The organism is Streptomyces sp. NPDC060366 (assembly GCF_042725135.1).
GTDB lineage: Bacteria > Actinomycetota > Actinomycetes > Streptomycetales > Streptomycetaceae > Streptomyces.
In genome coordinates this window covers 344,687-386,551 of record NZ_JBHXDC010000005.1, presented here as the reverse complement: position 1 = coordinate 386,551, position 41,865 = coordinate 344,687, and the positions used below count along the sequence as shown (strand labels likewise).

Here is a 41,865-nt window from a genome sequence, read left to right as displayed (position 1 = left end):
ACACCTGTCCCCCGGCCCCCCGCCTGCCCTTCCCTACATCCCCCACCCCCCCATCGCCCCCGTGGGGGGGGGGGGGGGTCAATTCCCCGCCCCCCCCCGCCCCCGCCCGCGGTGCCGGGGACGCACCTCATTGCGGCGACGGAGCAAGCGCATGACACTTGAGGAGCGGGGGACACGCTCAGTGAGGGAGTGTCGTATGCCCCAGAGCGACAACGGTCAGGACGAATACGACCAGGAAGAATTCGACGGGGAAGAGGCGGAAAACGCGGAGGACACCGAGGACGCTGAAGTCGTCGCCGCGGAAGAGGAACCGGACGACTACGCCGAGGGCGAGGTGGTCGACCAGGGACCGCCGGATGTGTATCTCGATGTCCCGGTGCTCAATATCGAAGAGATTCAGCTCAATGTGCAGGATCTGCGGGCCCATGTGTCTCTGCAGGCCGAAGTCCTCGATCTGCTCAAGCTGAATGTCGGCGCTGACGTCACGCTGGGTTCGGTGGACCTCGACATCAAGGGTGTCGAGGCGCAGGCGCAACTGAAGGTCCGCCTTCACAATGTCGCGACCATCGTCAACCGTGTATTGACGACGATCGACCGGAACCCAGAGATCCTGGAGCAGTTGAGCAGGGGGCTGGGGGAGGCGGTCGAGGAAGTCGGTTCGGGCGCCGGGGGAGCCGTCAAGGAGATCGGCAAGGGCACCGGGGACGCGGCGGAGAGTGTGGGCCGGGGCGCCGGAGCCGCTGTTGAGGACGTCGGTGAGGGCGCCGGTGAAGCCGTGGAGGATGTCGGCGAGGGGGCCGGCGAGACCGTGAAGGGCGTCGGCGAGAGCGCCGGGGACAGCATCGAGGCCGTGGCGAAGAGTACCGGCGAAGCGGTGACCTCGGAGGATCCGGCAGGGAAGTCCCACACGGCGCACAAGCACCCCCGGAGGCACGAGAAGGACAGCGCCCCACGCCGACGCGGCGGTACGGCGGCGAAGAGCGGGCGGAAGCCGGGCGGACGCGCCGAGGAGCGCGGCGACGGGGCCGGCGAACAGCGCGATGCGCGGAACGCCAGGACGGCCCGCCGCCGCGACGCGTACAAACGCTGATTTCCCACGGGTATCCGCCGGCGGAATTCCTCACCCGAATGGCGTTGTCCGAATGTGCGGAGCACAGTGGGAAGGGGGACAGCCGCCCGGGAAAAATCTCTCCCGACTGTGACAACTCAGGAAGACGGGTCGGTCATGACAGTGAGCGAAGCCACATCGAAAGCAATGTCCAACGGCCATCACCACCGCCACGAAGTCAGAGGGAAGACGACGATCGCGGACTCGGTAGTGGCCTCCATAGCCGGTATCGCCACCCGGGAGACGTCGGGCGTGTACGCGATGGGCGGCGGCATTTCCCGGACTCTGGGAGCCGCCAGGGACAAGATGTCCCTCTCCGACGACGTCACACGCGGTGTACGGGTGGAAGTCGGTGAGAAGCAGGCCGCCGTCGACGTGAATGTGGTCGTGGAGTACGGCTATCCGATTCCCCGGACCACCGACGACATCCGGTCGGGCGTCTCCGACGCCGTCGAGAGCATGACCGGGCTCGAAGTCGTCGAGGTCAACATCGATGTCCTCGACGTGCACGTACCGGGGTCGGACGACGACAGCGGCGGTGCGTCCCGCACGCAGTAACGGTCCGCTTCACCGCGACGACACAACGGAGACGACCGACCGGCGGCCCCCGGCGGGCCGACCGTCAGAACCGGCCGCCCGTCATGCGGGTCAGAGGCCCTACGTGCGGCTTTGCCGTCTGGCGGCCCAGGGCGAACGCCCCGCCCGCCAGGCCGACGACTCCCGCCGCCGCGCCGGCGGCTATGGCCTTGCGGTGCTTGACGACGGTCCATGCGGTGGAGGCTGTGGCAGCCGCCTTCCCCGCCGTGGACAGGAGAGCCTGCTGTCCGCTCTCCCAGCCGCTGACTGCCGCCTGGCCGGCGCGCTTCGTGGCGTCGCCCGCCGAACGGACACCGCTCTCGACCGACTTCTCGGCGGCTCGCCCCGATTCCTTGGCCTTCGAGGCGGCGACAGCCGAGTCGGTCTTCGCGCGGCTCCCGGCGGCCTTGGCCGTCTTACGGGCGGGGGCGCTGGTGCGCTTCGCCGTCTGCCGCCCCTTGCCGGCGGCGGCCTTGGCGGTCGCGTTCGCCTTTCCCGCCGTGCCGTTCGCGTCCTTGTTTGCTTCGCTCTCTGAAGTCATGACGTTCGTGTTGCCGCTCGATGCGGCCTAAAACGCCGACACTCGGCTCAGCCGGAATCGCGGGGGAGCAGGGAACCGAGCGGACCGAGGTCGAGATTGAGGTCTTCCATGGTCAGGTCGTAGCGCTCACAGAGTTCGGTCATCCGGTCCTGGAGAATCATCAGCGTCATACCGATGCGCTCCTCCTGGTCCTCCCGGAGATCGCCCTGGTCGACCCGGTGCAGCGCGGTGCGCTCCATGAGCTGGCGCAGCAGTTCGACGATGGTGAGGACCAGCTTGATCAGGTCCCGTTCCACGGTGTCGGGGTCGGTCTCGAGGCGCTGGGCGATGCCGTCGCGCGGTGTGGGCTCGTCCGGCCCCGTCGGTACGAGATCGAACGCGCGTGCCGCCGCCTGTGCGACCTCCTGCAGGTCGTCGCCGCGCGTGGTGTCAGCCATCGTGAGTCTCCTTGTGCGCCCGCGGCGCCGGGCCCGCGTGGTTCACCACGGGGCCGGTCCGTCGGGTGTGATCGAGCGGATGACCGCCCGCAGGTTGATGTGCACGAGGTCCACGTCGGCGACGGAGAGTACGAGATCTCCGGTCAGGACCGCCCCGCCGGTCAGCAGCCGGTCGAGCAGGTCGATGAGCGCGACCTGCCGTCCGCCGAGGGACTCGATGGAGTCGTCGGAGCTGTCCGAGCCGTTCGAGCCGTTCGAGCCGGCCGGCGGCCTTCGGCCCCGTGTCTCGGCGAATCCGACCGTCGGCAGGGCCTCGTTCAGTTCGCCGTTCACCGTCGCCCGCCGTCCCCGCCGCTGCCGCCGCTGCCCTCGGCCGGCGGTGTCGCGAAGGAGTACGGCGCCCACGGACCGGTGATCTCGACACGTACGCCGGGAACGTCGTCGGCGAGCCCCGCCAGCGCCGCGTGGAACTCGGCCACACGGGTCGCCTCCACCAGATAGGCGTCGTTGGCGATGTTCTCGCCCGCTCCCGGAGCGAGGTCCCCCTGCTGGGGCCGGTGGGCCAGCCGGGCCCGGACCATCGCACCCACCCGGGCGGGCACCTCGGCCGCGACCGCCCCGGCCGCCTGATAGGCATCCCGGTGGTTACGGCGCTGGGCGCTGCGCTGTCGCAGGTACGCGCGCCCGGGGCTGGTCACCGCGGGTTCGCCCGCCGCCGTGGCCGCCGTCGCCGCCGTGCTTGCCTTGGCGGCCTCTCGCGGGTCGGCGTAGACCTTGACGCCCAGTTCGACATGGCCTTCGAGCCGGGAGAGCAAGTCACCGAATTCCACGGCCCGTTCGACCAGCATCTCGGTCACGCGCGCGTCGTCCAGATACACCGTGGCCAGCCTCATGGGCAGCACGGTCGCGCTCTCGTAGGCGGCCTCGACCACACAATGGTGCGCGCGGGCCAGCACTTCGAGCTGCTTGATGTCCTCCATCTGCGCCCGGAGACCGTCCGTACCGAAGGCGTCATGAGGCACCGACGACACCAGGGCCACGAGGTCCCCGGCGCGCACGGTCCGCAACGAGCCGCCGTGCGCCCCGGTGCGGCCGGACAGGGCGGAGTCCAGTGCGTCCCCGGCGCCGCCGACCGCGTAGACGTAACTCATCGGCGGGGCCACGGGGCGCGCCTCGGTGCTGTTCACCGCTTCCCCCTGTCTTCCACAGCGGCCCGCAACTCGGCGAGCTCGGCGCGTAGTTGGGCGTTCTCCAGTGCCAGAGGACCGGCCTCGCCGTCATCGGAGGACGAGCCGTGCACGCTGTGGGAGCCGTGGGATCCGTTCACCGACGGCGCGGGCCGGGCCCGGGAGGAGAGCGAGGGATCGTGCTCCCACCAGTCGATGCCCATCTCCTTGGCCTTGTCCACGGACGCGACCAGCAGCCTCAGCTTGATGGTGAGCAGTTCGATGTCGAGCAGATTGATCTGGATGTCGCCGGCGATGACGATGCCCTTGTCCAGCACGCGCTCAAGGATGTCGGCGAGATTTGCGGATGACCCTTGCTGGCCGTATGGGGACACCCCGGAGGAGGTCCCCATACGGCCGGCCAGTGAATCGGACACTGGAATCAGCCCTGTCTGTGCTGTCGGCGGAGTATGTCAGCGACTCGCCGAGGCGGTACGGCGCCGGGAACGCGGGGCCGGCTCTTCCTCTTCCTCGTCGTCGACGACTTCGTCCTCGTCCACGTCTTCGTACTCGTCGTCGGCGGGAGCTTCCTCGTCGGCGCGAGCTTCCTCGGCGGGAGCGTCCTCGTCGTCGGCGACCTCTTCCTCGTCGTCGTACTCGGCACGCTCCTCCTGGTCCTCCTCGGGGAGCTCCTCCTCGTCCGTGTACTCCTCGTCGGCCTCGGCCTCCGGAGCGTCCTCGCTCTCCTCCTGCTCACCGGCCTCTTCCTCGGCGGCGGCGTCGTCGTGCTCCAGCACGACCTCCCCGTCGCGGATCTCACCGCGCCAGCCGTCGGTGGCCTCGCCGCGCATCATGATGAACTTGCGGTAGAGCTTGAGGTCGAGACGGGCCCTGCGGCCCTGGGCGCGCCAGATGTTGCCGGTCTTCTCGAACAGCCCCTTGGGGAAGTATTCGAGAACCAGCAGCACCCGCGTCAGGTTGTCGGTGATGGCGTGGAAGGTCACCACACCCTTGACGGTCCCCTTGGCACCCTCGGTGGTCCAGGTGATGCGCTCGTCCGGTACCTGCTCGGTGACGCTCGCCTTCCAACTGCGGGTGGACTTGGCGACCTTCACCTTCCAGTTGCTGCTGGTGTCGTCGGCCTTCTCGACGCTCACGACACCCTTGGCGAAGGTGCTGAACTCCTGGAACTGCGTCCACTGGTCGTACGCCTCACGCACCGGCACACCGACGTCGATGTCCTCGGTGATGGTGACGCTCTTCGACTTGCCGCCGCCGCCCTTGCGTCCCTTGCCGAACAAACCCTTGACCTTGTCCTTGATGGTGTCCTTCAGATGGGAGGTACCGGCGGCCATGGCCGCCTGCGCGGGCGACTTGCCCTCGCCGAGCGCCTGGCCGCCCTTGGCCAGAGACTTCACCGCTCCGCCGGGACCGTTCTTGGGATCGGCCAGCTTCCCGACACCTTCGCCGAGCCGCTGCCCGAGGTTGGTGACGGCGTGCGTGGCGCGCGCCTTGAGGTAGTTCTGAAGCTCTTCCTTCAGACGGTCGGTGGCCGGATTCTTCGCCACGTCGTCCTTGAACTTGGTGAGGGTCGAGTCAGCCATTGTCGCCACCCCTCTCCTTGCGCCCGGCCGACGAAGCGGTCTTGCGCGCGGTGGACGTGGTCTTCTTGCGCGCCTCTCCGGTACGGCCCGAGGCGGTCCTACGGGGGCCGGACGCGGACTTGGCGGCGGTCTTGGCCGCCGGCTTGGCGGACCGCTTGGCGGCCGTCTTGCGGCGCGGCGCCGGCTTCTCGTCCGCCTCGTCCGACCGGTCGGCGTCGTCGCGGACGTCCTGGTCGTCCCGGTCGTCCTCGTCCAGGTCGTCGTCCTCGCGGTCCTCGGCACGTACGTCCTTGCCGTCGCCCTTGCCGTCGAGGCCCAGGGTCCGCTGGTGAAGGGAGTCGGCCAGACCGGAGGCCCGCTGCGTCAGGGCATTGGTGGCGGCGGACTTCGTGGCATCCACCAGTTCCTTGCGGACCTGGTCGTTGAGAGTGCCCAGAACGGGCGAGTTCGCCACCAGTTTGCCGAGCTGCTTCGGATCGAAGCTCAGTTTCTTGCCGGCCAGGAACATCCCGAAGCCGATGGCCATTTTCGCTTTCTTCGTGCGTCCCAGCAGGTATCCGCCCACCAGGGCGACACCTATCTTGACGTTGCCTGTCATCTCTCGTGCACCTCAATCTCCCCGTGTCAGGGATTGGCCCGCAGACGTCGCTGGTGTGCCTCGATCTCCTCGAGCCTGTCCAGCAGTTCGTCCTCGCGCCGGTCGAATTCCTCTTCGCTGATACCGCCGCTCAGCAGCTCCTTCTCCAGATCGGCCAATTCCTTGCGCACGGGATCGGGGTCGTAGTACTCGCGTTCAGCCGCGAGCACCACCTGATCGAGAACCCAGACGGAACCTCGCACGGGTGCGAGCGGCAGGGTGAGAATCTGCGAGATGAGGCCCATGGCGGATCCTCCGATCAGTGGGAGTCTGTCGAATGAGCGGAAGTCAGACGAAGCTGTAAGGGGGCAGCGGTCCGTTCAGGGTGAACTCGTAGTCGTCACCCCGGCGTTCCGCCTCTTCGTGAACAGCCTGTGAGAAGGCGGCCGCCTCGTCACGCTTCACCAGGAAGGACACATTCAGGAAATGCGCCTTGGTGGGATCGGCCCGGGATTCACGTTCCGCCGACGGAGTCAGTGCGCTCAGCAGTTCGCCCGCCAGCGCGTCATGTCGGACCTGGATCTCGCGGGAGACGAGTTCGCCCAGTGCCACCTTCTCGTCCTGCGCGGCGGGATTCTGGCGCGTGTACTCGCTCAGCCGGCGTACTTCGGCGGATTCGGCGAGAATTTCGCGCAGCAGGCTCTGTTCCTCCCGCGAGACCTTCAGGTTGTATTCCAGTCGCCCGTCGAGTTCGGTGAGGCGGGTGGTGTAGCTGTCCCGTTCCTCCTCCAGCGCCGTGCGCACCTGGTCGTCGTCGGGCCCGACGAGGCCGAACCGCATCGGCAGCGCGGCGCCGTCGGTCATCAGCCGTTCCAGCACGCTCTGGTGCGCGACGAGATCACGGCGCTTGGCACGCAAGTCCGGCGGCGTGTCACTGACGACGGCGCCGAGAGCCTTGGTCTTCACGGTCCGCAGGGCGGACGGCGGGTCGCCGACACCGTTGAGGCCGTCCAGCCGCAGCGGGTGGTCGGCCGCGGTGATGGCGTAGATGTACGTGGGCATCGCTCACTCCTCCCGGCGCTGGGTGGTGCGGCGGCTGCCGCTGGACGAAGCGGTCTTGCGCGCCGGCCGCTTCTCCTTCTCCTTGTCGTCGTCGGAGCTGGAGCTGGAGCGGGAGTCGGAGTCCGAGTCGGAACGGCCGCTCTGGAACGAGTCGGTGAAGGCTTCCACCGCGCCCGTCAGTGCTCCTTTCGACTTGCCCTTGGCCCCGCTCTCGACCGTGTCACCGACGATGTCGGTGAGCTGTGTCGGGGCCTTGCGGCCCGATTCGAGGTCAAGTCGGTTGCACGCCTCGGCGAATCGCAGATAGGTGTCGACACTGGCGACGACGACGCGAACATCGATCTTGAGGATCTCGATACCGACGATCGAGACACGAACGAAGGCATCGATGACGAGCCCCCTGTCGAGAATCAGCTCAAGAACGTCGTAGAGGTTTCCAGATCCGCTACCACCAGAGTTGGAGGCGTTGCTCTGCTGTACGAGACTCATCGTCGACCTTCCTTCCAATGAGTTCTGTTACGTGGTCCGGCCCGATCACGGTGCGAGTGCGACTCAGCGGTCGACCTGGCCCCGTGAGTACCGGCGAATTCGTTCGTAGCCCACGAGTTGGCCCTGACCGTCGAGGGAGACGCGATAGGAGGCCATGACACTGGTGGTGTCGGGGATCTTCTCGATCTCGACGACTTCCACATCAGCGGTCCACCCGTCGTCCGTGGCCTTCAGAGCGGACACGGAACTGGGCTCGCAGCGGAGCAGTTCGGCGAGTTGTCCGGCGGCCTTTCGCATCGCCGTGGAGATGTCGATACGCGCCTGCTTCTCTTCGCCGTCCTTGCTGTCCGTCGTAGCCATTTCCCCGCCTGTCGTACGTCGTCCGGAGAGACTTCCTGTCCGCCCTGTCCGGTTCATTTCGGTTGGCCATCGTTCGTGGTGTCAGTGCGGGTGCCCCTCGGATCCGAACGTATGCGTGAGAGGAAACACAGCGCGCCCGACGCCGTCGCCCGAGAACGGAAAGAACGTGTGTACGGTCGGGCGCATGACGCTTCAACATCCCGCGGACCGTGGTGGCGACAGGCCCGGACGGTTCGCCCGCCTTGCCGAGTACGCCTCCAACTTCTCGAGTTCACCGGCCTTCTTCGGGGTCTGCATGGTCCTCGTCGGCATCGTCATCGGCGCGCACTTCGCCAAGCTGGAGGTGACCTGGCTGCTGCTCGCCGGCGAGTCGATGACCGCCGTGACACTGCTGCTGCTCGCCCTGCTGAAGAACTCCGAGCGCCGTGCGGAGCACGCCATCCAGCTGAAGCTGGACGCCATAGCGGCGGCGCTCCTGGAGACGCAGGAAGGCAAGCCGGGCACGGCCGTCAAGAGCCTCAGGGAGGCCATCAAGATCGAGGACAACACCTGAGCCCGACGGCGCCGGGTGCGCGTCCGCGAGGAGAAGGCTCGGCCCACACTCCGCGCGTGTCCGCCACACGCCCGTCCGTGCCCCGGTCGGCCGCGTCGGTTTGACCTGTAGCGCGCTACAGGTCGCACGATGAACGACATGAGCGGACCACTGCTTCTCCCCGATGTCCCCGACGAGGTTCCGCCCGGCGGGCTCTCCATCGGGGAGACGGCGGCCCTGACCGGAGTCGGTGTCGAGACCCTGCGCTACTACGAGCGCGAAGGGCTGCTGCTGGACCCCGCGCCGCGAGACGCGGGCGGGCGCCGTCGCTATCGGAAGAACGACATCGCCTGGATCTCCGGGCTGGTCATGCTCCGCGAGACGGGAATGCCGATCGCGGACATGCGTGTCATGGCCGATCTCAGCCGCCGCTCCGGTACCGAGGCCGAACGCCTGGAGTTCCTGGAGCGGCACCGCGAACGCGTCATCGAAGAGATGGAACGCACGAAGCGGCACCTGTCCGCGATCGACAAGAAGATCGACGCGTACCGGCTGCACGCCGAAGAAGAAGCGCAAGAAGAAGGAGAGCAACCGCATGGGCACGACGATGAAGACCACGGAACTCGGTGACGGACTGCGGGTCTCCGTCCTCGGGCTCGGTGCCATGGGCATGAGCGCGTTCTACGGCAGCAGTGACGAGAAGGAGTCCGTCGCGACACTGCGCCACGCCGTCGACCAGGGCGTCACCTTCATCGACACGGCCGAGGCGTACGGCCCGTTCGAGAACGAGAAGCTGATCGCCCGCGCGCTCGGGGACCGGCGTGCGGAGGTCACCCTGGCCACGAAGGCGTCGTCCGAGACGGACGACGACGGGACGGTGCACGGACGTAACGGCACCCCGGCGTACATCCACCGGGCCGCCGACAGATCGCTGCGCCATCTGGGCACCGACGTGATCGACCTGTATTACCTGCATCGCGTGGACCCGCACGTGCCGATCGAGGAGTCCGTCGGCGCGATGTCGGAACTCGTCGCGGCGGGCAAGGTCCGTCATATCGGACTGTCCGAGGCGTCCGCCGCGACGATCCGCCGGGCCCACGCGGTCCACCCGCTGGCGGCCGTGCAGTCGGAGTTCTCCCTCTTCTCACGCGACGTACTGGAGAACGGCGAGAAGGCCGTCATGGACGAACTGGGCATCGGCCTCGTCGCGTTCTCACCGCTCGGGCGCGGGGTGCTCACCGGAGGCGTAAGGAGTCTCGACGACCTCGCCCCGGACGACGCACGGCGCCGGCTGCCGCGCTTCCAGCCGGAGGCCTTCGCCGCGAACCGCGCGCTCGTGGAGCGCGTGGAGCGGATCGCGGCGGACAAGGGCGTCAAGGTCGCGCAGGTGGCACTCGCCTGGCTGCTCGGCGAGGGAGTCGTACCGATCCCCGGCACGCGCCACCGATCCCGGCTCGACGAGAACGCCGCCGCCGCGCACATCACGCTGTCGCGGGACGAGCGGCGGCGGCTGACGGAGGCGCTGCCCGCCTCGGAGATCGCGGGCGGGCGCGACTTCGCCCCCGTGGCCGAGGGCGCCGACCGCTGAACTCCGGCCGTCGGCACGGGGGTTGAGGGGCCGCGCCGTCGGGAACTACCGGCCTTGCCGGATCCACTCCTCGTAGCGCGTGGACGAGAGATGGGCGTCCGGCCCCGCCGTGAGCACGTCGCCGGTGATGACCGCGAACATGCCGGCCCCGTCGTCGGTGGTCACCGTCCGGTCGTCGTGCTTGGCGGCCAGGGTGATCCGGCCGAGCTCGTCGAGACGGAAGACCTCCGGGCCGGCGATGTCGCGGATGCCCTGGAGCGGGGCGCCGGTCGCCACCTCGACCACGTTGTCGACGATGTCCGCCGACGCCATCGGCTGGATGGGAGTCGCGGGCAGCCGGACCGTGGTGTCGTCCGAGGTCCACGACAGGACGGCGTCCATGAACTCGAAGAACTGGGTGGCGCGCACGATGGAGTACGGCGTCGGCCCCTCGCGCAGCAGCTCCTCCTGGAGAGCCTTGGCGCGGTAGTAGTCCAGCTGGGGCACCTGGTCCACGCCGACGATCGAGAGGATCACCTGGTGCCGTACGCCGGCCTTCTCGCCGGCGGCCAGCAGGTTGGTCATGGAGGTACGGAAGAAGTCCAGCGACGCCTCGTCGAAGGTCGGCGAGTTCGCGAGGTTGACCACGACCTCGGCGCCGTCCAGCGCCTTGTCCACGCCCTTGCCCGTGAGCAGGTCGACTCCCGTGGACAGCGCCGCGGGGACGGCCTCGTGCCCGGCCGCGGTCAGCTTGTTCACGACCTGCGAGCCGATCAGTCCCGTACCACCGACGACTGTGATCTTCATGGCTGTCACCCTTCACCGCTTGCCGGAGGGCGCGCGGGAGTTCCCGTTGAGGACGCCGTCCTCAACTCGGATATTTATTGTCCGCAATCATAGTCGGATAGTATTTGTCCGAGTCAACGGGGGAGCGCGGAGCAAGGGTGAGGTCATGAAGTTGACGGGCGGCGTCGAGTGGGCGCTGCACTGCTGTGTGGTGCTGACCACGGCTCCCGATCCGGTGCCCGCGGCCCGGCTCGCGGAGTTGCACGACGTCTCCGCCAGCTATCTGGCCAAGCAGTTGCAGGCGCTCTCGCGGGCCGGTCTGGTCAGCTCCAGCCAGGGCAACGCCGGGGGGTACGCCCTGACCAGGGCCCCTGAACTGATCAGCGTTCTCGATGTCGTCGAGGCCGTCGACGGCTCGAAGCCCGCGTTCGTCTGCACCGAGATCCGTCAACGCGGTCCGCTGGCGACACCTCCGGAGGCGTGCGCGCGGCCCTGCGCGATCTCCCGGGCGATGGCCGGGGCGGACGCCGCCTGGCGTGCGGCACTTGAGGCGATATCCGTCGCGGACCTCGCCCGAGGTGTCACCGAGGACTACGGCCCCACCGCGCTGGCGGGTATCCGCACCTGGCTGTCCGGCCCCTGAGCACCGACGGCCGCGACATGAGAGGCCGAGCCCCCCAGCAGGGCGGAGAACCGGTCGGTGACCTGGGCCAAAGCCTCGGCGGCACCCGGCGCGACGGTCAGCGTGCCGTCGTCGCCGACGGTGATCTCCTTGTCGAGCGTGAACCAGCCGGGCGCGATGTGCCCGGCCCCCATCGAGCTGAGCACCGGGCGCAGCGCGTAGTCGATCGCCAGCACATGGGCCGTCGTGCCGCCGGTGGCCAGCGGCAGCACCGTCTTGTCGGTCAGCGCGTACTGCGGCAGCAGGTCGAGCAGCGACTTCAACAGCCCCGAATAGGCCGCCTTGTAGACGGGAGTGCCTATCACCACCCCGTCCGCCCGCGCGAACAGCGCCGTGGCCTCGACGATGGCCGGGTGACGGAAGTCGGCGCCGAGCAGGGCCTCGGCGGGCAGGGTGCGCACGTCCAGCGAGATCACGTCGTGCCCCTGGCGGCGGAGCCGGTCGTCCAGGTGGCGCAGGAGCAGCGCGGTGCGGGAGGTGGCGGAGGGACTACCGGAGACGGACAGGATGGCGGCCATGTGAGGACCCTTCCGGGGTTGGGGGTTCAGAGATGCCGGGGGACTGGGCGGTTCGGTCACGCCGGCGACGCGACTGTCGGACGGCGGTTCTCACCACGCGCTGGATTCCACCGCGACCACCGGCACCAGCTCGTTGCGCAGCGTCTCCAGGAAGGTGACGACCTCCGCTGCCACCGAGCGGTGCTGCACATCGTTCAGAACGTCGTGGTGGGCGCCGCGGACCACCGAAAGGCGGGCGCGGGCACGTGACTTCGTCGCGCGGACGAGTGCGTCGCGGTCCGCGAGCGGATCGGCGTCGCCGACGAGGAGCAGCGCCGGGACGTCCGACTCGCTGTCGAACGCGGCCCTGAGCAGCTCGTCCGGCACCGCGTCGCCGAGCGAGCCCCGTCGTACCTGTGAGTCGTCGGTGAGCGTGCCGCGATGGGCCGGGCAGGAGGTGCGTACGTCGAGTTCCTCGTCCCAGGTGCGGGCGGTGGTGACGGCGCCGCCCGGGAGCCCCGCGAGAACGACGGCGTCCGGCCGGAAGGCGGCCGGGTCCCGGTCCCTGCCGAGGAGCGCGGCGACGGCGACGGCTCCGGTGTCGGCCCCCACCAGTACGACCGGCTGCACGGCGTCGTCGTCGTCCGCGGTGTCCGCCACGGCCTCGGCGAGCAGTCCGCCGAAAGGGTCCAGCGAGTCCGCCGGGTCGCCGGTGTCGAGGGACGGGGCGTCGACGACACGGACCCGGTAGGCGTCGGCGGCGAGCCGCCTGCCGAGCCGGGCGTACGTCGCGCGGGTCTCTCCACGGCCGGGCACCACGACGATCGTGCCGCGCGTGCGCAGGCCATCGGGTCCGTAGTGGTCGGTGTACTCGGTCATCTCACACTCCTGCGGGTTCGGGGACCGGTCCGGCGGCGGACGCGGCCTGCCAGCCCAGGGCGGGCGCCACCTCGGTCGCGATGAGTTCGAGCGCCCGGAGCGCGGCGTCCTGGTCCGGGATCGCGGGGTTGAACTGGGTGATCAGGTCGGTCGCGACGGGCAGGACCCGCTCTCGCCGGAGCGCCTCGACGATCTCCTCGGGAGCGCCGTGGAAGGAGTGGAAGCGGCGCAGCGCCTCGTCCACGGACAGGCCCTTCGGGAAGGCACCGCTCTCCGACATGCGCAGCGCCGCCCCGTGGACGTCGTCGCTGATCTGCCGGAGCGCCGTGCGCCTGTCCTTCGCGGGGAACACGAACCGGGACAGCCCGATCCGCGGTCGCCGCGGCCGGTCCCAGGCGGCGAGGTACGCGTCCGCCCAGGGGCGCTGCACCTCGTCGGTGGGGGCGTCGAACCCGTACGCCGCACGGTTGAGCAGCAGGTTCGAGCCACCGGCCGCGGCGTAGGCGGCCCCGCTCTCGCTGAAGACGCCCTGCCAGATCCGGTCCGAGAAGCCGGTGGCCGCGGGCTGGATACGGAAACCGGGCGTACGCACCTCGTCGTTGGCCAGGGCGTGGCGCAGCACATCGAGGTTCTGGCTGGTCAACTCGCGTTTACGGGCGACGTCCTGGCCGAACGCGGCGTACTCCTGGACGTTGTAGCCGCTGCCCACGCCGATCTCGACCCGCCCGCCGCTGAGGGCGTCCACGGTGGCGACGTCCTCGGCGAGGCGGACCGGGTCCTCCAGGGGGAGGACCGTGATGGCGGTGCCGAGCCGGATCCGGGTGGTCCTCGCCGCCGCGTGGGCGAGGAACGTCCACGGTGAGGAGAGGCCGCCCCCGCCGGCGGGGACATGGTGCTGGGCGACCCAGCCGACGTCGAAGCCGAGTTCGTCGGCGGCGACGAAGAGGTCCTGCGCGTTGCGGTAGATCCGGGCCTGGTCGCTGCCGCGGCCCTGGACATGGGTGAGGAAGCCGAGTCTGAAGCGCGCTGTCTCGGTGGTCATCGTGAGTGCCTTTCGGAGACCGGACTGGACCGGGGGAGTGGCGGCTCAGTCGTTCACGAGCCGGGACTCCCGGCTGTGACGGTTGGCCGGGACCGGCAGGCCGAGGTTGCCGCGCAGGGTGTCGGCCGCGTACTCGGTGCGGAACAGGCCGCGCTTCTGGAGGATCGGGACGACACCGTCGACGAAGAGGTTGAGGTCGTCGTCGGTACGGAACGCGAGGTTGATGCCGTCGAAGGTGCCGGCCTCGAACCACTCCTCGATGGTGGTGGCGACGGTCTCGGGCGCGCCGACGAACGGAGACCGGCGGAACTCCCCCAGAGATGCAGCGACTTGACGGAGCGTCAGATTATTGGTCCGGGCCCGCTCGATAATTTTGGCGGCGCCGGTACGGCCGCCCTTCTCGGCGAGGTGGGCCACGTCCGGGAACGGCGCGTCCAGGTCGTGCCGGCTGAAGTCGTACGCCCCGAAGGAGCGGCCGAGGAGCGCGAGATTGCGGTCGAAGTCGTTGTCCTCCTCGAAGATCTCCCGCTCTCGGCGCCGGGCTTCCTCGTCGGTGCCGGCGACGACCGGACCGCCGTGGATGAAGATCTTGATGTGGTCGGGGTCGCGCCCGTACGCCGCGGTGCGCAGCTTGATGTCCTCGTAGTAGGCGCGCGCCTGCTCCAGCGGCCCGCCCGGCGCGTAGATGCCCTCGGCGACCCGCGCGGCGAGATCGCGGCCCTCCTCGGAGACTCCGGCCTGGAAGATCACCGGCTGGCCCTGCGGCGAGCGGGAGAGGTTGAGCGGGCCCGCGATCTCGAAGTGCTCGCCGGCGTGGTCGAGCGCGTGCAACTTGGCCGGGTCGAGGAAGACGTTGTTAGCCACGTCGGCCGGGAAGGCGTCGTCCTCGTAGGAGTCCCACAGACCGCGGGCGACCTGGACGAACTCCAGGGCGCGACCGTAACGGGTGGTGTAGTCGAGGTGTTCGTCGAGCCCGAAGTTCCTGGAGGTGCCGGTGTCGAAGCTGGTCACCACGTTCCAGCCGGCGCGTCCGCCGCTGATGTGGTCGAGCGAGGCGAAGCGGCGGGCGAGGTTGAACGGTGAGTTGTACGTCGAACTCGCCGTGCCCACCAGCCCGATGTGCCGGGTGTGGGTGGCCACCGCGGACAACAGGGTGAGCGGTTCTAGCCGGTTGAGGTAGTGCGCCGGGTAGGTGGCGTTGATGAACTGGCTGTCGACCACGAACAGCGCGTCGAAGAGGGCGTGTTCGGCCGCCTGGGCCTGCCGGATGTAGTAATTGATGTCGATGCTGGCGTTCTTGGCGACGCGCGGGTCCTTCCAGAGGCCGTGCTGGCCGGGGCCGCCGACGCCGTAGGGGTGCAGCGCGAGATGGATCGTGCGGGACATGGCTCTTCCTGTCTGTCGTGGGGCTCAGGCGTTCAGCAGCGCGCGCAGGGCTTCGCGCTCGGCCCTGTCGGCCGGGGCGGTGTGCAGGGTGGGCGCGGAGCGGACGAGCAGGCGCGTGTACGGGTGTCGCGGCTCGCTGATGACGTCGCGGGCGGCGCCGACCTCGACGAGTTCGCCCTGATGGAGGACGGCGATGCGGTCGGCGATCCCGGCGACGGATCCGAGGTCGTGGGAGATGAAGACGAGGGAGACCCCGGTGGCGCGCAGTTCCTTGAGGATCCCGAGGATCTGGACGCGGTTGGCGGAGTCCAGGGCGCTGACGGGCTCGTCGAGGATCACCAGCCGGGGCTCGGTGATCAACGCCCTTGCCACCGCGACGCGTTGGCGCTGCCCGCCGGACAACTCCCCGGGCAGCCGGGCGAGAAGTTCTTCCGTGAGCCGGACCCGGGCGAGGAACGCGCGTGCGCGCTCGGCCGCCTCCTTGCCCGGTACACCCCGGACGAGCAGCGGCTCGGTCAGTGAGTCCTCGACGGTGAGGTCCGGGTCGAGGCTGCGCAGCGGGTCCTGGAAGACGTACTGGATCACCCCGCGCCGGCGCAGGTCGCGCCACTGCCGCTGTCCGTACGCGCTCACGTCCTCGCCGCCGATGACGACCGAACCGGCTGAGGGGCGTACGAGGCCGAGTACGGCCCGCGCGAAGGTGGACTTGCCCGATCCGGTCTCGCCGATGACGCCGACGGTCTCGCCGGGCGCGACGCTCAGCGAGAGGCCGGCCAGGGCGCGCCGGCGCCGGCGGCGCGAACCGTAGTGGACCTCCAGGCCGGTGACGTCCAGGACCGGTTCCCGGGTCCGGGCGGCGTCCGCGGATTCGGTGGGCGCCTTTCCCGGCGACTCGGCGGTCACGACGCCTCCTTGGCTACCGCGGGGGTCTTCGGGGCGAGGAACTTCTCCAGGCCGTACTCCTCGTGCCCGGCGATGAGCAGCCGGGTGTACTCGTGCCGCGGATCGTGCAGCACCGAACGTGTCGGACCGCGCTCCACGACCTCGCCCTCCCTCATCACCAGGACCTCGTCGCACATCTGGGCGACGACGGCCAGGTCGTGGGAGACGACGACGAGGGCCAGACCGGCCTGTTCGCGCAGGTCGGTGAGGAGGTCGAGGATCTCGGCCTGGACGGTGACGTCGAGCGCCGTGGTGGCCTCGTCGGCGATCAGGAGTTGCGGGTCGGCCGCGATCGCGGCCGCGATCAGCACGCGCTGGAGCATGCCGCCGGACAGTTCGTAGGTGTACTGGCCGTAGACCAGCTCCGGGTCACGCAGTTGGACCGCCCGCAGCAACTCCAGGGCGAGCTGCCGTGCCGCACGCCGCTTCAGCCCCTTCTTGACCCGGATCACCTCGGCGATCTGCGCGCCCATCCGGATCGAGGGGTTGAGGTAGGACGCCGGATCCTGGAAGACGGCGCTGATCGTGCCGCCCCGCAGGGCCGTCCACTGACGCGGCGTCAGCGTGCTGATGTCGGTGCCGTTGATCGCGATCGATCCGCCGGTGACATCGAAGTGCGGGGGCAGGATGCCCAGCGCGGCGCGGCAGGTGAGGGTCTTGCCGCTGCCCGACTCGCCGACGATGCCGACCGTGCTGCCCGCGGTGAGTTCGAAGCTCACCCCGTGGACGATCTCGCGGCGGCCGGCCCGGTCACCGACGCGTACGTCGCGCAGGGCGAGCACCGGCGGGGTCGTGGCACCGGCCGTGGGACCGGCCGTGTCGGGTGCGGTGGTCCTCGGGGTGTTCTCCGGGGCCCGCGGGCTCTGCCGGGTCCGGGGGGCGAAGTTCTCGGACAGCGTCGTCATGACGTACCTCCGGCGGGGGCGGGGCCGGCCATGTCGAGGCGGTCGGCGCGGGCCTCGCGGTTGTTGAGCAGTGCGCGCCCGGCCTCGCCGGACACGTCACGGATTGCGTCGGCGAGCAGATTGGCGGCCCAGACGGTGGCCATGATCAGCAGTGCGGGAGGCAGCGGCGCCCACGGCCGGTGGCTGAGATAGCCGAGGTCGGAGGCGAGCAGACCGCCCCAGGTGGGTGCGGGCGGCTGGACGCCGATGCCGAGGAACGTGAGGCTCGCGACGATCACGAAGCCGACGCCGATGGTCTGCGCGAGCGCGACCGCTATCGGCGGCAGCACCTTGGCCCAGACATGGCGGCGTACGACCCAGCCCAGGGACGCCCCCGAGATGAGCGCGGCCTCCACATAGTGCGAGCGGGCGACCGAGAGGGTGGCGGCGCGGGCCACCCGGTAGAACAGTGGGGACACCAGCGCGCCCGTGACCAGCATGGCCTGGGTGATCCCGTTGCCGAGCAGTGCGATCACCGCGACGGCGAACAACAGGAACGGCAGCGCGACCAGTGTGTCGGCCAGCCGCAGGGTGAGCCACTCGAAGACGCGGCCCAGATAGACCGACAGGATGCCGGGAATCGCGCCCACCACCAGTGCCACCAGGGCCACTTCGAGTGAGCCGAGCACACTGACGCGCGATCCGTCGAGCAGCCGGCTGAACACGTCGCGGCCGAGGTAGTCCGTGCCCAGCCAGTGGGCGCCCGACGCGGCGGCGAGCGTGTTGTCGCTGGTGGCCAGCGGATCCTGCGGGGCGAGAAGCGGCCCGAGGACGGCGAGCAGGGCGATCACGGTGAGGATGACCACGGCGATCCGGCCGGAGGTGAGTGAGAGGACGCGGCGCACCATGGTTCACACTCCCCGCTGGGACGCCGGCGTCACGCGCGCCAGCATCAGGTTGACGATCAGGTTGAAGCCGACGACAAGGACGATCGACACCACGAGGACTCCCTGTACGGCGGGTACGTCACCGGCCTGGGCCGAGTCGTTGGCGAATCTGCCGAAGCCCTGGAGACCGAAGATCCACTCCGTCACGACGGAGGCGCCCACCAGGGACGGGAACTTCAGGCCCAGGGTGGCGAGCGTCGGCCCCAGGCCGTTGCGCAGCACATGGCCGAAGAAGATCCGGCGGGGGCTCAGCCCTCGTACCACCGCGCCCGTCACGTAGTTCTCGGAGTAGGCGGCGATCAGACTCGTACGCAACTGGCGGGCGACGTCCGCGATGACGTCGAAGCTCAGCGCGACGGCGGGCAGGGTGATGTGCGCGAGCCACGGTCCGACGCCCTGCTCGGCCGGGACGTAGCCGGCGGCCGGGAAGAGCTGGAGCCCGACCGCGAGGACCGCGACCAGCACGATGCCGACCACGAACGCGGGCATCACCGAGATGACGGTGACGAAGCCCGTGATCGACCGGTCGATCCAGGTGGTGCGTCGCAGGGCCGCCAGCGTACCGAGGAGGAATCCGACGACCACCCCGATGACCAGCGCGAATGTCGCGATCGACAGGCTCACGCCCAGACCGAGGCCGATGAGTGCGGAGATGTCCGCGCCGTTGGTCCAACTGGTGCCCAGCTCACCGTGGAGAACACCGCCGAGCCAGTCCCCGTACTGGACGAGGAAGGGCCGGTCGAGGCCCCATTGGGCCTCGACCCGGGCGATCGCCTCGGGCGTCGCCTCCTCGCCCAGCTGGATACGCGCGGGGCTGAGCCCGCTGAGCGAGCGCAGCGCGAACGTCACGAACGTCGCGACCAGGAAGACCGGTACGAAGATCGCGACCGACCGGGCGACGACGCCGACGACGCGGCGCAGCGCGTGCCGCGTCCTGGCCGCGGCGACCCCGTGCGGCCGGCCGGGCGCCGGCTCCACCGCGGTCCTCGTCATGGGGATGCCTCCTCTCTGTGTTGGGCTGATCCGCTGTGGACGAGGCTCAGTTGGAGCCGGTGACGGTCACGCCGGTCCAGTCGATGTGGGCCGGATTGCCGGGCAGGTCCGAGATCGACCTGCTCTTGGCGATCAGGTTCGGCGAGGAGTACGTGAAGACCAGCGCCTCGCTCTTGAGACCGGCACGGGTCGCCGCCTGGAGGACCTTCGGGTACTCCGCCGCTTCCAGCGGTGTCTGGCGCACCTTGGCGATGGCCGCGTCGAACCCGGCCGGCTCGTAGGGCGAGCTGAGATTCAGCGGGCCGTCGGGACCGAAGTGGGCGGTGAGGGTCTGCGCGGCGGAGTCACGTCCCGTGGTGCCGTAGAGCGAGAACGTCAGGTCCTTGGCGAAGAACGGGGTGGCCCAGTTCTTGTCGATCTTGATGTTGACGGTGATGCCGACCTTGGCCAACTGCGACTGGACGATCTCGGCCTGTGGGTCCTCGGCGGGGATGACCAGGTCGAGCTTGATGTCCCCGGCCCGGTGACCCGCGTCGGCGAGGAGTCTCTTCGACTTCGCGGGGTCGTACGGGTAGGCGTCGCGGGAGTCCGGGTCGTAGGCGACGTAACTCTCCGGGAACGGCTGGTTGGTCACCTCGCCGTAGCCGAACGTCATCTTGTCGACGAACTCCTGGCGGTTGACCGCGTGGCGGACGGCGTCGACCACCCTGCTGTCGTCGAAGGGGGCCTTGTTGACGTTGAGGCTGATGTTCGAGGCGTTGAAGCCGGGCTGGACGAAGACGTCCAGGCCGGCCTTCTTGGCGGCGTCCGCCTGGCTGGGCTCGATGTCCGCGAAGTTGTAGACGCCGGTCCGGAGGCCGGAGACGACGGTGGAGGCGTCGGGCGCGGACGTCAGCTCGACGTTGTCGATGTGGATGTTCTCCGCGTCCCAGTAGTCCGGGTTCTTCTTCAGCACCGCCTTGGTGCCCGGTATCAACTGCGTCACGATGAAAGGCCCTGCGCCGACCGGGGCGCGGTCCAGCTCCTTCGGGGACTCGGCCGCCTTGGGGCTGGCGATCTGGAGGACCCGCTGACCGAGCAACTGCGGTATCTGGTAGTCGACCTGACCGAGGTTCACGATCGCGTCCAGTCCGTCCGCCTCCACCGACTCGATCGAGGTCAGGTCGCCGAAGAGTGCGGAGTCCTGCTGTTCCTTCGCCCGTTCGACCGCGGCCTTGACGGCGGTGGCGTCCAGGGGTTCGCCGTCGCTGAACTTCAGGTCAGGACGGAGATGGAAGGTGATCCGGTCGCCCTTGTCGTTGTACTCCCAGCTCTCGGCGAGATCCGGGACCGCTTTGCCGCTCTCGTCGGTTCGCGTCAACGAGGCGTAGACCAGGGCGAGTTCGCGGAACTGGGCGCCGCTGCCGCCGACCACCGGGTCCCAGTGGGTCGGGAAGTAGGAGGAGGTCCACTTGAGTGTGGCGTCGCCGCCCGAGGTGGCGGCGTCGCCGCCGCACGCGGCGAGGGACGGGACGAGCACGGTGACGAGCGCGGTGCCGAGGGCGGCGAGGCGCGGCCGGTCGGCCTGTCGGCGGGATCGGAGGTGCGATGGGCGGCGGAGCGTGAGTCGTCCGGACATGTCTTTCTCTCTCTGATGATCCGTGCCCGTGACGGGGCGCCGGGATCGGCGGACGAAGGGGCCGTATCGGCGCGGACGTCGGCTCGTGCGGGAGCGGGCATGCCGACGGAGGCTTCGTTGCACACGTCGGGGACGCCACGTCCCGGGGCGGGGGCGGCGACGATTCGCGGGGCGGGCCGGAGTACGGCGAAACGCGGGGGAGTTGGAGTCCGCTCGGATTCGCCGGACCGGTCCTGGGTGTTGGGTGGCGGCGCGGATTGACGGCTACCGCCGGCGGCGACCGGCGACGGTCCGCGCGGCTCGACGGAGCGGCGGACCGGCGATGTCGCCGGGGGCGTTCAGGCGCCGGTGGGCCGTGGGCGGCCGGCGGTCAGCGACAGAGAGCGCTGGACGTGCGCCGCAGATCCACGTAGCGGCAGAGCACACCGGGATGCGTCGTCTTCATGCGGCACATCCTGGCGTCAGATCTCGGCGCCTGTCAATGGACACCAATTGGTGTCTCATTGGGCGGGACGGTCTCTGACCGCAGATCAGGGGCTCGCGGGACCGGAAGGGGTGACCTCGGGACGCGCCGCGGCCTCGTCCGGATGCAGCCACACGGGGCCGCTCGCGGTGTCCAACCGGACGGCGTGCGGCGGCGGCCAGGCGCCCTCCGTCAGCACCTGCCGCTCGGGCTCGGTCAGGCTCCGATGACGCTCCAACGCCCCTGCCGGGGACAGTGGTTCGGCCGGCTTCGGCAGCCCCGGGCGAAGTTCCTCGACGGCCGCCACGTAGGCCTCGAAAGGCCGCCAGCCGGGCACCACGCGGTGTGTCGCGCCCAGGTGGAACACCAGCGTGGGCAGCGCGTAGCGGTGCCCACCGTCGAGGGTCTCCTTGGCCGCGCCGGGATGCGGCGACTCGTCCCGTACGGAGAGGACTTCGGGCACCGGGCGGCGTGCCTCCGCGCGGTCGGCGCGGACCCGCTCCAGCACGTCGGCGCAGGCGGCGTCGGCCGCCAGGCGCCGCGGATCCAGACCGGGTACGCCGCGAGCCGCGGACAGCGCCAGCGCGGTGGTGTCCGCCGGTTCGCCCCGTACGAAGACGCTCTCCCGCAGGCGCCGCAGTACGCGCTCGGCCACGTCCGGGCCCTGGAACTCGGCGGCCTTGGCCACGAGCGAGGACGGCCAGGAGCTCGCCGCGACACGCTTCAGCAGAAGCGGGCGCGGAGCGAGGGTGTGCGCGCTGATCTCGGTCACATAGCGCGTGTACCAGGCCGTCTCCGCCGCCGGGTCGGGCGCCGGATCGTCGTCGTGGTCGAAGAGGATCGCGTACGCGCGCCGCCAGCGGACCTCGCCGGTCAACGAGGCCCGCAGCTTGCGGAAGGTGGGCTCGGATCCCCAGGCCCAGGGGCACAGCGGGTCGGTGTACTCCACCACCTCCAGCACGGCCGACGACTCCGCCGCGAGCGGTGCCCGGGTCGCCTTGCGTGGCTGAGGCGCGTGACGTGCTCGGGGCGCGTGCGTCACGCGGCGCCGACCCTGGAGTCCCGCCCGGCCGCGCCCGCGGGCAGCAACGAGGCGAGGGTCCGCCCGCCGAGCAGCGCCGTCGCCTGGGCCTCGACCTGCCGCCACACGCCGGGCAGCGCTCCGGCGGGGCCGGGGTAGTCGAGCCCGGCCGGCGACTCGCCGCGCAGCGTGAGCACTTCGCCGTCGACGGCGCGTACGACGTCCAGCAGGGTGATGTCCTCGGCGGGCCTGCCGAGCCAGTAGCCGCCCTCGCAGCCGCGCTGGCTGCGGACGAGTCCCGCCTTTCGCAACTCACCGACCACGGACTTCAGGAAACGGAACGGGATTTCCTGCGAGGAGGCGATGGCCTCGCAGGTGAGCGGACGGGCGGGCTCACACGCGAGCTCCATCAGGGCGCGGGTGGCGTAGTCCGCCTTCGCGGAGATATGCATGACCACATCATGCCGGACCGCCCGCCCGAGGAGAGGGCTTCCGCCGGTTCGATGGTTCTGTTTCGGCAACATTGCCGCAGGTGAACGGTAATGGACATGTCTTGACATCCTTTCCGGGGCCGTCCTAACGTCCCGGCCATGAGCGAGCAGTTGACGACCCCCGGTGAGGGGTTCCACCCGCACCTCCCCGACGCCCCGGACCGCCCCGCGGCGTCGTTGCGCACCCGTCTGCACCACATCCGCGCGGACTCGCTCGACGGCGACACGGCGCAGACCGGCGGCATGCGCAGATTCTCGGCCGTCAGCGGAAGGACCGTCGGCTCCGAGAAGCTGTGGATGGGTCAGACGCACGTGGCCCCCGCGACCTCCTCGTCCGACCACCACCACGGCGAGTCCGAGACCGCCATCCATGTGGTCAGCGGACACCCGGAGTTCGTCTTCCTGGACGACTCCGGCGACGAACCGGAGGAGGTACGGCTGCGCACCGCCCCCGGGGACTACATCTTCGTCCCGCCGTTCGTGCCGCACCGGGAGGAGAACCCCGACCCGACGGAGGAGGCGGTGGTCGTCATCGCCCGCAGCACCCAGGAGGCGATCGTGGTGAACCTTCCCCGGCTGTACGCGCTGCCGAGCGACGAGGCCTGACCGGGACGCCGACCGGGGACGCCTGACCAGGGCGCGGACGCTCCTCTGAAGGGTGAACCATCGAGCGCATGTGCCCGTGGATGTGCGGGCGCGCCTCCGCCTACAGTTTTGGACTGTCAGCCGTCTCGACGGTCGTCGTGGCGGTCGCTGCGGTTCGTGGGTTCGTGGGTTCGGTTCGGCGTCGAGGGAGGCCGCTCATGGCCAGCTTGTTTCAGGAGCGCAAGCTCAAGGGGATGTTCGCCGCGTTCGACGCGGACGGCGACGGCTATCTGCGTCAGCAGGACTTCGTGGCGCTCGTCGCCCGCTGGAGCCGGCTGCCGGGAGTGGAACCCGGGACGGAGCTGCGCGCCCGCGTGGAGTCGCTGCTGATGGGGTGGTGGACAGCGCTTCTGGAGGTCGGGGACGCCAACGGGGACGGCGCGGTCGATCTGGACGAGATGCTCGCGCTCGTCGACCGGCTGCCGGCCATGGTCGCGGACGTCACCGCGACCGCCGACCTCGTCTTCGACGCCACGGACGCCAATGGCGACGGACGTATATCCCCGGAGGAACACCACCGGCTCGTCGAGACCTGGAACGGGCAGCCCGTGGACATGACGGGCGTCTTCGAACTGCTCGACCTGAACGGCGACGGCCACCTCAGCCGCGAGGAGTTCGCGCTGTTGTGGCGCCAGTTCTGGATCAGCGACGACCCGGCGGAGCCGGGCAACTGGCTCTGCGGCCGGTTCCCCGACGGGTTCTAGCAGTGGTAACCGTCGGGACACTCGGCGAGCAGTACCGCGAAGACCCAGATGTAGAGGATCGGTACGCCCGACACCGCTCCCATGACGGTGAAGCGACGGCGGGCCCGCCGTCGATGCCCGACAAGCGCCACCACGAAGCCGACTACCGGCGCCACCACCGCACTGACCAGAGCGGCCACCGCGAACTCCATGCCGAACTGCGCCCGCACTCCCGGAAAACCCATCGCCAGGGCGGTCACGGGAGTCAGCAGGATGAGCGGGGAGGCCATCCACCACCATGACAGCGCCCTGATCGTCCGATCCAGCCCGGAAGAGGCCGGGCCATCGGGCGGCGCGTCAGCGGGACTTCGGTCCGAAGCGACGCCGGGTGATGACATGCCGTAATCATAGGCAGTCCCGCCGCCGGGTCATCGTAAATGCGTTGCCCGGCGTGATCGCCGGGCGCGATGATCGCGGGATGGCTTCAACTCCCCCCGACGGCCGCGCCGGTATCGACGCGGCCCTGGTGAAACGTCTGATCGCCGCGCAGTTCCCGCAGTGGAGCGCGTTGCCCGTCACCCCCGTGGAGGTCGACGGGTGGGACAACCGGACGTACCGGCTCGGCGACACCATGACCGCCCGGCTGCCCACCGCCGCCGGCTACGTCCCCGCCGTCGACAAGGAGAACCGGTGGCTGCCCCGGCTGGCGCCCCAACTGTCCGTCGCCGTACCGCCGGTGCTCGGCCTGGGGGTTCCCGGTGAGGGATATCCCTTCCCGTGGTCCGTGCGCGGCTGGCTGCCGGGTGGGACGGCGCGGCCCGAGCGGATCGGGGACATGCCGCGGTTCGCGGCCGAGGTGGCCGAGTTCCTGCTCGCCCTCCAGCGCTGCGACACCACCGACGGCCCGGCCGCGGGGGAGCACAGCTTCTACCGGGGAGCGCCGCCCGCCCACTACGACGACGAGACGCGCCGCTGCCTCGCCGCGCTCAAGGGCCGGGTGGACACCGACCGGGCCACCGCCGTGTGGGAGGCGGCGCTCGCCGCCGAGTGGCGCGGCGCGCCGGTCTGGTTCCACGGCGACATCGCCTCCGGCAACCTGCTGGTCGACGACGGGAAGCTGACGGCCGTCATCGACTTCGGTACGTCGGGGGTCGGCGACCCCGCCTGCGATCTGGTGATCGCGTGGGGGATGTTCCACGGCGAGAGCAGAGCGGCGTTCCGGCGGGTGGTCGGTCAGGACGACGGCACCTGGGCGCGTGCCCGTGGCTGGGCGCTGTGGAAGGCGCTGCTGGTGCTGTCCCAGAACATCGACACGGACGAGGAACTGGCCGCGGTCAACCGGCATGTGATCGATGAAGTCCTGGCGGACCACGACGACTTCGCCTGACGGCCCGGACCGGACCCGGCCTCGGGCGCCGACGACCATATCGGCGTTGTCCCACACCGTGTCCTCAAGGCACCTGTGTGAGCAGTGCCGACGACCCCGGGGACCGGCAGGTCTGCGGCGAAACCCCGGAGCCGTGACACCCGCGCTCCGGCCCGCAGGGTGTGTCCTGCTCCCCGCACGCTTCGGCCACGGCTAGTTTCGGTCCATGCCTCCGCTCTCGCCGCTCTACCTACTGCGCAAGCTGCTGGGCAACGAGCGGTGGCAGCGGCTGCATGTGAAAGCCTCCGCGTGGGCGGCCGTCGGTGTCGTCCTGGTGCTGCTGCTCGGTTCCTGGATCATCGTCCCGTTCGAGTCGTCGGCGCCCCGGGCGACCATCACCTCGTTCCCACTGGCGCTGTGGTGGTCCGTGGAGACCGCCACCACCGTCGGGTACGGGGACCTGTACCCGGTCACCGCACCCGGTCGCGTCATCGCGGGCATCGTGATGCTCGTCGGGATCTCGGTCTTCAGCATCGTCACCGCCTCCCTTGCCACCTGGTTCGTGGGCAGCGCCGCGCGCAGGGCCCGCCGGGTGGCGCTCGCCCTGGAACACGCCGGGGCGGAGGGGGAGACGGACGCCGCCCGCGAGCTACGCGCCCTGCACGCCCGCTTCGACCGCCTCGAACACCTGCTGGCCCGGGGCCCCGGAAACAGCCCCGAGCCTCCCGTCTGACCTCCCGCCCCGGCGCGCGCCCTCGTACCGGAGCTGGGCCCGGCCGCCCGCCGGCCGGGACATCACGCCGTGGGCGGCGCCGGTACGGGGGTGACCAGGGTGCCCTCGGTCATGAACCGGTGGAGGTTCTGGAAGGCGAGTTCCCCCATGGCCTCGCGGGTCTCGTGCGTGCCACTGGCGATGTGCGGCAGGAGCACCACGGTGTCGAGCTCCAGCAGGGCCGGCGGGACACGCGGTTCGTCGACGAAGACATCGAGCGCCGCTCCGGCGATATCGCCCTTCACGAGAGCGGAGACCAGGGCCGGTTCGTCGATCACACTGCCCCGCGCGATATTGACCAGATAGCCGCGCGGCCCGAGCGCTTCGAGCACGTCCGCGGAGACCAGACCCCGGGTGCCGTCACCCCCGGCGGCCGCGACCACGAGGACATCGGCCCCGGCGGCGAGCGCGTGGGGTGAGTCGGCGTAGCGGTACGGCACGTCGTCCGCCGCCGTGCGCGAGTGGTAGCTCAGCTCGACGTCGAACCCTTCGAGCCGGCGGGCGATCGCGCGCCCGATCCGGCCGAGGCCGAGAATGCCGACCCGTTTTCCGCTCACCTTGGTGGTGAGGGGGAAACCGCCCGGAACCCAGTCGCCCCGGCGTACATAACGGTCGGCGGCGGAGAGCCGGCGCATCACGTCGATCAGCGCGCCCACGGCCAGGTCGGCCACGCAGTCGGTGAGCACGTCAGGCGTGTTGCTCACCTCGATCCCGCGCGCCCTCGCGCGCGGGACGTCCGTCGTCTCGTAGCCGACCCCGAAGTTGACGATGGCGCCGAGCCGGGGCAGCGCGTCCATGAGATCGTGCGAGACCCCGGTCCGCGCCCGGGTCACGACCGCCACCACCTCGTCGCCGCGTTCCCGCAGATACGCGGCGGGATCGGCCAGCTCCGTCAGCCGCACCGTGCGGTGGTGCGCCGCGAGCGCGGACTCCAGCGAGGCGGGCAGCGGGCAGACCTGGAGGACGGTTCCGTCGTGCGGTGCGGGCGAGGAGGACGTCACGCGGGAAGCACCTTCTCCACCAGCGCCTTGAGCTCACCCAGTTCTGTGGCGGTGAGGTCGGTCAGCGGCGGGCGTACGGGGCCCGGGTCCCGGCCGGTGGCCCTCAGCCCGGCCTTCACGATCGACACCGCGTAGCCGGGCTGTCGGTCACGGATGTCGAGATATGGGAGGACGAACTCGTCGAGCTTGCGGTAGACCGTCGCGGCGTCGCGTGCGCGCACCGCGTCGTAGAAGTCGAGCGCGAACTCCGGGATGAAGTTGAGCAGCGCCGAGGAGTAGGTCGTGACACCCATCTCCAGATACGGCAGGGCGTACGTCTCGGCCGTGGGCAGTCCGCCGATGGACAGCAGCCGCCCGTGCAGCCGCGCGTGGATGCGGGTCATCAGGTCGACGTCACCGATGCCGTCCTTGAACCCGATCAGGTTGGGGCAGGTGTCGGTGAGTTCCCGTACGGCGTCGTAGCCGAACGCGGCGTTGGCGCGGTGGTAGACGATCACACCGAGGCCGGTCGCCTCGCACACCGCGCGGACATGGGCGACCAGCCCCGGCTGGGACAGTTCGGTCAGATACGGCGGCAGCAGGAAGACGCCCGACGCGCCCGCGGCCTCTGCGTCGCGTGCCATCGCGACCGCCTGCGCCGTGCCGTAGCCGGCCGGTGCCACCACGGGCTTGTTGTCGCCGGACGCCGCGACGGCCGCCCGTACGACCCGGGCGACCTCGGAGGGCGTGAGCGCGAAGAACTCGCCGGTGCCGCCCGCGGCGAAGACACCGGACGTCGGCAACGAGGACTGCCCCGCGACGTGTTCGCGGTAGGCGTCCTCGTCGAAGCTGAGATCCGGCCGCGCGTGGGTGACGGGGAAGGACAGCAATCCCGTGCCGAGGACGGACCGCAGGGTCTCCGGGTCGAACAGCGTCATGGTGGTGCTCCAGGGTCGAGGGACTGCCCGGAGCGTATGGGCGCCAGCGATACCTGTCTAACACCAAGAACGCATCAGTTGATACCCGTTGAGCATGACTGGGCAGGATCGGGCATCGGTGGCGGTCGCCAACCGACTCGACCGGCCCCCGTGGAGCCCGGCGTACTCGGCCCCGTAGCGTCGTGAAGACCCACCGCCCGCCGTGGGCCGAGCACACCAACCCCGTGCTCAGCGCGCTGCGGGAACTCGCCTCGACCGGTCCCGGCGCCCTTGAGGTCTCCGGTCACACCCCTTGACGGCCCCAGAGGGCAAGCCTACGGTTCCGTCTACAAATGCAGACTGGGTCCGCATTTATAGACAGCTTTCGCTGGCTCTGCGACTCCGGTAGCACCAACTCAGCCCATCGGAGAGACGATGCTGTCTTCCGTACGTCGATCACCCCTGCTTTCCGCCCTGTACAAACCGCCTCGTTCCCAGCCATCCGCACCATCTCCCGGGCGCCGTCGGCGCGGCAGGGCGCCGACCGCCGGACTCGCCGCCGCGGCACTGCTGTTCACCAGCGCGTGCACGGTCGCCAACAGCGACACCGGCGGCGACATCGGCGCGGCCGGCGGCAACACCCTGCGGATCGTGCTCGATCAGGAGCCACCGACCCTCGAACCCTGCGAGTCCTCACTCGCGTCGACCGGCGTCGTGGTCCGCTCCAACGTCACCGAACCGCTGGTCGAGCGGGATCCCGACTCCGGCGAACTCCAGCCGCTGCTCGCGACCGGCTGGCGCCAGACGGCGCCCACCACCTGGAGTTTCGACACCCGACCCGGTGTCACCTTCCAGAACGGACAGAAGTTCACGGCCGAGGACGCCGCGTTCTCCATCGACCGCGCGGTCAACTCCGATCTCTCCTGCAACGTCGACGGCTACGTCTTCGACGACTCCGGAGTCGAGGTCCGCGCCACGAGCGACACGACCCTGACGGTCACCACCGCGAAGCCCGACCCGATCCTTCCCCTGCGGCTGAGCTTCATCGAGATCGTTCCGCGTACGACCAGCACCGAGGCCAAGGTCAGGAAGCCGGTCGGCACCGGCCCGTACGCCATCGGCGGCTGGCAGACCGGTGTGTCCATCACGCTCGACCGCAACGACACGTACTGGGGGAAGGCGCCCGCGTACGCCCGCGCCCGCTACGTATGGCGGTCGGAACCGAGCGTACGCGCCGCGATGATCACCAAGGGCGAGGCCGACCTCGCGACCGCTCTCGACCCGAAGGACGCCACCGAGGAGAACTCGGTCGCCTATCCGAACAACGAGACGACGGCGCTGCGGCTCGACGGGCGCGAGGCCCCGCTCGACGACATCCGGGTCCGCAAGGCGATGGACATGGTCATCGACCGGCAGTCCATCTCCGAGACCCTCTTCGGTGAACTGGGCGAGCCCGCCGCGCAACTCGTCCCCAAGGGCGTGGTGGGCTTCAACACCGACCTCACCCCGACAGAGCCCGACCTCAAGGCGGCCCGCGCACTCGTGAAGGCCGCGGCGGCCGACGGCGCACCCGTCGACCGGAAGATCACCCTGGTCGCGCGCAACGGGCAGTTCCCCCGGGTCGCCGAGACCGCCGAGGCACTTCAGTACCAGATGGCGCGGCTGGGGCTGAACGTCAAGATCCTCATGACCGACACCGCCGCACACCTCCAGTACCAACTGCGGCCCCTGCCCGAGAACGTCGGGCCGATCGCCCTGCTGATCATGCACGGCAACCAGGCGGGCGACGCGGCGTTCACCGCCAGTCAGTACCTGCTCAGCGGCAGTCCCCAGTCGACCTTCGGGACACCGGAGTTGGACCGACGGGTCGCGGCGGCGACCGCGCTGGCCGGTGAGAAGCGCCAGAAAGCCTTCGCCGAGGTCTTCGCCTACCAGAACGAGGCCGTCGCGCAGTACGTCCATCTCGCGCACATGCGCGGACTGCTCGGTCTGTCGTCGTCGGTGCGCTACCAGCCGAACTCCGCCACCGGTGACGAACTGAGACTGGCCGCGGTCAGCCGCGCCGAGGGAAAGAGCCGCTGACATGACGACCTTCCTGCGCAAACGGATCATATCGAGCGCGATCCCGCTGGTCTTCGTGGTGTTCGGCGTCTTCTGCCTGGCACGGCTGACCGGCAACCCGGTCAACCTCTACCTGCCGCTGAGCGCCACCTCCGACCAGCGCGCCGCGTTCTCCGCCGAGCACGGCTTCGACCAGTCGATCGGCGCCCAACTGTGGGACTACCTCGGCCAAGTCGTGCGGCTCGACTTCGGGACGTCGCTGCGCACCGGGCAGTCGGCCGCCGACATGGCGCTGACCGCGTTCCCCGCGACGCTCCAGCTCGCGGCCGTCACGATGGTCATCGCCGCGCTGGGCGCGGTCCTGATCGGGAGCATCGCCGCGTACCGGCCGAACTCCGTCGCCGACCGGATCGCCAGCTTCCTGGCGATGGCCGCGGCCAGCATCCCGGACTTCTGGTTCGCCATCACCGGAGTACTGATCTTCGGCGTCAACCTGGCCCTGCTGCCCACCTCCGGCGTCTCCGGCGGGCCCGAGGTATGGGTGCTGCCCATCGCCACCCTGCTGATCCGCCCGTTCGGCGTGCTCGTCCAGGTGGTCCGGGGAGCCATGGTCGCCGCGCTCTCCGCGCCGTACGTCAAAGTGGCCCGCAGCAAGGGCGCCAGCGAGAAGCGAGTGGTCTTCGGCCACGCCCTGCGCAACGCGATCACGCCCGGCCTCACCGTCGCCGGCGACCTCACCATCGGCCTCGTCAACGGTGCGGTGGTCGTCGAGACGATCTTCGGCTGGCCGGGCATCGGCAAGCTCATGATCGACTCGATTCTCCAGCGGGACTTCGCCGTTCTCCAGGCGGCCGTCCTGCTGACGGCCCTGACGATCTTCGCCCTGAACATCCTCATCGACGTCTGCTACGCGCTGCTCGACCCCCGCGTCCGACAGGCAGTACCGGCGTGACCGAAGGAGCCACGATGACCGCCACCGTCACCGCCACCGCAGACCCACCCACCGGTACCGCCACCCCCGGCACCCGACCACCACGCTGGTGGACCCTCCTCGGCAAGGACCGCGTCGCGGCCGTCGCCGCCGTACTGCTCGCACTGGTCTTCCTGGTCGCGCTGATCGGCCCCCTGCTGATCGGCGACCGCGCCGCACGGCAGGACCTGGCCGCCTCGCTGCGCCCGCCCTCCTTCGACCACGGCTTCTACGGACTGCTCGGCACGGACGTCCTCGGCCGCAGCGTGCTGGCCCGGCTGATCGAGGCGGCCGCCACGACCCTGTCCGTCGCCCTGCCGGCCGTGGTGTGCTCACTGGTGATCGGCTCCGCGATCGGCATGTGGGCGAGCTACCGCGGCGGTTGGCGGGAGAGCGCCGCGATGCGCGTCGCCGATGTGATCCTCAGCTTCCCCTCCCTGCTGCTCGCCGTCGTCGTGCTCTACGTCTTCGCGCCCAGCGCCACGAACATCGTGCTGATCCTCGCGCTCGCCCGGATCCCGGTCTATCTGCGGACCGCGCGCGCCGAGGGCACCGAACTCAGGAGCCGCCTCTTCGTGGACGCGGCACGGACGTTCGGCACCGGCACATGGCCGACGATCTACCGGCACATCCTGCCGATCGCCATGCCGACGCTCCTCACGGTCGCCACCCTCGACTTCTGCTTCGTCATGCTGACCGAGTCGTCGCTGAGTTTCCTCGGCATCGGCATCCAGCCGCCGGAGATCAGCTGGGGACTGATGGTCGCCCAGGGACGTCAGTACCTCCAGACGGCCTGGTGGATCGCGGTACTGCCCGGACTCGCCATCGTTATCACCACCGTGTCGGCCACGGTGCTGGCCGCGTGGGTACGGCTGGCGACGGACCCCGCGCAGCGCTGGCGCCTGACGCTGCCGAGGAAGAAGCGCCGGCAGCCGGCCGGGGGCGACAGCCCCGAGCCCGCCCGACCGGTGTCGGCGGCGGGTACGGCGAAGACGGCAGAGGTGTCCGAAACCGCGCGGCCCGAAAGCGCGGTCGCCGAGGACGGCGGGAGCCGTCGCGCGCTGGAGGTCGAGCGCCTCAGCGTCGACCTGCGTACGCCCTCCGGCACCGTCCGCGCCCTGGACTCGGTCGGCTTCACCCTGGACAAGGGACGCACCCTCGCGCTGCTCGGCGAGTCCGGCTGCGGCAAGTCGATGACCGCGCAGTCGATCGCCGGGCTGCTGGAGCCCGTCGCCGACGTGGTCGGCGGAGCGATCCGCGTCGGCGGTACCGACGTACTGCGGCTGAGCGCCACCGCGCGCAAGCGGCTCGCAGGACCGGTGCTGTCGATCGTCTTCCAGGACGCGCTCACCGCGATGAACCCCGTACAGACCGTGGGCAAACAGCTCGGCGAGCCGTTCCGTATCCATCGCGGCCTGTCCAGGCGTCAGGCGAGGGAGAAGGCGATCGAGCTCATGGAGACCGTCGGCATCCCCGAACCGCGCGCCCGCGCCCGCTCGTATCCGCACCAGTTCTCCGGCGGCATGCGCCAGCGGCTGCTCATCGCGATGGCCGTCGCGCTCGGACCCGACGTACTGATAGCCGACGAACCGACCACCGCACTCGACGTCACCGTCCAGGCGCAGATCATGCAGCTGCTGCGGGACCTCCAGGCCGAGCGCGACATGGCGGTCCTGCTGATCACCCATGACCTCGCCGTGGTCTCCGAACGCGCCGACGACGTCGCGATCATGTACGCGGGCAATGTGGTGGAGACCGGTCCGGTGCGTGAGGTCTTCGCGAATCCCCGCCACCCCTATACGAAGGGCCTGCTCGACTCCGTACCCGAACACGCCGAGAGGGGCGGCCCGTTGCCCGCCGTACCCGGCAGCCCGCCCGAGCTGAGCGCGGTGCCGCCGGGATGCGTCTTCCAGGCGCGCTGTCCGCTCGCCAGGGAACGCTGCGCCGAGGAGCGTCCCCGCCTCGTGACCGACGACGGGGCGAGTCGCGCGGTCGCCTGTCACTTCTCCGAGGAGCTCACCCGTGTCTGAGAACACCACCTCCGGGACATCCGCGCCGCTGTTGGAAGTCACCGGGGTGACCAAGTCGTTCCGGGTCCCGCGCAACGCCGCCGGACACAACAGGCTTACCGCGCTCGACGGCGTCGACCTGCGCCTCGGCCGGGGCGAGACCCTCGGGGTGGTGGGCGAGTCCGGCTGCGGAAAGTCCACCCTGGCCCGGGTGCTGCTCCTGCTGGAGCGGCCGGACTCCGGGACCGTGCGCTTCGACGGGACCGACCCCTTCTCCCTGAAGAAGAAGGAACTGCTGGCCTGGCGCCGACGGGTCCAGATGGTGTTCCAGGACCCCTTCGCCTCGCTCAACGCCCGGATGTCGGCGGCCGACATCATCGGCGAACCGTGGCGCACCCACCGGGACGTGGCACCCACCGCGCGGGCGCGGGAGACCCGCGTACGCGAACTGCTCGACCTCGTCGGGCTGCGGGCGGCCGACGCCTTCCGCTACCCGAACGAATTCTCCGGCGGTCAGCGCCAACGGCTGGGCATCGCACGCGCGTTGGCCCTGGATCCCGATCTGATCGTGTGCGACGAGCCGGTGTCCGCGCTGGACCTGTCGGTGCAGGCACAGGTACTCAATCTGCTCTCCGATCTCCAGCAGCGGCTTCAGGTCTCCTACGTGTTCATCTCCCACGACCTGTCGGTGGTCCGGCACGTCGCGGACCGGGTGTCCGTGATGTACCTCGGCAAGGTCATCGAACACGGCGCCACCGAGGACGTGTTCGACCGGCCGGTGCACCCGTACACGTCGGCGCTCATGTCGGCGGCCCCCGTGCTGGACGTCTCCGGCGCCCCGCCGCGCGGCGACCGCGTTCTGCTGAGCGGGGAGATCCCCTCGCCGCTCGACCCGCCGTCGGGCTGCCGGTTCCGTACCCGCTGCCGGTACGCGGTCGACAAGTGCGCCGAGGAAGAGCCACCGGTGAGCGTGCGCGACGGCTCGCACGAGGGCCTGTGTCACTTCCCGCTGAGTATCGAGCCACTGGGCGTCGGGGCGCTTGGTGTCGGGCCGGCGGGCGGCGGGTCGGTGGGCGGTGGGGGAGCGGTGGCCGGCCCGGCATCGGCGGACAGGTGAGCCTGCCGGTATTCGCCCTGCTCTCCGCGGTCGTCCTGCTGGGCACGGTGTTCCAGGTGTCGATCGGCTTCGGCCTCGGGCTGCTCGCCGCACCGGTGATCGCGCTGGTCGCGCCCGGCCTCGTCCCCGTCGTGCTGCTGCTCTCCACCGCCGTCACCGCCTCGGTGCTGCTGCTGGACGGCGCGCACGTCAACCTCCGTGGGGCGGGGTGGGCGCTGCTCGGCCGGGTACCGGGCGTGATCGCGGGCGCGGCGCTGGTGGCGCTGCTGCCCGCGCGGTGGCTGGCGCTCTGCGTCGCCGCCGTGGTCGTGGTGGGTGTTGTCGCGAGCGTCCGCGGCTTCCGGCCCACACCGACAAGGCGCGCCGTGGCGCTGGCGGGGATGGCTTCGGGACTGATGGGTACGGCGACCTCCATCGGAGGCCCGCCGATGGCCCTGGTCTGGCAGCGAATGACGGGGCCGGAGCTGCGCTCCACGATGAGCGGGTTCTTCCTCGCAGGTTCGCTGATGAGCCTGGTCGCGCTCGCGGCTGTCGGCGCGGTGCACGCCGACAGCCTGCGCTACTCGGCGCTGCTGGCCCCTGCCGCCGCCGGCGGTGTACTGCTGGCGCGCCCACTGTCCGACAAGCTGAACGTCGGTAGGGCCAGAGCGGTCGCGACGGCTCTGGCGGTGGCGGGCGCCGTACTGCTGACGGTGCGTCAGTTCATCTGATGTCGAAAGGCCCACCGGCGCCGTACTCAGCGCCCGCCGCGCACCACGTTCGTCAGAGGCTCGCCCTTGGACAGCCGGCCGATGTTGTCGGCGATCTCGCGCGCCCTGTTGGCGAACGTCTCCCGGGTGTGGCCGGAGTGGTGCGGCGTCATCACGACGTTGTCGAGCGTGTGGAACGGGTGGGTGTAGCCACGCGCACCGCCCCCGTCCTTGGGGTGGCTCCACCACACGTCCAGCCCCGCGCCGCCGATCCGCCGCCCGGACAGCGCGTCGAACAGCGCCTCCTCCTCGACGAGGGGGCCGCGCGCCACATTGATCAGCAGGGCGTGCAGGCGCATCCGGGCGAGCTGCGCCGCCCCGATCAGACCGGTCGTCGCCGCCGACAGCGGCACGGTCAGTACGACGACGTCCGAGCCCGCCAACAGGTCGTCGAGCCCGTCCTCGCCGTCAACCCGGTCCAGTCGCAGGTCACTTGGCAGGGGTGCCCGCGGATCGCGCCGTACCGCGCGGGCCCGCATGCCCAGCGCGGTCGTCGCCCGCACCACCTGCCGGCCGATCTCGCCGAGCCCGACGACTCCGACCGTACGCCCCGCGAGTGTGGTGCCCAGGGAGACACCTGGGTCCACCGCGACCGACTCCCAGGTCCCCTCGCGCATCAGCCGGTCCGCGCGCGGCACGCGGCGGGAGAGCATCAGCGTGGTCATCACGACGTGTTCCGCGATGGAGGGGCCGTGATGGAAGGTGTTGCAGACGGCGGTGCCGGGCGGGAGCGCGTCCATCGCGATCCGGTCGTACCCGGCGCCGGTGACATGCACCAGCCGCAGCCGGCCGGCGGTGCCGGCCACGGGGGCGGTCAGCCGGGAGGCCACCAGTACGTCGGCGTCCGGCAGTCGGCGCATGACGTCGGAGTCCGGCCGGTCGGCGAGGAACTCCCAGTCGTGGCCGTCCGCGCCGCCACGGGTCAACTCGTCGGAGAACCGGGTGAGGATGGGGTCGGTCAGCACGATTCTCATGACGTCTCCTGGCTCATGACGCCTCCTGAACGGCCGTGCGCCGACCGGCCGTTCGCGCGCTCGTTCGCGGTGCGGTGCGCTTCATGGTCACCATCGCGGCGGGGTCGGGTCGAAGGCCGACTCGGTGGTACGGCGGTAGTACCCGGTGTCGTCGCGCTGACGGATGCCGCACGCGAGGTACTGCTCGTGCAGCCGGGCCAGGGCGTCGCGGTCGAGTTCGACCCCCAGCCCCGGTGCGGTCGGAACCGCCAACGATCCGTTCCGGAAAGTCAGCGCGCCGGGCACGATGACATCCTCGTCGGGGCTCTTCCACGGCCAGTGCGTGTCGCAGGCGTAGTTGAGGTTGGGAGTGGCCGCCGCCAGATGAGTCATGGCGGCGAGGCTGATGCCCAGATGCGAGTTGGAGTGCATCGACAGCCCGAGCCCGAAGGTGTCGCAGACACCGGCGAGCGTACGGGAGCGGCCCAGGCCGCCCCAGAAGTGGTGGTCGGAGAGGATCACCTGCACCGCGTCCTCCGCGACGGCGGGCTTGAGCTGGTCGAAGGCCACCACACACATATTGGTGGCGAGCGGCATCGGCACCTCGCGCGCGACCCTGGCCATCCCGCCGATCTCGGCGGTCGGGTCCTCCAAGTACTCGATCACGCCGGCGAGTTCCCTGCCCACGCGGATCGATGTCTCCACGCTCCAGGCGGCGTTGGGATCGATCCGCAGCGGGTGATCGGGGAAGGCCCGGCGCAGAGCCCTGATCGCCTCGATCTCCTCCTCGGGCGGGAACACACCGCCCTTGAGCTTGATCGCGGTGAAGCCGTACTGGTCGATCATCCGCCGTGCCTGCGCGACCAGTTGGTCCGGATCGAGCGCGGCGCCCCACTCGTCGGGCTCCGCACCGGGATGCCCCGCCCACTTGTAGAAGAGGTAGGCGCTGTAGTCGACACGGTCCCGGACGGCTCCGCCGAGGAGGTCGCTCACCGGCCGTCCGAGCGCCTTGCCCTGGATGTCGAGGCACGCCACCTCGAACGGCGACAGCACACGGTCGGCGGTCCGGCTTCCCGTGACCATGCCGCTCATGCCGTGGCCGCCCTTGCCGGTGTCGGCGGCCAGAACGACCGCGATACGGCGGGCGATCTCCTGGACGTGCCAGACGTCGACCCCGGTCAGCTCGGCGGCCGCGAGCCGCAGCCGCTCGAGATGGGCCAGGTCCCCGTACGTCTCGCCGAGCCCGAGCAGCCCGGATTCGGTGACGACCTCGACGACGGCCCGCAGTGCGAACGGCTCATGGACGCCGACGGTGTTGAGCAGTGGCGGATCACGGAACGCGACAGGCGTGACACGTATGTCCTTGATCCGGTGCGGCTCGCTGTTCAGTGGGTCGCGCACCCTGGGACCTCCGGTGGATACGACGGGCGGTAGCCGTCGGCGTGCATGGGTTACGGCGGCAGCCTAACCCTCTTTCGTCCACATGTGTAGACACCACTCACAAATGAAAACGTCGGCTCTCTCTGAGCAGTGCGCTTGCCGGGTCGAAACCGGGTGCGGACTGCCGGTGCGGTGGTGTGTGATCGGGCGCATGGCGATTGTGTTGGGTGAACCGGGAATCGACGGGCTGAGCGAGGCTGTGGGCGTACTGCGCGAGTGGCAGGACGACGGCGCGCCGATGCAGCTGCATCCGGGGGACCTGGGCTGGTTCTGGCGGTCGGGTGCGGAAGCGACGGCCGCGGCGGTCAGGACATGGGGCCGGAACGGACGGATTCTCGCCGTCGGACTGCTGGACGGTCCCGGACTGCTGCGGCTGACGATCGCGCCCGACGCTCACCAAGAGGAGGAACTGGCACGGCAGTTGGTCCAAGACGTGACCCGGCCGGAGCGCGGCGTGCTGCCCGAGGGGAAGGCGAACATCGAGGCACCGATGGGCGCGCTGGTCGACGATCTGCTGTGCGAGGAGGGCTGGGACACCGACGAGCCGTGGACACCGCTGCGCCGCGACCTCACGGAGCCGGTGGAGGACGCGGGCGTGCGGATCGAGGTGGTCGGCCCTGAGGAGGCGCACGCTTATGCCGCCGTACACCGGGCGGCGTTCGGGTCGAGATTCAGGGGCGAGGGCTGGCACGCGATGGCGGCCGGATCGCCCTACGCCGACGCCCGCTGTCTGCTCGCGTACGACGACCACGGCAACGCGGTGGCGGCGGTGACGGTGTGGTCCGCCGGTCCGGGGCGGCCCGGACTGCTCGAACCGATGGGCGTGCACCGGGAACACCGCCGGCACGGCTACGGCGGGGCGATCACCGTGGCCGCGGCGGCGGCACTCCAGGAACTGGGCTCGTCGAGCGCGCTCGTCTGCACCCCGAGCTCCAACACCGGGGCGGTCGCCACCTACAAGTCGGCCGGCTTCCGGCAACAGCCCGAGACCCGCGACCGGTACCGGGACGCCTAGGGCCTGCGGGTCGGCACCGGACGGCGTGCCCCGACCGGCGCGGAGAAGGCCCAACTGGGCGGGTCGGTCGAGAAGATGCCCCTCGTCCTCGGCTGAACACCCGTGTGGTTCTCCTCCTCCCTCGTCCCGCGGAGTGGGGCGTCGGATTGACGGATTGGTGCCGGTCGTCGGTGGGCAGTGAGCAGTGGAAGTTATGTCATGTGCACGACTGTCTCTGATGTAAGGAGGTCGACCATGCACGTCCGTAAGTTGACCGGCGCGCTCGCCGCCGCCCTGGCCGTGACCGCTTCCCTGTTGGGTGGCCAGGCCGTGGCCGCTCCCACCACGGACGCGGACGGAGCCCTGGCCGCGCGGGTGGTCACCTACGACGCCAGCGGTTCCGCGGAGTTCAGGTCCGCGGTCGACCGGGGCGCGGCGATCTGGAACGAGAGCGTCGACGCCGTCGAACTGCGGCCCGTCGCGTCCGGCCAGTCCGCCAACATACGAGTCCTGGCGGACAACGGCTGGCCCCGCGCGCTCACCACGTCACTCGGTAACGGAACCGTCTGGATCGGCCGTCAGGCGGTGAACGAGGGGCACAACACGATCCGCATCTCGTCGCACGAACTGGGCCACATCCTGGGTCTGCCGGACCGCAAGCCCGGCCCCTGCACAAGCCTGATGTCCGGTTCCAGCGCGGGAACCAGCTGCACGAACGCCTATCCCAACTCGGCCGAGAAGGCCGAGGTCGAGGGCTACTTCGGCGGACGGTTCGCGCCGAAGGCCGGAGCGGTGCCGCTCAACACCATGATCGTGGACTGACGTACGGCTCGGGACGCCGAGCCGACGTGACCGTACGCCCCGGAACGCGGACCGCGCTCCGGGGCGTACGCCGTCGGGTGGTGCTACGGCTCCGTCCGCTCAGGGCTTGTACGCGACCGCGCCGTACATGGCGATGTCCCGGTCGTCGACGTCCTGTTGACCGGCACCGGGCCGCCACTTGTGCACCTGGGTGACGCCGGGCTCGACCAGCTCCATACCGTCGAAGAAGGAGGTCGCGGTGGGGAGGTCGCGAAGCACCATCGGCATGTTCTGCCGCTCGTACTCCTCCGCCACCCGGCCGACCTCCTCGGGTGCGAAGTCGCCGGTCCCGATCGTCATCGCCAGGTAGCTGCCGGACGGCAGCGGCTCCAGCAGCCGCCGGACCAGCGGTTGGTCCTCGGGCGGCCTGATGAAGTGCATGATGCCGATGACCATGAGTCCGACCGGCTCGTCCAGATCCAGCAGCTCCCGGAATCGCGGGTCGCGTGTGATGGTGTCCGGGTCCCGCATGTCGGCGTCGATGTAGGCGGTGGCGCCTTCGGGTGCGCTGTTCAGCGGCGCGTCGGCGTGGGCGAGGACGACGGGGTCGTTGTCGACGTAGACCACGCGGGACTCTGGTGCGACGCCCTGGACGATCTCGTGCAGATTCGGTGAGGTGGGCAGTCCCGCGCCGATGTCGAGGAACTGCCGTATGCCCTTCTCACGCGCGAGGTAGTGACCGGCGCGGTGCATGAAACGGCGGTTCTCCCGCATGTGTACGGGCAGTGCGGGCCAGTGCCGGCACATCGCGTCGCCGGCCTCGGCGTCGACCGGGTAGTGGTCCTCGCCGCCCAGGATGTAGTCGTACACGCGCGCCGAATGCGCTCGCGTGGTGTCTGTCCGGTCCGCCGGGTTCCGCATCGCCACTCCACTCCACTCGTCACCGTTGACGGGGCATCACGGCAGACAGTACTTCGCCGGCCGCGAGGCCAGGTGCAACCCTCAGGTTGCACCTGGGGGTCTGATGTGCAACTCTGGAGTTGCACTTAACGGCAGCGATGGAGGATCTCATGAGCGAGGACCGGATCGAACGCGAAACCCTGATCGCGGCACCCCTGGAGCGGGTCTGGTCGCTGGTGGCCCAACCCGGTTTCTGGGTGGCCGACAAGGCGAACCTGCCGGGCACGGTGGCGAAGGAGGGCGAGTCGATGGTGGCGAAGAACTCCGAGTACGGCGACTTCCCGGTACGGGTGGAGAAGGTCGAGCCCCCGACGTACCTGGCGTACCGCTGGGCCAGCGCGTTCCCCGGCGAGGAGCTGCGCGAGGACAACAGCACCCTCGTGGAGTTCACGCTGGCCCCGGAGGGCGACGGGACGCGCCTTCGCGTGGTCGAGAGCGGATTCGCGGCGCTGAGCGGGTCCGAGGAACTGCGCGGCCGGGCGGTGAAGGACAACACCGTCGGCTGGCCCCAGGAACTCGGCGAGCTCAAGGCGCGTGCGGAACAGCCGTCGGCGTGACGGACATACACCGGGACGCCGGCGAGGCGGTCGACAGCGTACTCGTGGCGCTGGCCGACCCGACGCGACGTCAGCTGCTCGAACTCCTCGCCGCACAGGGCGAGATCACCGCGACCACTCTCGCCGCACAGCTTCCCGTCTCGCGGCAGGCGGTGGTCAAGCACCTCGCGGTGCTGGACGCCGCCGGGCTGGTCTCGGGCGGCCGGGTCGGACGCGAGGTGCGGTACGCGGTACGGCCGGCCGCGCTCGACGCGACGGCGCGGTGGATGGCCGCGCTCGCGGTCGACTGGGACCGGCGGCTGGCGAACATCAAGCGCGTCGCCGAAGCGGGCACGGCGGGGGAGCGGGAGAAGGGGGCCGGGGGATCCGCCTGACCGGCAGAGGGCGCCGGATCGACCGCGCGCGCCGGTATGTACCGGACGCCGTCGCGCGGCAGCCCGCCCGCCCGCCGTCGTATCAGCCGCGCTCGCGCAGATACGTCTCCAGCTCGGCGGCCCCGCTCAGCATCGCCCGCGCGCGGGCGGACAGCCGGCCGCGCCAGTCGTGCAGCGCGGCCTCCAGCGGCTCCAGCCCGCCGGCCGCGCGCACCTGGGCGATCAGCGGGGCGATCTGCTCCAACAGATAGCCCCCGCGCCTGAGTTGGTGGGCCAGCCGGGCGTCCCGTACATCCGCCTCGCCGTAGACCCGATACCCGGTCAGCGGGTCGCGGCGCGGCCGCACCAGCCCGGCGCGCTCCCATTTGCGCAGCGTCGCGGGCCGGATCCCGAGCTCGTCCGCCAGCGGCCCGATGAACGTGCCGTCGGGTCCGGCCGCCGCTGTGACGGAGCCGGACACGGCGGGACCGGACGCGGCGGGACCGGACGTCGCGCGGTGTTCCGGCGCCGCGGCGGGTGTAGTCGCGGACCCCAGGTCGCGCAGGGCGTTCTCCACGGCCCGGAGGGTCCGCCGGTCGTCGAGCGACTGGGCGTGGCTCTCGTCGATGAGGCGGAACGCCTCGTCCACCTCGCCCTCGTTCACGGCCCGCATGATCGACGTCGCCGTGTGGTGGCCGTGGCCGGGCACCAGGGCGAGGAACGCCGCGAGAGCCAGCGCGTGCAGCGGCGTATAGGTGCGGTAACCGTGCGGTGTGCGACCGGCGGCCGGCAGGATGCCGGCCTCCTCGTAATTCCTGACCGCCTGCGTGGACAGACCGTGCCCGCGCGCGAGGTCGATCGGCCTGAGCTGTCTGCCGCTTTGAAGGT

The 41,865-nt window shown here is 70.3% G+C and carries 49 protein-coding genes (1 of these 49 running past the window's edge); 19 read left to right on the top strand and 30 right to left on the bottom strand.

Features of this window, described 5'->3' with window-relative positions; translation table 11 throughout:
* Positions 1-196: 196 nt before the first annotated feature.
* Together ACFWHU_RS16620 and ACFWHU_RS16615 are read left to right on the top strand one after the other, a co-directional pair.
* Complete coding sequence (locus tag ACFWHU_RS16620) at positions 197-1,090, top strand: hypothetical protein (RefSeq protein ID WP_385792599.1); 894 nt, start codon at positions 197-199, stop codon at positions 1,088-1,090.
* Between the two features lie 135 nt (positions 1,091-1,225).
* Positions 1,226-1,666, top strand: coding sequence for an Asp23/Gls24 family envelope stress response protein (locus tag ACFWHU_RS16615; RefSeq protein WP_387225370.1), 441 nt, complete (start codon positions 1,226-1,228; stop codon positions 1,664-1,666).
* A gap of 64 nt (positions 1,667-1,730) precedes the next feature.
* Here the strand turns inward: ACFWHU_RS16615 and ACFWHU_RS16610 are convergent, their stop codons facing one another.
* The 11 genes from ACFWHU_RS16610 to ACFWHU_RS16560 all read right to left on the bottom strand — a co-directional run bounded on the left by ACFWHU_RS16610 (position 1,731) and on the right by ACFWHU_RS16560 (position 7,920).
* Complete coding sequence (locus ACFWHU_RS16610) at positions 1,731-2,225, bottom strand: hypothetical protein (RefSeq protein WP_387225369.1); 495 nt, start codon at positions 2,223-2,225, stop codon at positions 1,731-1,733.
* A gap of 47 nt (positions 2,226-2,272) precedes the next feature.
* On the bottom strand, positions 2,273-2,662 hold the full coding sequence (locus ACFWHU_RS16605) for a gas vesicle protein K (RefSeq protein ID WP_387225368.1): 390 nt from the start codon (positions 2,660-2,662) through the stop codon (positions 2,273-2,275).
* A 42-nt stretch (positions 2,663-2,704) separates the two neighbouring features.
* The gene (locus ACFWHU_RS16600) at positions 2,705-2,881 is read right to left on the bottom strand and encodes a gas vesicle protein (RefSeq protein ID WP_387225406.1); all 177 of its coding nucleotides are present in this window, start codon (positions 2,879-2,881) and stop codon (positions 2,705-2,707) included.
* 110 nt (positions 2,882-2,991) lie between these two features.
* Positions 2,992-3,849, bottom strand: a complete 858-nt coding sequence (locus ACFWHU_RS16595; protein WP_385792594.1) for a GvpL/GvpF family gas vesicle protein — start codon at positions 3,847-3,849, stop codon at positions 2,992-2,994.
* Positions 3,846-4,265 carry a gas vesicle protein gene (locus ACFWHU_RS16590; protein ID WP_387225367.1) on the bottom strand — a complete coding sequence of 140 codons (420 nt, stop codon included), beginning with the start codon at positions 4,263-4,265 and terminating at the stop codon, positions 3,846-3,848. Before ACFWHU_RS16590 ends, ACFWHU_RS16595 begins: the two co-directional genes overlap by 4 nt.
* A 36-nt stretch (positions 4,266-4,301) precedes the next feature.
* Positions 4,302-5,432, bottom strand: coding sequence for an SRPBCC family protein (locus ACFWHU_RS16585; RefSeq protein WP_387225366.1), 1,131 nt, complete (start codon positions 5,430-5,432; stop codon positions 4,302-4,304).
* Positions 5,425-6,030 carry a hypothetical protein gene (locus tag ACFWHU_RS16580; RefSeq protein ID WP_387225365.1) on the bottom strand — a complete coding sequence of 202 codons (606 nt, stop codon included), beginning with the start codon at positions 6,028-6,030 and terminating at the stop codon, positions 5,425-5,427. The genes ACFWHU_RS16585 and ACFWHU_RS16580 overlap by 8 nt, the downstream gene beginning before the upstream one ends.
* 26 nt (positions 6,031-6,056) lie before the next feature.
* Positions 6,057-6,314 (bottom strand): gas vesicle protein GvpG, encoded by a 258-nt coding sequence (locus ACFWHU_RS16575; protein WP_387225364.1) that lies wholly within the window; start codon positions 6,312-6,314, stop codon positions 6,057-6,059.
* A gap of 43 nt (positions 6,315-6,357) precedes the next feature.
* Positions 6,358-7,071: a GvpL/GvpF family gas vesicle protein gene (locus ACFWHU_RS16570; RefSeq protein WP_385792589.1), complete on the bottom strand. Its 714-nt coding sequence runs from the start codon at positions 7,069-7,071 to the stop codon at positions 6,358-6,360.
* A gap of 3 nt (positions 7,072-7,074) precedes the next feature.
* Positions 7,075-7,560, bottom strand: a complete 486-nt coding sequence (gene gvpJ / locus ACFWHU_RS16565) for a gas vesicle protein GvpJ (RefSeq protein WP_387225363.1) — start codon at positions 7,558-7,560, stop codon at positions 7,075-7,077.
* 63 nt (positions 7,561-7,623) lie between these two features.
* A complete protein-coding gene (locus tag ACFWHU_RS16560) occupies positions 7,624-7,920 on the bottom strand; it encodes a gas vesicle protein (RefSeq protein WP_242571278.1) in 297 nt (98 codons plus the stop codon).
* A gap of 184 nt (positions 7,921-8,104) precedes the next feature.
* Between ACFWHU_RS16560 and ACFWHU_RS16555 the strand changes: the two genes are divergently transcribed.
* From ACFWHU_RS16555 to ACFWHU_RS16545, 3 genes are all read left to right on the top strand, one after another.
* Positions 8,105-8,473, top strand: coding sequence for a low affinity iron permease family protein (locus ACFWHU_RS16555; protein WP_385792586.1), 369 nt, complete (start codon positions 8,105-8,107; stop codon positions 8,471-8,473).
* A gap of 138 nt (positions 8,474-8,611) precedes the next feature.
* Positions 8,612-9,082 (top strand): MerR family transcriptional regulator, encoded by a 471-nt coding sequence (locus ACFWHU_RS16550; protein WP_387225362.1) that lies wholly within the window; start codon positions 8,612-8,614, stop codon positions 9,080-9,082.
* A complete protein-coding gene (locus ACFWHU_RS16545; RefSeq protein ID WP_387225361.1) occupies positions 9,048-10,040 on the top strand; it encodes an aldo/keto reductase in 993 nt (330 codons plus the stop codon). Before ACFWHU_RS16550 ends, ACFWHU_RS16545 begins: the two co-directional genes overlap by 35 nt.
* Positions 10,041-10,085: 45 nt before the next feature.
* Here the strand turns inward: ACFWHU_RS16545 and ACFWHU_RS16540 are convergent, their stop codons facing one another.
* Complete coding sequence (locus tag ACFWHU_RS16540; protein ID WP_387225360.1) at positions 10,086-10,826, bottom strand: SDR family oxidoreductase; 741 nt, start codon at positions 10,824-10,826, stop codon at positions 10,086-10,088.
* Positions 10,827-10,971: 145 nt separating this feature from the next.
* Here ACFWHU_RS16540 and ACFWHU_RS16535 point away from each other — a divergent pair, with 145 nt between their 5' ends.
* Positions 10,972-11,448 (top strand): RrF2 family transcriptional regulator, encoded by a 477-nt coding sequence (locus ACFWHU_RS16535; RefSeq protein WP_385792582.1) that lies wholly within the window; start codon positions 10,972-10,974, stop codon positions 11,446-11,448.
* On the opposite strand, the gene ssuE is transcribed toward ACFWHU_RS16535, so the two are convergent.
* From ssuE to ACFWHU_RS16480, 11 genes are all read right to left on the bottom strand, one after another.
* The gene (gene ssuE / locus ACFWHU_RS16530) at positions 11,397-12,005 is read right to left on the bottom strand and encodes an NADPH-dependent FMN reductase (protein ID WP_387225359.1); all 609 of its coding nucleotides are present in this window, start codon (positions 12,003-12,005) and stop codon (positions 11,397-11,399) included. The genes ACFWHU_RS16535 and ssuE overlap by 52 nt on opposite strands.
* 90 nt (positions 12,006-12,095) lie before the next feature.
* Positions 12,096-12,863, bottom strand: a complete 768-nt coding sequence (locus ACFWHU_RS16525; RefSeq protein WP_387225358.1) for an alpha/beta hydrolase — start codon at positions 12,861-12,863, stop codon at positions 12,096-12,098.
* 1 nt (position 12,864) lies between these two features.
* Positions 12,865-13,905 carry an LLM class flavin-dependent oxidoreductase gene (locus ACFWHU_RS16520; protein WP_387225357.1) on the bottom strand — a complete coding sequence of 347 codons (1,041 nt, stop codon included), beginning with the start codon at positions 13,903-13,905 and terminating at the stop codon, positions 12,865-12,867.
* Positions 13,906-13,950: 45 nt separating this feature from the next.
* Positions 13,951-15,291 carry an NtaA/DmoA family FMN-dependent monooxygenase gene (locus tag ACFWHU_RS16515; protein ID WP_387225356.1) on the bottom strand — a complete coding sequence of 447 codons (1,341 nt, stop codon included), beginning with the start codon at positions 15,289-15,291 and terminating at the stop codon, positions 13,951-13,953.
* A gap of 24 nt (positions 15,292-15,315) precedes the next feature.
* Positions 15,316-16,194 carry an ABC transporter ATP-binding protein gene (locus tag ACFWHU_RS16510; protein ID WP_385792577.1) on the bottom strand — a complete coding sequence of 293 codons (879 nt, stop codon included), beginning with the start codon at positions 16,192-16,194 and terminating at the stop codon, positions 15,316-15,318.
* The gene (locus ACFWHU_RS16505) at positions 16,191-17,138 is read right to left on the bottom strand and encodes an ABC transporter ATP-binding protein (RefSeq protein ID WP_387225355.1); all 948 of its coding nucleotides are present in this window, start codon (positions 17,136-17,138) and stop codon (positions 16,191-16,193) included. Before ACFWHU_RS16505 ends, ACFWHU_RS16510 begins: the two co-directional genes overlap by 4 nt.
* Positions 17,135-18,025, bottom strand: coding sequence for an ABC transporter permease (locus ACFWHU_RS16500; RefSeq protein ID WP_387225354.1), 891 nt, complete (start codon positions 18,023-18,025; stop codon positions 17,135-17,137). Before ACFWHU_RS16500 ends, ACFWHU_RS16505 begins: the two co-directional genes overlap by 4 nt.
* A gap of 3 nt (positions 18,026-18,028) precedes the next feature.
* Positions 18,029-19,057, bottom strand: coding sequence for an ABC transporter permease (locus ACFWHU_RS16495; RefSeq protein WP_387225353.1), 1,029 nt, complete (start codon positions 19,055-19,057; stop codon positions 18,029-18,031).
* Between the two features lie 46 nt (positions 19,058-19,103).
* On the bottom strand, positions 19,104-20,675 hold the full coding sequence (locus tag ACFWHU_RS16490; RefSeq protein ID WP_387225352.1) for an ABC transporter substrate-binding protein: 1,572 nt from the start codon (positions 20,673-20,675) through the stop codon (positions 19,104-19,106).
* Positions 20,676-21,205: 530 nt separating this feature from the next.
* A complete protein-coding gene (locus tag ACFWHU_RS16485) occupies positions 21,206-22,090 on the bottom strand; it encodes a DsbA family protein (RefSeq protein ID WP_387225405.1) in 885 nt (294 codons plus the stop codon).
* 86 nt (positions 22,091-22,176) lie between these two features.
* Positions 22,177-22,611 carry an RrF2 family transcriptional regulator gene (locus tag ACFWHU_RS16480; protein ID WP_385792572.1) on the bottom strand — a complete coding sequence of 145 codons (435 nt, stop codon included), beginning with the start codon at positions 22,609-22,611 and terminating at the stop codon, positions 22,177-22,179.
* A gap of 138 nt (positions 22,612-22,749) precedes the next feature.
* On the opposite strand from ACFWHU_RS16480, the gene ACFWHU_RS16475 reads away from it, so the two are divergent.
* Together ACFWHU_RS16475 and ACFWHU_RS16470 are read left to right on the top strand one after the other, a co-directional pair.
* On the top strand, positions 22,750-23,256 hold the full coding sequence (locus ACFWHU_RS16475) for a cupin domain-containing protein (RefSeq protein ID WP_385792571.1): 507 nt from the start codon (positions 22,750-22,752) through the stop codon (positions 23,254-23,256).
* A gap of 197 nt (positions 23,257-23,453) precedes the next feature.
* A complete protein-coding gene (locus tag ACFWHU_RS16470) occupies positions 23,454-23,999 on the top strand; it encodes an EF-hand domain-containing protein (protein WP_387225351.1) in 546 nt (181 codons plus the stop codon).
* On the opposite strand, the gene ACFWHU_RS16465 is transcribed toward ACFWHU_RS16470, so the two are convergent.
* Positions 23,996-24,268 carry a hypothetical protein gene (locus tag ACFWHU_RS16465; RefSeq protein WP_387225350.1) on the bottom strand — a complete coding sequence of 91 codons (273 nt, stop codon included), beginning with the start codon at positions 24,266-24,268 and terminating at the stop codon, positions 23,996-23,998. The genes ACFWHU_RS16470 and ACFWHU_RS16465 overlap by 4 nt on opposite strands.
* A gap of 188 nt (positions 24,269-24,456) precedes the next feature.
* On the opposite strand from ACFWHU_RS16465, the gene ACFWHU_RS16460 reads away from it, so the two are divergent.
* Together ACFWHU_RS16460 and ACFWHU_RS16455 are read left to right on the top strand one after the other, a co-directional pair.
* Positions 24,457-25,365 carry an aminoglycoside phosphotransferase family protein gene (locus ACFWHU_RS16460; RefSeq protein ID WP_387225349.1) on the top strand — a complete coding sequence of 303 codons (909 nt, stop codon included), beginning with the start codon at positions 24,457-24,459 and terminating at the stop codon, positions 25,363-25,365.
* Between the two features lie 205 nt (positions 25,366-25,570).
* Entirely contained in the window at positions 25,571-26,077 is a 507-nt protein-coding gene (locus ACFWHU_RS16455) for a potassium channel family protein (protein WP_385792567.1), read from the top strand.
* Positions 26,078-26,139: 62 nt separating this feature from the next.
* Here ACFWHU_RS16455 and ACFWHU_RS16450 read toward each other — a convergent pair whose 3' ends face one another.
* A complete protein-coding gene (locus ACFWHU_RS16450; protein WP_387225348.1) occupies positions 26,140-27,117 on the bottom strand; it encodes a 2-hydroxyacid dehydrogenase in 978 nt (325 codons plus the stop codon).
* Positions 27,114-28,034: a 5-dehydro-4-deoxyglucarate dehydratase gene (kdgD, locus tag ACFWHU_RS16445; RefSeq protein WP_385792565.1), complete on the bottom strand. Its 921-nt coding sequence runs from the start codon at positions 28,032-28,034 to the stop codon at positions 27,114-27,116. Before kdgD ends, ACFWHU_RS16450 begins: the two co-directional genes overlap by 4 nt.
* Positions 28,035-28,448: 414 nt before the next feature.
* On the opposite strand from kdgD, the gene ACFWHU_RS16440 reads away from it, so the two are divergent.
* The 5 genes from ACFWHU_RS16440 to ACFWHU_RS16420 are packed head-to-tail and all read left to right on the top strand — an operon-like array spanning position 28,449 to position 34,880.
* Positions 28,449-30,095, top strand: a complete 1,647-nt coding sequence (locus ACFWHU_RS16440; RefSeq protein WP_387225347.1) for an ABC transporter substrate-binding protein — start codon at positions 28,449-28,451, stop codon at positions 30,093-30,095.
* 1 nt (position 30,096) lies between these two features.
* Positions 30,097-31,026: an ABC transporter permease gene (locus ACFWHU_RS16435; protein WP_385792563.1), complete on the top strand. Its 930-nt coding sequence runs from the start codon at positions 30,097-30,099 to the stop codon at positions 31,024-31,026.
* A 14-nt stretch (positions 31,027-31,040) separates the two neighbouring features.
* Positions 31,041-33,074 (top strand): dipeptide/oligopeptide/nickel ABC transporter permease/ATP-binding protein, encoded by a 2,034-nt coding sequence (locus ACFWHU_RS16430; RefSeq protein ID WP_387225346.1) that lies wholly within the window; start codon positions 31,041-31,043, stop codon positions 33,072-33,074.
* The gene (locus tag ACFWHU_RS16425; RefSeq protein WP_385792561.1) at positions 33,067-34,170 is read left to right on the top strand and encodes an ABC transporter ATP-binding protein; all 1,104 of its coding nucleotides are present in this window, start codon (positions 33,067-33,069) and stop codon (positions 34,168-34,170) included. Before ACFWHU_RS16430 ends, ACFWHU_RS16425 begins: the two co-directional genes overlap by 8 nt.
* On the top strand, positions 34,167-34,880 hold the full coding sequence (locus ACFWHU_RS16420) for a sulfite exporter TauE/SafE family protein (RefSeq protein ID WP_385792560.1): 714 nt from the start codon (positions 34,167-34,169) through the stop codon (positions 34,878-34,880). Before ACFWHU_RS16425 ends, ACFWHU_RS16420 begins: the two co-directional genes overlap by 4 nt.
* 26 nt (positions 34,881-34,906) lie before the next feature.
* Here ACFWHU_RS16420 and ACFWHU_RS16415 read toward each other — a convergent pair whose 3' ends face one another.
* Both ACFWHU_RS16415 and ACFWHU_RS16410 read right to left on the bottom strand, forming a co-directional pair.
* Positions 34,907-35,893 (bottom strand): 2-hydroxyacid dehydrogenase, encoded by a 987-nt coding sequence (locus ACFWHU_RS16415; RefSeq protein WP_387225345.1) that lies wholly within the window; start codon positions 35,891-35,893, stop codon positions 34,907-34,909.
* Between the two features lie 87 nt (positions 35,894-35,980).
* Positions 35,981-37,273 (bottom strand): glucarate dehydratase family protein, encoded by a 1,293-nt coding sequence (locus tag ACFWHU_RS16410; protein WP_387225344.1) that lies wholly within the window; start codon positions 37,271-37,273, stop codon positions 35,981-35,983.
* A 190-nt stretch (positions 37,274-37,463) separates the two neighbouring features.
* Between ACFWHU_RS16410 and ACFWHU_RS16405 the strand changes: the two genes are divergently transcribed.
* Both ACFWHU_RS16405 and ACFWHU_RS16400 read left to right on the top strand, forming a co-directional pair.
* Positions 37,464-38,327 carry a GNAT family N-acetyltransferase gene (locus tag ACFWHU_RS16405; RefSeq protein WP_387225343.1) on the top strand — a complete coding sequence of 288 codons (864 nt, stop codon included), beginning with the start codon at positions 37,464-37,466 and terminating at the stop codon, positions 38,325-38,327.
* 234 nt (positions 38,328-38,561) lie between these two features.
* Positions 38,562-39,128 carry a snapalysin family zinc-dependent metalloprotease gene (locus tag ACFWHU_RS16400; protein ID WP_385792556.1) on the top strand — a complete coding sequence of 189 codons (567 nt, stop codon included), beginning with the start codon at positions 38,562-38,564 and terminating at the stop codon, positions 39,126-39,128.
* A gap of 99 nt (positions 39,129-39,227) precedes the next feature.
* Here the strand turns inward: ACFWHU_RS16400 and ACFWHU_RS16395 are convergent, their stop codons facing one another.
* The gene (locus tag ACFWHU_RS16395) at positions 39,228-40,028 is read right to left on the bottom strand and encodes an SAM-dependent methyltransferase (RefSeq protein ID WP_385792555.1); all 801 of its coding nucleotides are present in this window, start codon (positions 40,026-40,028) and stop codon (positions 39,228-39,230) included.
* Positions 40,029-40,177: 149 nt separating this feature from the next.
* On the opposite strand from ACFWHU_RS16395, the gene ACFWHU_RS16390 reads away from it, so the two are divergent.
* Together ACFWHU_RS16390 and ACFWHU_RS16385 are read left to right on the top strand one after the other, a co-directional pair.
* Complete coding sequence (locus ACFWHU_RS16390) at positions 40,178-40,624, top strand: SRPBCC domain-containing protein (protein ID WP_387225342.1); 447 nt, start codon at positions 40,178-40,180, stop codon at positions 40,622-40,624.
* The gene (locus ACFWHU_RS16385) at positions 40,621-40,998 is read left to right on the top strand and encodes an ArsR/SmtB family transcription factor (RefSeq protein WP_387225341.1); all 378 of its coding nucleotides are present in this window, start codon (positions 40,621-40,623) and stop codon (positions 40,996-40,998) included. Before ACFWHU_RS16390 ends, ACFWHU_RS16385 begins: the two co-directional genes overlap by 4 nt.
* Positions 40,999-41,080: 82 nt before the next feature.
* On the opposite strand, the gene ACFWHU_RS16380 is transcribed toward ACFWHU_RS16385, so the two are convergent.
* A protein-coding gene (locus tag ACFWHU_RS16380; protein WP_387225340.1) for a TioE family transcriptional regulator crosses the window boundary here: on the bottom strand, positions 41,081-41,865 show its 3' portion. Its footprint extends 10 nt past the window's final position; 785 of the gene's 795 nt are visible here — the last part of the coding sequence; its start codon lies off the right edge, out of view — the gene reads right to left on this strand; its stop codon occupies positions 41,081-41,083.

Coding starts and splice junctions, on each gene's coding strand:
- ACFWHU_RS16620 (WP_385792599.1), top strand. CDS start 197: ATGCCCCAGAGCGACAACGGTCAGGACGAATACGACCAGGAAGAATTC.
- ACFWHU_RS16615 (WP_387225370.1), top strand. CDS start 1,226: ATGACAGTGAGCGAAGCCACATCGAAAGCAATGTCCAACGGCCATCAC.
- ACFWHU_RS16610 (WP_387225369.1), bottom strand. CDS start 2,225: ATGACTTCAGAGAGCGAAGCAAACAAGGACGCGAACGGCACGGCGGGA.
- ACFWHU_RS16605 (WP_387225368.1), bottom strand. CDS start 2,662: ATGGCTGACACCACGCGCGGCGACGACCTGCAGGAGGTCGCACAGGCG.
- ACFWHU_RS16585 (WP_387225366.1), bottom strand. CDS start 5,432: ATGGCTGACTCGACCCTCACCAAGTTCAAGGACGACGTGGCGAAGAAT.
- ACFWHU_RS16580 (WP_387225365.1), bottom strand. CDS start 6,030: ATGACAGGCAACGTCAAGATAGGTGTCGCCCTGGTGGGCGGATACCTG.
- ACFWHU_RS16575 (WP_387225364.1), bottom strand. CDS start 6,314: ATGGGCCTCATCTCGCAGATTCTCACCCTGCCGCTCGCACCCGTGCGA.
- ACFWHU_RS16570 (WP_385792589.1), bottom strand. CDS start 7,071: ATGCCCACGTACATCTACGCCATCACCGCGGCCGACCACCCGCTGCGG.
- gvpJ (WP_387225363.1), bottom strand. CDS start 7,560: ATGAGTCTCGTACAGCAGAGCAACGCCTCCAACTCTGGTGGTAGCGGA.
- ACFWHU_RS16560 (WP_242571278.1), bottom strand. CDS start 7,920: ATGGCTACGACGGACAGCAAGGACGGCGAAGAGAAGCAGGCGCGTATC.
- ACFWHU_RS16555 (WP_385792586.1), top strand. CDS start 8,105: ATGACGCTTCAACATCCCGCGGACCGTGGTGGCGACAGGCCCGGACGG.
- ACFWHU_RS16550 (WP_387225362.1), top strand. CDS start 8,612: ATGAGCGGACCACTGCTTCTCCCCGATGTCCCCGACGAGGTTCCGCCC.
- ACFWHU_RS16545 (WP_387225361.1), top strand. CDS start 9,048: ATGGGCACGACGATGAAGACCACGGAACTCGGTGACGGACTGCGGGTC.
- ACFWHU_RS16540 (WP_387225360.1), bottom strand. CDS start 10,826: ATGAAGATCACAGTCGTCGGTGGTACGGGACTGATCGGCTCGCAGGTC.
- ACFWHU_RS16535 (WP_385792582.1), top strand. CDS start 10,972: ATGAAGTTGACGGGCGGCGTCGAGTGGGCGCTGCACTGCTGTGTGGTG.
- ssuE (WP_387225359.1), bottom strand. CDS start 12,005: ATGGCCGCCATCCTGTCCGTCTCCGGTAGTCCCTCCGCCACCTCCCGC.
- ACFWHU_RS16525 (WP_387225358.1), bottom strand. CDS start 12,863: ATGACCGAGTACACCGACCACTACGGACCCGATGGCCTGCGCACGCGC.
- ACFWHU_RS16520 (WP_387225357.1), bottom strand. CDS start 13,905: ATGACCACCGAGACAGCGCGCTTCAGACTCGGCTTCCTCACCCATGTC.
- ACFWHU_RS16515 (WP_387225356.1), bottom strand. CDS start 15,291: ATGTCCCGCACGATCCATCTCGCGCTGCACCCCTACGGCGTCGGCGGC.
- ACFWHU_RS16505 (WP_387225355.1), bottom strand. CDS start 17,138: ATGACGACGCTGTCCGAGAACTTCGCCCCCCGGACCCGGCAGAGCCCG.
- ACFWHU_RS16500 (WP_387225354.1), bottom strand. CDS start 18,025: ATGGTGCGCCGCGTCCTCTCACTCACCTCCGGCCGGATCGCCGTGGTC.
- ACFWHU_RS16495 (WP_387225353.1), bottom strand. CDS start 19,057: ATGACGAGGACCGCGGTGGAGCCGGCGCCCGGCCGGCCGCACGGGGTC.
- ACFWHU_RS16490 (WP_387225352.1), bottom strand. CDS start 20,675: ATGTCCGGACGACTCACGCTCCGCCGCCCATCGCACCTCCGATCCCGC.
- ACFWHU_RS16480 (WP_385792572.1), bottom strand. CDS start 22,611: ATGCATATCTCCGCGAAGGCGGACTACGCCACCCGCGCCCTGATGGAG.
- ACFWHU_RS16475 (WP_385792571.1), top strand. CDS start 22,750: ATGAGCGAGCAGTTGACGACCCCCGGTGAGGGGTTCCACCCGCACCTC.
- ACFWHU_RS16470 (WP_387225351.1), top strand. CDS start 23,454: ATGGCCAGCTTGTTTCAGGAGCGCAAGCTCAAGGGGATGTTCGCCGCG.
- ACFWHU_RS16465 (WP_387225350.1), bottom strand. CDS start 24,268: ATGGCCTCCCCGCTCATCCTGCTGACTCCCGTGACCGCCCTGGCGATG.
- ACFWHU_RS16460 (WP_387225349.1), top strand. CDS start 24,457: ATGGCTTCAACTCCCCCCGACGGCCGCGCCGGTATCGACGCGGCCCTG.
- ACFWHU_RS16455 (WP_385792567.1), top strand. CDS start 25,571: ATGCCTCCGCTCTCGCCGCTCTACCTACTGCGCAAGCTGCTGGGCAAC.
- kdgD (WP_385792565.1), bottom strand. CDS start 28,034: ATGACGCTGTTCGACCCGGAGACCCTGCGGTCCGTCCTCGGCACGGGA.
- ACFWHU_RS16440 (WP_387225347.1), top strand. CDS start 28,449: ATGCTGTCTTCCGTACGTCGATCACCCCTGCTTTCCGCCCTGTACAAA.
- ACFWHU_RS16435 (WP_385792563.1), top strand. CDS start 30,097: ATGACGACCTTCCTGCGCAAACGGATCATATCGAGCGCGATCCCGCTG.
- ACFWHU_RS16430 (WP_387225346.1), top strand. CDS start 31,041: ATGACCGCCACCGTCACCGCCACCGCAGACCCACCCACCGGTACCGCC.
- ACFWHU_RS16415 (WP_387225345.1), bottom strand. CDS start 35,893: ATGAGAATCGTGCTGACCGACCCCATCCTCACCCGGTTCTCCGACGAG.
- ACFWHU_RS16405 (WP_387225343.1), top strand. CDS start 37,464: ATGGCGATTGTGTTGGGTGAACCGGGAATCGACGGGCTGAGCGAGGCT.
- ACFWHU_RS16400 (WP_385792556.1), top strand. CDS start 38,562: ATGCACGTCCGTAAGTTGACCGGCGCGCTCGCCGCCGCCCTGGCCGTG.
- ACFWHU_RS16395 (WP_385792555.1), bottom strand. CDS start 40,028: ATGCGGAACCCGGCGGACCGGACAGACACCACGCGAGCGCATTCGGCG.
- ACFWHU_RS16390 (WP_387225342.1), top strand. CDS start 40,178: ATGAGCGAGGACCGGATCGAACGCGAAACCCTGATCGCGGCACCCCTG.